Origin of the sequence: Pseudomonas sp. NFACC42-2, assembly GCF_900116055.1 — a bacterium.
GTDB lineage: Bacteria > Pseudomonadota > Gammaproteobacteria > Pseudomonadales > Pseudomonadaceae > Aquipseudomonas > Aquipseudomonas marginalis.
The window spans coordinates 53,975-111,645 of record NZ_FOZO01000009.1 but is presented as its reverse complement, the minus strand read 5'-3'; the positions used below and the strand labels follow the sequence as shown (position 1 = coordinate 111,645).

At 61.6% G+C, this 57,671-nt stretch carries 50 protein-coding genes (1 of these 50 cut by a window edge); 20 read left to right on the top strand and 30 right to left on the bottom strand.

Annotated elements, in window-relative coordinates; translation table 11 throughout:
* Nucleotides 1–391 precede the first annotated feature (391 nt).
* From gcvT to gcvH, 4 genes are all read right to left on the bottom strand, one after another.
* Nucleotides 392–1,516 (bottom strand): glycine cleavage system aminomethyltransferase GcvT, encoded by a 1,125-nt coding sequence (gene gcvT, locus BM416_RS18000; protein WP_092488935.1) that lies wholly within the window; start codon nt 1,514–1,516, stop codon nt 392–394.
* A gap of 39 nt (nt 1,517–1,555) precedes the next feature.
* A complete protein-coding gene (locus BM416_RS17995) occupies nt 1,556–2,932 on the bottom strand; it encodes an L-serine ammonia-lyase (RefSeq protein ID WP_092488934.1) in 1,377 nt (458 codons plus the stop codon).
* Nucleotides 2,933–3,109: 177 nt separating this feature from the next.
* Nucleotides 3,110–5,950: an aminomethyl-transferring glycine dehydrogenase gene (gcvP, locus tag BM416_RS17990; RefSeq protein ID WP_092488933.1), complete on the bottom strand. Its 2,841-nt coding sequence runs from the start codon at nt 5,948–5,950 to the stop codon at nt 3,110–3,112.
* A gap of 10 nt (nt 5,951–5,960) precedes the next feature.
* A complete protein-coding gene (gene gcvH, locus BM416_RS17985) occupies nt 5,961–6,344 on the bottom strand; it encodes a glycine cleavage system protein GcvH (protein ID WP_010208126.1) in 384 nt (127 codons plus the stop codon).
* A gap of 347 nt (nt 6,345–6,691) precedes the next feature.
* On the opposite strand from gcvH, the gene BM416_RS17980 reads away from it, so the two are divergent.
* A complete protein-coding gene (locus tag BM416_RS17980; RefSeq protein WP_092488932.1) occupies nt 6,692–11,359 on the top strand; it encodes a hypothetical protein in 4,668 nt (1,555 codons plus the stop codon).
* 9 nt (nt 11,360–11,368) lie between these two features.
* On the opposite strand, the gene BM416_RS17975 is transcribed toward BM416_RS17980, so the two are convergent.
* The 6 genes from BM416_RS17975 to arcD (BM416_RS17950) all read right to left on the bottom strand — a co-directional run bounded on the left by BM416_RS17975 (nt 11,369) and on the right by arcD (BM416_RS17950) (nt 18,185).
* A complete protein-coding gene (locus BM416_RS17975; RefSeq protein ID WP_092488931.1) occupies nt 11,369–12,877 on the bottom strand; it encodes a sigma-54-dependent transcriptional regulator in 1,509 nt (502 codons plus the stop codon).
* Nucleotides 12,878–13,060: 183 nt separating this feature from the next.
* Nucleotides 13,061–13,423 (bottom strand): DUF5064 family protein, encoded by a 363-nt coding sequence (locus BM416_RS17970; protein ID WP_065925907.1) that lies wholly within the window; start codon nt 13,421–13,423, stop codon nt 13,061–13,063.
* Nucleotides 13,424–13,441: 18 nt separating this feature from the next.
* On the bottom strand, nt 13,442–14,371 hold the full coding sequence (gene arcC / locus BM416_RS17965; protein WP_092488930.1) for a carbamate kinase: 930 nt from the start codon (nt 14,369–14,371) through the stop codon (nt 13,442–13,444).
* A gap of 82 nt (nt 14,372–14,453) precedes the next feature.
* Complete coding sequence (locus tag BM416_RS17960) at nt 14,454–15,464, bottom strand: ornithine carbamoyltransferase (protein WP_064453904.1); 1,011 nt, start codon at nt 15,462–15,464, stop codon at nt 14,454–14,456.
* A gap of 12 nt (nt 15,465–15,476) precedes the next feature.
* Nucleotides 15,477–16,733 carry an arginine deiminase gene (gene arcA / locus BM416_RS17955; RefSeq protein ID WP_027605560.1) on the bottom strand — a complete coding sequence of 419 codons (1,257 nt, stop codon included), beginning with the start codon at nt 16,731–16,733 and terminating at the stop codon, nt 15,477–15,479.
* A gap of 24 nt (nt 16,734–16,757) precedes the next feature.
* Nucleotides 16,758–18,185 (bottom strand): arginine-ornithine antiporter, encoded by a 1,428-nt coding sequence (arcD, locus tag BM416_RS17950; RefSeq protein ID WP_027605561.1) that lies wholly within the window; start codon nt 18,183–18,185, stop codon nt 16,758–16,760.
* A 442-nt stretch (nt 18,186–18,627) separates the two neighbouring features.
* Between arcD (BM416_RS17950) and arcD (BM416_RS17945) the strand changes: the two genes are divergently transcribed.
* Entirely contained in the window at nt 18,628–20,055 is a 1,428-nt protein-coding gene (gene arcD / locus BM416_RS17945; protein WP_092488929.1) for an arginine-ornithine antiporter, read from the top strand.
* A gap of 30 nt (nt 20,056–20,085) precedes the next feature.
* Here arcD (BM416_RS17945) and BM416_RS17940 read toward each other — a convergent pair whose 3' ends face one another.
* The 7 genes from BM416_RS17940 to BM416_RS17910 form a co-directional block, all read right to left on the bottom strand.
* Nucleotides 20,086–21,435 carry a CoA transferase gene (locus tag BM416_RS17940; RefSeq protein ID WP_092488928.1) on the bottom strand — a complete coding sequence of 450 codons (1,350 nt, stop codon included), beginning with the start codon at nt 21,433–21,435 and terminating at the stop codon, nt 20,086–20,088.
* A gap of 40 nt (nt 21,436–21,475) precedes the next feature.
* Nucleotides 21,476–22,819 carry a sensor histidine kinase gene (locus tag BM416_RS17935; protein WP_092488927.1) on the bottom strand — a complete coding sequence of 448 codons (1,344 nt, stop codon included), beginning with the start codon at nt 22,817–22,819 and terminating at the stop codon, nt 21,476–21,478.
* A 68-nt stretch (nt 22,820–22,887) separates the two neighbouring features.
* Entirely contained in the window at nt 22,888–23,352 is a 465-nt protein-coding gene (locus tag BM416_RS17930) for an LTXXQ domain protein (RefSeq protein WP_027605565.1), read from the bottom strand.
* Between the two features lie 143 nt (nt 23,353–23,495).
* Complete coding sequence (locus tag BM416_RS17925; protein ID WP_027605566.1) at nt 23,496–24,173, bottom strand: response regulator transcription factor; 678 nt, start codon at nt 24,171–24,173, stop codon at nt 23,496–23,498.
* A 7-nt stretch (nt 24,174–24,180) separates the two neighbouring features.
* Nucleotides 24,181–24,588 carry an SH3 domain-containing protein gene (locus BM416_RS17920; protein WP_027605567.1) on the bottom strand — a complete coding sequence of 136 codons (408 nt, stop codon included), beginning with the start codon at nt 24,586–24,588 and terminating at the stop codon, nt 24,181–24,183.
* A gap of 106 nt (nt 24,589–24,694) precedes the next feature.
* Nucleotides 24,695–24,994 carry a YciI family protein gene (locus BM416_RS17915; RefSeq protein WP_027605568.1) on the bottom strand — a complete coding sequence of 100 codons (300 nt, stop codon included), beginning with the start codon at nt 24,992–24,994 and terminating at the stop codon, nt 24,695–24,697.
* 1 nt (nt 24,995) lies between these two features.
* Entirely contained in the window at nt 24,996–25,592 is a 597-nt protein-coding gene (locus tag BM416_RS17910) for a septation protein A (protein ID WP_027605569.1), read from the bottom strand.
* Between the two features lie 88 nt (nt 25,593–25,680).
* Between BM416_RS17910 and BM416_RS17905 the strand changes: the two genes are divergently transcribed.
* The 5 genes from BM416_RS17905 to rluB all read left to right on the top strand — a co-directional run bounded on the left by BM416_RS17905 (nt 25,681) and on the right by rluB (nt 30,473).
* Nucleotides 25,681–26,544 carry a PHP domain-containing protein gene (locus BM416_RS17905; RefSeq protein WP_092488926.1) on the top strand — a complete coding sequence of 288 codons (864 nt, stop codon included), beginning with the start codon at nt 25,681–25,683 and terminating at the stop codon, nt 26,542–26,544.
* A gap of 13 nt (nt 26,545–26,557) precedes the next feature.
* The gene (locus BM416_RS17900) at nt 26,558–27,187 is read left to right on the top strand and encodes an L-threonylcarbamoyladenylate synthase (RefSeq protein ID WP_027605571.1); all 630 of its coding nucleotides are present in this window, start codon (nt 26,558–26,560) and stop codon (nt 27,185–27,187) included.
* Between the two features lie 120 nt (nt 27,188–27,307).
* Nucleotides 27,308–28,006, top strand: coding sequence for a segregation and condensation protein A (locus BM416_RS17895; RefSeq protein ID WP_169898658.1), 699 nt, complete (start codon nt 27,308–27,310; stop codon nt 28,004–28,006).
* A gap of 12 nt (nt 28,007–28,018) precedes the next feature.
* Nucleotides 28,019–28,933, top strand: a complete 915-nt coding sequence (gene scpB / locus BM416_RS17890) for an SMC-Scp complex subunit ScpB (protein ID WP_092488925.1) — start codon at nt 28,019–28,021, stop codon at nt 28,931–28,933.
* Between the two features lie 292 nt (nt 28,934–29,225).
* Complete coding sequence (gene rluB / locus BM416_RS17885; RefSeq protein ID WP_092488924.1) at nt 29,226–30,473, top strand: 23S rRNA pseudouridine(2605) synthase RluB; 1,248 nt, start codon at nt 29,226–29,228, stop codon at nt 30,471–30,473.
* Nucleotides 30,474–30,598: 125 nt separating this feature from the next.
* On the opposite strand, the gene BM416_RS17880 is transcribed toward rluB, so the two are convergent.
* A complete protein-coding gene (locus tag BM416_RS17880; protein WP_027605575.1) occupies nt 30,599–31,558 on the bottom strand; it encodes a CgnE/CgnB domain-containing protein in 960 nt (319 codons plus the stop codon).
* Nucleotides 31,559–31,631: 73 nt separating this feature from the next.
* The gene (locus BM416_RS30620; RefSeq protein ID WP_003175756.1) at nt 31,632–31,769 is read right to left on the bottom strand and encodes a hypothetical protein; all 138 of its coding nucleotides are present in this window, start codon (nt 31,767–31,769) and stop codon (nt 31,632–31,634) included.
* 638 nt (nt 31,770–32,407) lie between these two features.
* Here BM416_RS30620 and BM416_RS17870 point away from each other — a divergent pair.
* Entirely contained in the window at nt 32,408–33,829 is a 1,422-nt protein-coding gene (locus BM416_RS17870; protein ID WP_092488923.1) for an amino acid permease, read from the top strand.
* 65 nt (nt 33,830–33,894) lie between these two features.
* Here the strand turns inward: BM416_RS17870 and BM416_RS17865 are convergent, their stop codons facing one another.
* On the bottom strand, nt 33,895–34,269 hold the full coding sequence (locus tag BM416_RS17865; protein ID WP_027605578.1) for a cytochrome c: 375 nt from the start codon (nt 34,267–34,269) through the stop codon (nt 33,895–33,897).
* Between the two features lie 70 nt (nt 34,270–34,339).
* Between BM416_RS17865 and arfB the strand changes: the two genes are divergently transcribed.
* Nucleotides 34,340–34,753, top strand: a complete 414-nt coding sequence (gene arfB / locus BM416_RS17860; protein ID WP_017139168.1) for an alternative ribosome rescue aminoacyl-tRNA hydrolase ArfB — start codon at nt 34,340–34,342, stop codon at nt 34,751–34,753.
* On the opposite strand, the gene BM416_RS17855 is transcribed toward arfB, so the two are convergent.
* From BM416_RS17855 to BM416_RS17850, 3 genes are all read right to left on the bottom strand, one after another.
* Entirely contained in the window at nt 34,750–35,946 is a 1,197-nt protein-coding gene (locus BM416_RS17855; RefSeq protein WP_092488922.1) for an MFS transporter, read from the bottom strand. The genes arfB and BM416_RS17855 overlap by 4 nt on opposite strands.
* Nucleotides 35,947–36,050: 104 nt before the next feature.
* On the bottom strand, nt 36,051–36,224 hold the full coding sequence (locus tag BM416_RS30615) for a hypothetical protein (RefSeq protein ID WP_175539081.1): 174 nt from the start codon (nt 36,222–36,224) through the stop codon (nt 36,051–36,053).
* 367 nt (nt 36,225–36,591) lie between these two features.
* Nucleotides 36,592–36,903 (bottom strand): Mpo1-like protein, encoded by a 312-nt coding sequence (locus tag BM416_RS17850; protein WP_027605580.1) that lies wholly within the window; start codon nt 36,901–36,903, stop codon nt 36,592–36,594.
* Between the two features lie 163 nt (nt 36,904–37,066).
* Here BM416_RS17850 and BM416_RS17845 point away from each other — a divergent pair, with 163 nt between their 5' ends.
* Entirely contained in the window at nt 37,067–38,125 is a 1,059-nt protein-coding gene (locus BM416_RS17845; protein ID WP_092488921.1) for an AraC family transcriptional regulator, read from the top strand.
* Here the strand turns inward: BM416_RS17845 and BM416_RS17840 are convergent.
* The 6 genes from BM416_RS17840 to BM416_RS17810 all read right to left on the bottom strand — a co-directional run bounded on the left by BM416_RS17840 (nt 38,082) and on the right by BM416_RS17810 (nt 45,586).
* Nucleotides 38,082–39,536 (bottom strand): TrkH family potassium uptake protein, encoded by a 1,455-nt coding sequence (locus BM416_RS17840; protein ID WP_027605582.1) that lies wholly within the window; start codon nt 39,534–39,536, stop codon nt 38,082–38,084. The two genes, BM416_RS17845 and BM416_RS17840, sit on opposite strands and share 44 nt — an antisense overlap.
* A 169-nt stretch (nt 39,537–39,705) precedes the next feature.
* Complete coding sequence (locus BM416_RS17835; protein WP_065939141.1) at nt 39,706–41,049, bottom strand: imelysin family protein; 1,344 nt, start codon at nt 41,047–41,049, stop codon at nt 39,706–39,708.
* A 126-nt stretch (nt 41,050–41,175) separates the two neighbouring features.
* Entirely contained in the window at nt 41,176–43,227 is a 2,052-nt protein-coding gene (locus BM416_RS17830; protein WP_092488920.1) for a putative bifunctional diguanylate cyclase/phosphodiesterase, read from the bottom strand.
* Nucleotides 43,228–43,804: 577 nt separating this feature from the next.
* On the bottom strand, nt 43,805–44,401 hold the full coding sequence (locus tag BM416_RS17820) for a superoxide dismutase (RefSeq protein WP_003212997.1): 597 nt from the start codon (nt 44,399–44,401) through the stop codon (nt 43,805–43,807).
* A gap of 178 nt (nt 44,402–44,579) precedes the next feature.
* Nucleotides 44,580–45,179, bottom strand: coding sequence for a LysE/ArgO family amino acid transporter (locus BM416_RS17815; protein ID WP_027605585.1), 600 nt, complete (start codon nt 45,177–45,179; stop codon nt 44,580–44,582).
* A 5-nt stretch (nt 45,180–45,184) separates the two neighbouring features.
* The gene (locus tag BM416_RS17810; RefSeq protein ID WP_092488918.1) at nt 45,185–45,586 is read right to left on the bottom strand and encodes an ACT domain-containing protein; all 402 of its coding nucleotides are present in this window, start codon (nt 45,584–45,586) and stop codon (nt 45,185–45,187) included.
* A 100-nt stretch (nt 45,587–45,686) separates the two neighbouring features.
* Between BM416_RS17810 and BM416_RS17805 the strand changes: the two genes are divergently transcribed.
* The 10 genes from BM416_RS17805 to BM416_RS17760 all read left to right on the top strand — a co-directional run bounded on the left by BM416_RS17805 (nt 45,687) and on the right by BM416_RS17760 (nt 56,773).
* Complete coding sequence (locus BM416_RS17805) at nt 45,687–46,580, top strand: LysR family transcriptional regulator ArgP (protein WP_092488917.1); 894 nt, start codon at nt 45,687–45,689, stop codon at nt 46,578–46,580.
* A 52-nt stretch (nt 46,581–46,632) separates the two neighbouring features.
* Entirely contained in the window at nt 46,633–47,631 is a 999-nt protein-coding gene (locus BM416_RS17800) for an NAD-dependent epimerase/dehydratase family protein (RefSeq protein WP_027605588.1), read from the top strand.
* 127 nt (nt 47,632–47,758) lie between these two features.
* Nucleotides 47,759–48,604 (top strand): ATPase, encoded by an 846-nt coding sequence (locus BM416_RS17795; RefSeq protein WP_065925930.1) that lies wholly within the window; start codon nt 47,759–47,761, stop codon nt 48,602–48,604.
* A gap of 150 nt (nt 48,605–48,754) precedes the next feature.
* On the top strand, nt 48,755–50,014 hold the full coding sequence (locus BM416_RS17790; protein WP_092488916.1) for a D-mannose isomerase: 1,260 nt from the start codon (nt 48,755–48,757) through the stop codon (nt 50,012–50,014).
* A 104-nt stretch (nt 50,015–50,118) separates the two neighbouring features.
* Complete coding sequence (locus tag BM416_RS17785; protein WP_027605591.1) at nt 50,119–51,405, top strand: ABC transporter substrate-binding protein; 1,287 nt, start codon at nt 50,119–50,121, stop codon at nt 51,403–51,405.
* An 80-nt stretch (nt 51,406–51,485) separates the two neighbouring features.
* The gene (locus BM416_RS17780) at nt 51,486–52,394 is read left to right on the top strand and encodes a carbohydrate ABC transporter permease (RefSeq protein ID WP_003175732.1); all 909 of its coding nucleotides are present in this window, start codon (nt 51,486–51,488) and stop codon (nt 52,392–52,394) included.
* Nucleotides 52,387–53,232 (top strand): carbohydrate ABC transporter permease, encoded by an 846-nt coding sequence (locus BM416_RS17775; RefSeq protein ID WP_027605592.1) that lies wholly within the window; start codon nt 52,387–52,389, stop codon nt 53,230–53,232. The genes BM416_RS17780 and BM416_RS17775 overlap by 8 nt, the downstream gene beginning before the upstream one ends.
* 2 nt (nt 53,233–53,234) lie before the next feature.
* The gene (locus tag BM416_RS17770; RefSeq protein ID WP_065939136.1) at nt 53,235–54,395 is read left to right on the top strand and encodes an ABC transporter ATP-binding protein; all 1,161 of its coding nucleotides are present in this window, start codon (nt 53,235–53,237) and stop codon (nt 54,393–54,395) included.
* 85 nt (nt 54,396–54,480) lie between these two features.
* Entirely contained in the window at nt 54,481–55,827 is a 1,347-nt protein-coding gene (locus tag BM416_RS17765; protein WP_065925933.1) for a carbohydrate porin, read from the top strand.
* Nucleotides 55,828–55,927: 100 nt separating this feature from the next.
* Entirely contained in the window at nt 55,928–56,773 is an 846-nt protein-coding gene (locus BM416_RS17760; protein WP_092488915.1) for a D-hexose-6-phosphate mutarotase, read from the top strand.
* Nucleotides 56,774–56,909: 136 nt separating this feature from the next.
* On the opposite strand, the gene BM416_RS17755 is transcribed toward BM416_RS17760, so the two are convergent.
* On the bottom strand, nt 56,910–57,671 hold the 3' portion of the coding sequence (locus BM416_RS17755) for a MurR/RpiR family transcriptional regulator (protein WP_169898656.1). Its footprint extends 99 nt past the window's final position; the window shows 762 of its 861 coding nt (coding positions 100–861); its start codon lies off the right edge, out of view; its stop codon occupies nt 56,910–56,912.

Genomic DNA, 57,671 nt, shown 5'->3' with positions numbered 1-57,671 from the left:
TCTTATTTCCTTGACGCTAAAAATTAATGACAGCCCCTTTCACATGAAAGAGTACTGGGCTGGGTTGCAGGAAAGTAAGAGACGTCGAACGGGTTGTAGCACAACTACTTCAGCTACTGCCCAGGTCCAGGTTCCAAGCGACCCATGCAAACACAGTGGGCAAACTCTACGCCAACTAATGGAGAAAAAACAAGCCCTGGCAAAAGCCCAGGTTTTGCTCGGCTTCATGACACTTCGTTGAATAATGTGGAACCGACTTATTCGATAGAATGGGTCACTTGTTATAGGTTAATTCCTATAATAATGCCTATCGTTGCTGCACTGTTTTATGGCGGTTGCGTTACAGATTAGTGCACGTTAACGCAACCGCGTTACTTATAGGAACATTCAATCAGCCACGGTAGTAACGTTGCGGCACAAATGGCATTTTGCTTACACGAAGTGGCACTTTTTTCCCACGCACCAACGCAGAGACTTCGGTGTCCAGTGCGGTGAATGCGCTGTCCAGGTAACCCATGGCCAGTGGGCCACCCAGGCTCGGGCCAAAGCCACCGCTGCACACGCTGCCGATCACGCTGCCGTGTGCATCGACGATCTCTGCGCCTTCACGTACAGGTGTGCGTTCCTGGGGCAGCAGGCCTACGCGCTTGCGGCTTACACCGGTTTGCTGCTGGGTGAAGATGCGATCGGCACCCGGGAAGCCACCGGCACGCGCACCGTCGGCACGACGGGCCTTGGAGATAGCCCACAGGAGGCTGGCTTCGATCGGGGTGGTCTCGGTGTTCATGTCGTGGCCGTACAGGCACAGACCGGCCTCCAGGCGCAGCGAGTCACGGGCGCCCAGGCCGATGGCCTGCACTTCGTCCTCGGCCAGCAGGCTGCGCGCCAGGCTTTCGGCGCTGGCGGCAGGCACGGAGATTTCAAAACCATCTTCACCGGTGTAGCCCGAGCGGCTGACATAGCAGTCCACGCCCAGCAGGCGCACCGGGGCGAATTGCATGAAGGTCATCCGGGTGACTTCCGGGGCCAGGCGCGCCAATACCTTCACTGCGGCCGGGCCTTGCAGGGCCAGCAGCGCGCGTTCTTCGAACAGCGGCTCGATGCGGCACTGCTCGCCGATATGCTGGCGCAGGTGCGCCAGGTCCTGGTCCTTGCAGGCCGCGTTGACTACCAGGAACAGTTCGTCGTTACCCAGGTTCGCCACCATCAGGTCGTCGAGGATGCCGCCCTGTTCATTGGTGAACATGGCGTAGCGCTGCATGCCGACCGGCAGGTCGATGATGTCGACCGGTACCAGGGTTTCCAGGGCCTTGGCGGCATTGGCGCCGGTCAGGCGGATCTGGCCCATGTGGGACACGTCGAACAGCCCGGCGTGTTCACGGGTGTGCAGGTGTTCCTTCATCACGCCCAGTGGGTATTGCACCGGCATGTCGTAGCCGGCGAAGGGCACCATGCGTGCACCCAGCTCGAGGTGCAGGGCGTGCAATGGGGTTTTCAACAGGGTTTCGGTGGACATGTTCAGCTCCTGAAAAACGTGCCGGCGCGCCTTTAGGCGTCAGCACTCGATAATATTGACCGCCAAACCGCCACGGGCGGTTTCCTTGTATTTGCTTTTCATGTCGGCGCCGGTCTGGCGCATGGTACGGATGACCTTGTCCAGTGAGACGAAGTGCTGCCCGTCGCCACGCAAGGCCATGCGCACCGCATTGATGGCCTTCACCGAGCCCATGGCATTGCGCTCGATGCAGGGCACCTGCACCAGGCCGCCAATCGGGTCGCAGGTCAGGCCGAGGTTGTGTTCCATGCCGATCTCGGCGGCGTTTTCCACTTGGGAAACCGGGCCGCCCAATACTTCGCACAACGCGCCAGCGGCCATGGAACAGGCCACGCCGACTTCACCCTGGCAACCGACTTCGGCGCCGGAGATGGAGGCGTTTTCCTTGTAGAGAATGCCGATGGCGGCAGCGGTGAGCAGAAAGCGCACCACACCGTCTTCATTCGCGCCGGGGATAAAGCGCATGTAGTAATGCAGCACCGCCGGCACAATCCCGGCCGCGCCGTTGGTGGGCGCCGTGACCACGCGCCCGCCGTTGGCGTTTTCTTCGTTGACGGCCAGGGCGTACAGGTTGACCCAGTCCAGCACCGACAGCGGGTCGCGCAGGGCCGACTCCGGGTTCTTGCACAACTGGCGATGCAAGGCGGCGGCACGACGCTTGACCTTCAAGCCGCCGGGCAAGATGCCTTCGTTGTGACAGCCGGCCTCTACGCAGTCCTGCATCACCTGCCAGATTTTCAACAGGCCGGCACGGGTTTCCGCTTCCGGGCGCCAGGCACTTTCATTGGTCAACATCACCTGGCTGATGGACAGCCCATAGGTGGTGCAATGGCCGAGCAAGTCCTTGGCATGCTTGAACGGGAACGTCAGCGGTGTGGCGTCTTCGACGATCCGGTCCGCACCGGCGGCGTCTTCATCCACCACAAAACCGCCGCCCACCGAGTAGTACTCGCGGCTGCGGATCTGGATCCCCGCCGCATCAAAGGCACGAAAAATCATGCCGTTGGGATGGTAGGCCAGGGGTTTGCGAATCATCGCCAGGTGTTCTTTCTCGTTGAACGCAATGCTGTGTTCGCCGAGCAGGTTCAAGCGACCGTCGCCGCGCATCTGCGCCAAGCGTGCGGCCACGGTTTGGGTGTTCACGGTGTCCGGGTGTTCGCCTTCCAGGCCCAGCAGCACGGCCTTGTCGCTGCCGTGGCCTTTGCCGGTGGCGCCGAGGGAGCCATAGAGTTCCACCTTGATGCCGGTGGTGGCGCTCAGCAGGTTGTCACGCTTGAGGCCCTCGACGAATCGCGCGGCCGCGCGCATGGGGCCGACGGTGTGGGAACTGGAGGGGCCGATGCCAATCTTGAACAGGTCGAACACGCTTAAGGACATGAGTTGTTCTCCGGTTTCTTGTTATGTATTGGGTGTACGCGGTCAATGTGGGAGGGGCGGTGCGACGATTCGACTTACCCCCGATAGCGGTGGGTCAGTAGAAAGTTCTGGTGACTGACACTCTGCCATCGGGGGCAAGCCCCCTCCCACATTTTTGACCGCGCTCAGCCAGTCGGGTTATGCGTAACTCTCGATCGACGGGCACGCACACACCAGGTTGCGATCACCAAACACGTTGTCGACCCGGCCAACCGGTGGCCAGTACTTGCCTTCGATCAACGAAGCGACCGGGTACACCGCTTGTTCACGGCTGTATGGGTGGCTCCATTCGCCAACCAGTTCCGCCGCGGTATGCGGTGCGTTTTTCAGCGGGTTGTCGTCCTTGTCCAGGGTGCCGTTTTCCACCGCGCGGATTTCTTCGCGGATGGCGATCATCGCGTCGCAGAAGCGGTCCAGTTCTTCCTTGGACTCGCTTTCGGTCGGCTCGATCATCAGCGTGCCCGCCACCGGGAACGACATGGTCGGGGCGTGGAAACCAAAGTCGATCAGGCGCTTGGCCACGTCATCCACGCTGATGCCGCTGCTGTCCTTCAGCGGGCGCAGGTCGAGGATGCATTCGTGCGCCACCAGGCCGTTGCTGCCGGTGTAGAGCACGGGGTAGTGCTCTTCGAGGCGACGGGAAATGTAGTTGGCATTCAGGATCGCCAACTGCGAAGCGCGCTTGAGGCCTGCCCCGCCCATCATGCTGATGTACATCCAGGTGATCGGCAGGATGCTCGCGCTGCCGAACGGTGCGGCACAGACCGCGCCTTCCTTGCGTTCCATGGCCGCATGGCCTGGCAGGAACGGAGTGAGGTGGGACTTGACGCCAATCGGGCCAACGCCCGGGCCGCCACCGCCGTGGGGGATGCAGAAGGTCTTGTGCAAATTCAGGTGGGACACGTCGCCGCCGAACTTGCCTGGGGCGCAGAGGCCGACCATCGCGTTCATGTTGGCGCCGTCGATGTACACCTGGCCGCCGTTGTCGTGGATGATCCCGCAGATTTCGCGGATACCTTCCTCGAACACGCCGTGGGTGGACGGGTAGGTAATCATCAGCGCGGCGAGGTGCTCACGGTGCTCGATGGCCTTGGCGCGCAGGTCTTCGATGTCGACGTTGCCACGGGCGTCGCAGGCGGTAACCACCACACGCATGCCGGCCATGTTGGCGGTGGCCGGGTTGGTGCCGTGGGCCGACGATGGGATCAGGCAGATGTCGCGACGTGCTTCGCCACGGCTCTGGTGATAGGCACGGATGGCCAACAGGCCGGCGTACTCGCCCTGGGAACCGGCATTCGGCTGCAGGGAGATCGCGTCATACCCGGTGGCCGCGCAGAGCATGGCCTCCAGGTCGGAGGTCAGTTGCAGGTAGCCGGCGCTTTGCTCGGCCGGGGCGAACGGGTGCAGGGCACCGAACTCGGCCCAGGTCACCGGGATCATTTCACTGGCGGCGTTGAGCTTCATGGTGCATGAGCCCAGCGGGATCATGGTGCGGTCCAGGGCCAGGTCCTTGTCCGCCAGCTTGCGCAGGTAGCGCATCAGCTCGGTTTCCGAGTGATAACGGTTGAACACCGGATGGCTGAGGATCGGCGACTGGCGCAGCAATGCGTCGGGCAGACGGCTGTCCACCGTGGCGTTGACGTCCGGCAGGGCTTTGCCATTGGCAAAGATTGCCCACAGGGTTTCGATATCGCCCTGGGTAGTGGTTTCGTCGACCGACAGCCCAACCCGCTCGGCGTCCACCACGCGCAGGTTGATGCGCTGGGCGCGGGCCTTGTCGTGCAGTGCGGCGGTGTCGGCGCCGGTGTGCAGGGTCAGGGTGTCGAAGAAGTGTGCCTGCTCGACCTTGAGGCCCAGGGCGGTCAAGCCCTTGGCGAGCATCGCGGTCAGCTGGTGAATGCGCTTGGCGATCTGGGTCAGGCCCTTGGGCCCGTGGTACACGGCATACATGCTGGCGATGTTGGCGAGCAGCACTTGCGCGGTGCAGATGTTGCTGGTGGCTTTCTCGCGACGGATATGTTGCTCGCGGGTCTGCATGGCCAGGCGCAGGGCCGGCTTGCCGAAGCGGTCTACCGACACACCGACCAGACGCCCCGGCATGTCGCGCTTGAACGCATCCTTGGTGGAGAAGTACGCCGCGTGCGGGCCACCGAAGCCCAGCGGCACGCCGAAGCGTTGCGCACTGCCGATGGCCACATCGGCGCCGAACTCACCCGGCGGGGCCAGTAGGGTCAGGGCCAACAGATCGGCAGCCACGGCGACCAGGGCGTTGGCGGCGTGGAAACGCTCGGTCAGCGCGCGGTAGTCGAACACGTCACCGTTGCTGGCCGGGTATTGCAGCAGGGCGCCGAAGAACGGGCTGACATCGGTCAGTTCGCGCTCATCGCCCACCACCACGTCGATGCCCAGCGGCTCGGCACGGGTGCGCAGTACGTCGAGGGTTTGCGGGTGGCTGTGGACCGAGGCGAAGAAGGCATTGCTGCCCTTGTTCTTGCTCAGGCGCTTGCAGAAGGTCATGGCCTCGGCGGCAGCGGTGGCTTCATCGAGCAGCGAGGCGTTGGCGATCGGCAGGCCGGTGAGGTCGCTGATCAGGGTCTGGAAGTTCAGCAGCGCTTCCAGGCGGCCTTGGGAAATTTCTGGCTGGTACGGTGTGTAGGCGGTGTACCAGGCCGGGTTTTCCAGAAGGTTGCGCAGGATCGGCGACGGCGTATGGCAGTTGTAGTAGCCCTGGCCGATGTAGGTCTTGAACAGTTGGTTCTGACTGGCGATGGCCTTGATCCTGGCCAGGGCCTCGGCTTCGCCCAGGCCGTCTTCCAGGCCGAGCACGCTGGTGCCCTTGATGCTTTCCGGGATCACGCTGGCGCTGAGGGCTTCCAGGGAATCGAAGCCCAGGCTGGCGAGCATCTGCTGCTCATCTTCCTGGCGCGGGCCGATGTGGCGGGCGATGAACTCATTGGCGGTGCTGAGATTGATGGTCATGGCGCGCTCCTCAGGCTTCGGCGTTGGCTTTGATCAGGCGGTCGTACGCGTCCTGATCCAACAGTTTAGCTACCGCACCGGCATCGGCCGGTTTAAAGCGGAAGAACCAGCCTTCGCCCATCGGGTCTTCGTTGACCAGTTCCGGGCTGCCATCGAGCTTGTCGTTCACTTCCAGCACTTCACCGTCCAACGGCATGTACACGCCGCTGGCGGCCTTGACCGATTCTACGGTGGACGCTTCAGCGCCCTTGTCGTAGGCCTGCAACTCCGGCAGTTGCACGAAAACCACATCACCCAGCGCGTTCTGTGCGAAAGCGGTGATACCCACGGTGACGCTGCCGTCAGCTTCGGCGCGCAGCCATTCGTGATCTTCAGTGAAACGCAACTCGCTCATGGAAACTCCTCAGGGCCAGATTCGTCTGGTGGACGGGATTGGAATAATGGGGAGTTGCTTAGCAATATCGCGGCCAATGTGATTAATCCTTTATTAATCAATGGCTTGTTAAAAACGGTTATAACGATAGCGCCTTTGTGTGTAGCGATTTCGCTACACTCCGGCGGTCGAAAAAAAGCCTATGTGGATCAAAGCCTTGCATGGCGCGCAAATAACAAGGTTGTAGCGATATCGTTCCACTGTAGCGCTTTCAGTACGCATGGACGTCGTTTTTCGCGATTTATCTACCGTCTGGGAGGCCGGCCCGCGTTTTACCGTGCGCGCACTTCGTCATCAGGATGCGCCCCATGAGTGCTTCAAAGGTTATTCCCCCGGAGATTTTCCAGGCGCGGACGTCTCGCGACTATTTATCCAAGGTCTTCGCCCGGCGCCTGAGCCTGACCCAAGTGGCCCGCGCAATGATCCAGGAATGGATCGGACAGTGGTTTGCCGGGTCCGGCCTGCAGGCCGGTAACAGCTGGATCGGCGTGATCCAGCCAACCTCGACCGGCCGCCGCCACATGCCGCTTATCACCTTGAGCGATGCGCTGATCAAGCGCTGCATGACTGGCGAGGCGCTGAACTACACGCCAGGCCACCATGTGCTGTTGGTGCAGTCTGCACCGCAGGTGTTCCAACCGGCGACCGGCGCTATCACCGTGGACGATGTCGAGTGGATGCTCAACACCCTGGCGCCCGACGTGTTGGCGGGTTTTGCCGAGCGCTTGGTGCAATACTGGAACGCGCGCGTGTCGGCCGGTTCGGCCGACAGCCGTTGGCACGCGGTCAGCAGCCAGTTACGGGCATGCCTGCTCACGGCGCGGCAGAATCCGCCATTGACGCGGGAGCAGGCGCGATTGCTGTTGGGGCTGGGCGATGAGCAGGCACAGCAGCTTTGGGGGTATCGGGCGGATCGAGAGGCATTGGGTGGCGCCGATGCGCTGCATATCTATCAAGTCTATGCGGCCCAGGCCGGGGACCCAGGCGAATGGCTGCCGCTGTTGGTCTTGCAGCGTCGGGTCGTGGGGCAACAGGTCACCCTCGTCTATATCCCGGTGATGAACCTGTTGCAGCTCGAGTCCCTGGACGCCTTGGGTGACCTGCTGCCGCGCTATATGAGCCGCTACCGGCCAGGGGCGCCGCTGCAATGGGTACTGCGCGAGCCCGAGGGCGATGTGTTCGATGCGTTGGCCCAGGCCTTGCTCGAACGACAACTTCGCGATGTGCGCCGGGTTGACTGGTCGGCACTGCCCGACTTCGGCAGCTATGAACAGCTGTTCACCACGCTCACCTCGCCACTGGCCTGGTTCGACCCGGATTATCTCGAACAACCTCATGAAGAACAGCTGCCGGTCTGGTTGCAGCGGGCCAGCAGCGCGGATCGCCTGGCTTACGGTCAGTGGCTGGAGCGCCTGGCGCGCCTGCAACGCAGCACCGGCGGTGCAATGTTCCTCGATGGCCTCGAGCCGATCGATGTGTACGCGCGCAAGGCGCTGCAACGGCAAATGGGGCTGGATCATCCAACGCAAGCCCCCATCAACCCGGACGACTACCTCCTGACCTTCGAGCGCACCCAGGGCGGCACGGTTGGCTGGACGCAACGGACCACCCGGACCTTGACCCAGTGGTCGCTGGAAAACCCCTTCGCCACCGCCTATGCCAGTGTGCACATCAGCCACCAGGTCACGCCAGGTAACGTGCCGCGCTGGGTCACGCCGGCCTATCTCAAGGGGCTGATCGAACGGGTGGACGTGGGCAAGCACTATCCGCCGTTGCTGGAGCACGCACTGATCGCCGACCCGACGCAGTCTGCACGGCGCCGCCGCTTGTTTGTCGCTCAGATGGCGCTGCAACTGCCGATGCGCGCCCTTGAAAACAGCCTGCGCCAACGCAACGGCTTTACCCGATCCGGCGCTCGGGTGGTGCACGCGCTGCTGCGGGAAGATCCGCGCCAGCGTGTGGTCGACGATGAGGTGATCGTCGCCAGGCCACTGGCATTCCTGGCCCATGCAGGCGGGCTGGCCCATCAAGCGCACAACCTGTTTGTCATCGGTCCCCGCGACAACAGCACGTTGCCGCATATTCTCTACCGGCCGGATCAAACCGACGCGATGCTGCAACAATTCTCCAGCCGCCAGGCGTTGCTCGACGCGATCGCAACGGTGGGCAGCGATCTTCAACGCGTGGTGCTGCAGCGTTTACCGGAGGACAGCCGTGCCCTGTTTGCCAACGGCGGTTTTCTGCGTCCCCATGTCCAGCGTGTGCTGCAGGGCGATGAGTTCGACATGCTGCCCGCATCGAGCCCGGCGCTGCTGAGTGACGAAGCGGTGCGTGGCGAGTTCCTTGAGAGCGTCTTCGATGAAAACGCCCGAGACCTGTGGCAGCGCGCCGTCAAGCAGTCGGTTTCCAACGAGGCGCTGCGGTGGACCCTGTTCAAGAATGATCTGTGGCAAGTGTTCAATGCGCTTTTGCCGATGGTCAGGGGGCCGGTGGCGGTGGCGGGCTGGTTGTCCCAGACCTTCAGGACATTCCAGGCGGTGCTGGCGCTGCCGGTCGAGACGAGCCGCGAAGATTCCGCCAATGCCTTCGCCGAGCTGATCGGCAGCGTGGCCGGCCTGCTGATGAGCCCGGTGGTCACGCTGGATCAACGGCTGCGCTTGAGTTCGGGCAGTGCCCAGGCACATGACTTGATCCCGGCCAGTCACACGCGTCACTCGGCGTCGACGTTTGCCTGGCAGCGTTCGTTCGCCGACGTCACGGCAATGGATTTTTCCTGGGCCAACTCGAGGTCCAGGCTTACGACCCAGCAGCGTACCCAGCTCGAGACCTTCCAATGGTCACCCAGGCAGGGCGAGCGTTGGCCCGACTCGCCGACACTGGCCTCGGCGGCCAGCCCGGTGCGTGGTCGGGTGCTGGTCCAGCGCGACGGCGGTGCGGCCCGTCACGAGCAGTACACCTTGATAGACAGCAAAGTCTATGGCGTGAGGGCGGTCAGGGATGGCTGGCGGGTCGTCGATCTGCGGCAACCCCAACGTCTCGGTCCGTGGCTGGGCAAGGATGCCCATGGGGTGTGGAAAGTCGACCTGGGCCTGCGTCTGGTTGGCGGGCAGCCAAAGAGCACGGTGGCCCAGCGGCGTGCCCACATCGAGCAGAAAAAGCTTGAGCTTGAGCGCGAATACAGCGCGGCAAGCAGCGAATTGCAGAGCCTCGAACGTGTCGTTACCGCGGCCGAAGACCTGTGTGAGAAGGCGCACCTGACCTCCGAGGCGGCCTTCACCGAGCAGCACCGGCGCGATGCTCGGGCGCGCTACCTGCGCGAGTTGGAAAAAAAGGCCGATGTGCAACAGAAAAAACTCAATGTGCTGATGCGCAGAAACGCCAACAAGCCTCTGGACGGCTTTGAACGGGAACAGTGCCTGCAGTTGGAAGATATCGTGCTGAACATGCGCCGGCAGATGTTCGTGCTGACCTTCAGTCGCCGTGAGGAGCAGTTTTCCGCAGCGCATCTCGCGCAATTGTCGGAGCAGGTGGCGGGGGAGGACGCGACCGCGGCCCAGGCGGTTATCGGGACCTTGACCGAAGAGAGCCGCAGGATCGGCGAGTTTCACGACAAGATGGTCAACCTGAGCTTCTGGGAACGGGTCAATTACGAGCGGTTGCTCAACATTCCTGCCTACAAGTCCTACATCGGTGAGTTGCAACCGTCCTCATACGGGCTGCCATTGGACTGGCGGACCGTGCAGTTGCAGGTGCTCAAGGAGCAGCTGTGGCGCCGGCTGCGCCTGCCTGAAGAACAGGATGACTTCAGTCGGATCGACGCGGCCATGGATGAGGCGATCCAGTCGGCCCAGTCCCAGAAAACCATCGATGAGCCAGGCGTACTGAGTGTGCAACAGCGCATCGACGGCACCCGGGCGGTGCTGCACGAATACGCGAAAACCCTGGCGCTTCTGGATGAATACCGCGCCGTCGCGCCGGAATTGATCCATGGGGATGCCGAGGTGCCGGTGCAAGCCACGATCCTCAGCCTGGAACAGGAGTCGAGAATCGCCCTGGCAAAGCTGCTGCGTGAGCACGAGCGCAACCCTCAGCCCGACCGGGTACGCCCCCTTGAAGCCGATCAACGGCTGATCCGCGATTCGAAGAAGCGCTATCAATTGGGGCGGGTTCGTGCCCGCACGCCGGAAGCGACCGAAGACATCGTTGATGTCATCAACCCGATTGACCAGGCCGTGGTAGTCAGCCTGCATCAACAGCCGGGTTCGGATGCGTTCGAAGCGATCACCGAGGCTGGCGCCTTGATGCCGCGGCCGACGCGTTCCCTGGAAAACCTCAAGGCCGACGCGCGCCGCTTGTTGGCCAGGGCACCGCTGGTGCTGCAGCAGGCCCGCGACGAAGCGCGCAGTGCCACGCTGCCGGCCAGCGTCGAAGCCCGGTTGACGCGGCAGTCCGAGGGCATCAAGGCGGTTGCCGAAAAGATCCGCAAGGCGCTGCCGTCAACGCCGGATACCGCGGCCCAGGCGCTGCTCGATGAGCTGGAACAGGCCGCCAGCGACTCTCTGGAGCAGGGGCGAGGATTACGCATCGAGATGATCAAGCGCTTGCCGCCCGATGAGGATGGGATTGCCTGGCTCCAGGCCCGGGATCAGGTGCAGATACTGCGCATCGAGGGGCGTATTGCGCTCAAGCGGGTGGATGATTTCCTGCAGGAGTATGTGGTCAAGGACAGGCAGGGCAAGGTTCTGGCTTATGCGCACTTTCATTACTCGTCGCCCACGGACCCCGATTTACCCTACAACGCCGGCCATCTGAAAAGGCCGGAGCAGCGCTTCATGAGTTTTCGCAGCCTGCTCGACAAAACCGACAACGAGGCCATCGCGATCTACTATTCGCGCATCAGCCCGCCCATGGCCACGCAACTGTTTTTCAGCGCCACCGGTGTTATCAAGCATCGCGGCCGGCGTGCGTTCTGGTGAGGCAGGCGCTCAGGGTTTTGCGGGAATGCCGTACTTGCGCAAGCGGTGGGCGATGGCGGTGTGTGAGGTTTGCAGGCGGCTGGCCAGCTGCCGGGTCGAGGGGTAACTGACGTAGAGTTTCTCCAGCAGGCTGCGCTCGAAGTCCTCGACGGCCTGTTCCAGGCTATCGACTTCGCCGTCGTTCTGGCGCGCCACGGAGGTGCCGGCGATGTCCAGGTCACCGATGTCCACCAGGCTGCTTTCGCAAATGGCGGCGGCGCGGAAGATCACGTTCTGCAGCTGGCGCACATTGCCCGGCCAGCGGTTGCCCAGCAGCGCCGGATAGGTGCCGGGCGCCAGGCGGCACACCGGGCGCTGGATCTGCGCACAGGCCTGCTGCATGAAGTAGCGGGCCAGCAGCAGGATGTCCTGGCCGCGTTCACGCAGGGGCGGCACTTCGACGTTGAGCACGTTGAGACGGTAGAACAGGTCTTCGCGGAAGGTGCCTTCGCTGACCATTTTTTCCAGGTCGCGGTGGGTGGCGCTGAGGATGCGCACATTGACCTTCACTTCGCGGTCGCCGCCCACCCGGCGGAAGCTGCCGTCGTTGAGAAAACGCAGCAGCTTGGCTTGCAAATAGGGCGACATTTCGCCGATTTCATCGAGAAACACCGTGCCCTGGTTGGCCAGCTCCATCAGCCCCGGCTTGCCGCCGCGTTGGGCACCGGTAAAGGCGCCGGGGGCGTAGCCGAACAATTCACTCTCGGCGAGATTCTCCGGCAGCGCCGCGCAGTTCAGCGCCAAAAACGGCGCACTGTGACGCGCGCTGATGGCGTGGCAGGCCCGCGCCACCAACTCCTTGCCGGTGCCGGTTTCGCCCTGGATCAACAGCGGCGCATCGAGCGCGGCCACCCGTTGCGCGCGTGCCTTGAGGGTGCGGATCACCGGGGATTCGCCCAGCAGCGCATCAAAGCCTTCGGCATGATCGTGGTGCAGCGCCGACAGTTGTTCGCCGATGCGGTTGGGTTGGTACAGGGTGAGCAGGGCGCCGGCATCGGTGATCGGCGTGGCGTCGAGCAAAAACGTCTGGCCGTTGACGCTGATTTCACGCAGGGGCAGGCGAAAGCCGTTTTCCAGCAAGGTGTCCAGCAAGGCCGGGTCATTGAACAGCTCGGCGATACTTTCCCCGGCCGGTTCGCGACCGTACAGCGCGATCAGCGCCGGGTTGGCCAGCAGGATCTTGCCCGCACTGTCCAGGGCCAGCACCGGGTCGGTCATGGCTGCCAGCAGGGCATCGAGTTGCAGGTGGCGGCGTTGGCCGGGGAGGATGTCCACCACCGTCACTGCCTGTACGCCGTGCACGCTGAACAGCGCGTCACGCAGCTCTTCGAGCACGTCGGCGCTGAGGGTCGGCGCATCGATATAGACGTTGGGCGGCACCATTTCCACCGCATCCAGGTTGAGATTGCGCCCACCGAGCAAGGCCAGGACTTCCTGGGTAATGCCGACGCGGTCGATAAAGCTGACGTGGATACGCATGGGGCGAATGTTGGTTCTGGCGTACTGAGGGTGGCCAGTATGCCTGACAGGTGATGGAGATCAAAAATGTGGGAGCGGGCTTGCTCGCGAATACGGTGCGTCAGTGAAAAAATTGCTGACTGACACACCGCATTCGCGAGCAAGCCGCTCCCACATTTGAGTGTTGGTGTCGGGGGCTTCGGGTTATTCCAAGTGTTCAGGCTTGATCGGGTCCCCGGATTTCACATCCAGTTGATGCCGTACATCCTCGAACATCAGGTCGTACTGTTTGTGCATCGAGCCATTGAGTACTGCCATTTTCGGCATCCCATACTTCTGCGCGATGTTCATCGCATGCCGGGCAAAGTCGAATGCCTGGTCCTTGGGCAAGAAGAACTCTTCCTTGAGGTCCTTGCCCTGCACCGAGCCGTGCAGCTTGAACAGCATGCCCTTGCCTTCCTTTGGGTCCTGGCTGACTTCGTAGTCGATACACAGGTTGTAGCTGTAGTCGTCCTTGTTCAGCGCGTGACGTTCGACGTGCAGGTGACCGGGTTCAAAGGTGGCCATAGGCGTATCTCCTCTACTTCACAGATAGGTGATGCCAGGTGTCGCCGTGCTGATGCGTGTGCCGGCGCTGCCCTGGACGATGGCTTCGATGTCCGAGAGTGAACCGATCACCGCGGTTTTGCCAGTCTGGCGGGCGAACTCGCAGGCGGCTTGTACCTTGGGCCCCATGGAACCAGCGGCGAAGCCGAGTTTTTCCATGTCGTCGGGGTGGGCCTGGCCGATGGCTTTCTGGGTCGGCTTGCCGAAGTCGATAAAGGCGGCGTTGACGTCGGTGGCGATCACCAGCAAATCGGCGTCCAGTTGCGCGGCCAGCAACGAGGAGCACAGGTCTTTGTCGATCACGGCTTCGATGCCCTTGAGCTTGCCGTCTTCACCGTACATGGTCGGAATGCCGCCACCACCGGCGCAGATCACGATGGCGCTTTTTTCCAGCAGCCATTTGATCGGGCGAATCTCGAAGATGCGTTTGGGCCGTGGGCTGGCCACGACGCGGCGATATTTATCGCCATCCGGGGCGATGGCCCAGCCTTTCTCGGCGGCGAGTTTTTCCGCTTCGGCCTTGGAGTACACCGGGCCGATGGGCTTGGTCGGGTTCTGGAAGGCCGGGTCCTTGGCGTCCACTTCCACCTGGGTGAGCAGGGTGGCGAACGGCACTTCGAAGTCCAGCAGGTTGCCCAGTTCCTGTTCGATGATGTAGCCGATCATGCCTTCGGTCTCGGCACCGAGCACGTCCAGCGGGTACGGCGAAACGCTGGTGTAGGCTGCCGCCTGCAACGACAGCAGGCCGACCTGCGGGCCATTGCCGTGGGCGATGACCAGTTCGTTGCCGGCATGGATCTTGGCGATCTGTTCGGTGGCGATACGGATATTGGCGCGTTGGTTGTCTGCGGTCATGGGTTCACCACGGCGCAGGAGGGCGTTGCCCCCCAGGGCTACGACGATGCGCATAATGCAATCCTTCTATAGGTGTGAACACAGAGGCCAATGTGGGAGGGGGGCAAGCCCCCTCCCACATTTGACCGTGTAGCCTTTAGATATCCGCGAGTGCCGACACCAGGATCGCCTTGATGGTGTGCATGCGGTTTTCCGCCTGCTCAAAGGCGATGTTGGCCGGCGACTCGAAGACGTCCTCGGTCACTTCCACACCATTGGCCAGGTTCGGATACCGCGCGGCGATGTCCTTGCCGACCTTGGTTTCGCTGTTGTGGAACGCCGGCAGGCAGTGCATGAATTTCACCCGAGGGTTGCCCGAGGCTTTCATCATCTTGGCGTTGACCTGGTACGGCAGCAGTTGCTCGATGCGTTCGTCCCACGCTTCCACCGGCTCACCCATGGACACCCAGATATCGGTGTGGATGAAGTCCACGCCTTTGACGGCTTCTTTCGGGTCTTCGGTGATGGTAATGCGTGCGCCGCTTTCCTCGGCGAAGGCCTGGCACTGTTTGATGAAGTCTTCATGGGGCCACAGGGCTTTCGGCGCGCCGATGCGCACGTCCATGCCGAGCTTGGCGCCGATCATCAGCAGCGAGTTACCCATGTTGTAGCGCGCGTCGCCAAGGTAGGCGTAGCTGATGTCATGCAGCGGCTTGTCGCTGTGTTCGCGCATGGTCAGGGTGTCGGCGATCATTTGGGTCGGGTGGAATTCGGCGGTGAGGCCGTTGAACACCGGCACGCCGGCGAACTTGGCCAGTTCTTCGACGATTTCCTGCTCGAAGCCGCGGTATTCAATGGCGTCGAACATGCGACCGAGTACGCGGGCGGTATCTTTCATGCTTTCTTTGTGGCCGATCTGCGATGACACCGGGTCGATATAGGTGACGTGGGCACCCTGGTCGTGGGCCGCCACTTCGAAGGCGCAACGGGTGCGGGTCGAGGTTTTTTCGAAGATCAGCGCGATGTTCTTGCCTTGCAGGTGCGGACGCTCAGTGCCGGTGTATTTGGCGCGCTTGAGGTCGCGGGACAGGTCCAGCAGGTAATTCAGTTCGCGGGTGGTGTGGTGCATCAGCGACAGTAGGCTGCGGTTGCGCATATTGAAAGCCATGATGGAATCTCCTTAATAGTCGATAGGGTCGCGGATGATCGGGCAGGTCATGCAGTGGCCGCCGCCACGGCCACGGCCGAGTTCACCGGCGCTGATGGTGATGACTTCCACGCCGGCCTTGCGCAGCAGGGTGTTGGTATAGGTGTTGCGGTCGTAGCCGATCACTACGCCAGGCTCCACGGCCACCACGTTGTTGCCGTCGTCCCACTGCTCGCGTTCGGCGGCGAAGCTGTTGCCGCCGGTCTCGACCACGCGCAGGGCCTTGAGGTTGAGCGCTGCGGCCACGGTCTCGAGGAAGTTGGTTTTCTCCCGCTGAATGTCGATGCCGTGGGGTTTGCTTTCGTCAGGGCGCAGGGTGAAGGGCACGATCTGGTTGACCACTTCTGGGAAGATGGTCACCAGGTCGCGGTCGCAGAAGCTGAACACGGTGTCCAGGTGCATCGCCGCGCGGGACTTCGGCAGGCCGGCAACGATCACCCGTTCCACCGCTTTGTTCTTGAACAGGTTGCGCGCCAGTTGGCCGATGGCCTGGTGGGACGAGCGCTCGCCCATGCCGATCAACACCACGCCATTGCCAATCGGCATGACGTCACCGCCTTCGAGCGTGGCGGCACCGTGTTCCTGGTCGGGGTCGCCGTACCAGATCTGGAAGTCTGCGTTGGTGAATTCGGGGTGGAATTTGTAGATGGCGCTCGCCAGCAGGGTTTCCTGGCGTCGCGCCGGCCAGTACATCGGGTTGAGCGTTACGCCGCCGTAGATCCAGCAGGTGGTGTCGCGGGTGAACTGGGTGTTGGGCAGCGGCGGCAGGATAAAACTGGCGTGGCCGAGGAAGTCGCGGAACATCTCGATGGTCTTGCCACCGAAGCTGCTCGGCAGGTCATCGGCCGACACTCCACCGATCAGGAACTCGGCGATCTTGCGTGGCTCCAGGCTGCGCAGCCAGGAGCTGACTTCCTCGACCAGGCCCAGGCCCACGGTGTTGGAGGTGATCTTGCGTTCCAGGATCCAGTCCAGGGCTTCGGGGTTGGCAACGATATCGGTCAGCAGGTTGTGCATTTCCAGCACATCGATGTCCCGTTCGCGCATCTTGGTCACGAAGTCGAAATGGTCGCGCTTGGCCTGGGCTACCCAGAGCACGTCATCGAACAGCAGTTCATCGCAGTTGTTAGGGGTCAGCCGCTGGTGGGCCAAGCCTGGGGAGCACACCATGACTTTGCGCAGTTTGCCGGCTTCGGAATGTACGCCGTACTTCACTTTTTCCGTGGTCATTACAGATCCTCCAGTGAACATCAGTTACAGAGTCAGGAAGCCGTCGTAGAGGCCATAGGCAGCCACCAGGGCGCCAATGACGACTGCGGCGAAAATCAGCTTCTCGACGTTGGTGAAAATCGGTTTGCCCAGTTCATGCTTGGCCTTGGCGAACAGGATCGCGCCGGGGGCATAGAGCAGGGCGGACAACAGCAGGTACTTGGTGCCGCCGGCATAGAGCAGCCAGACCGCGTAGATCAGTGCGATCGCGCCGATAAACAGGTCCTTCCTGCGCTCCTTGAGGGCGTTTTCGTAGGTTTCGCCGCGTACCGCCAGCAGCAGCGCATAGGCCGCCGACCACAGGTAAGGCACCAGGATCATCGAGGTGGCGAGGTAGATCAGCGACAGGTAGGTACTGGCGGAAAACAGCGTGATCACCAGGAATATCTGGACCATGGCGTTGGTCAGCCACAGGGCGTTGGCCGGCACATGGTTGGCGTTTTCCTTGCGCAGGAACTCCGGCATGGTGTGGTCCTTGGCGGCGGCGAACATGATCTCCGCACACAGCAGCACCCACGACAGCAGCGCACCCAGCAACGAGATGATCAAGCCGACGCTGATCAGCACCGCACCCCAGTGGCCCACTACATGCTCCAGCACGGCGGCCATCGACGGGTTCTGCAGCTTGGCCAGCTCCGGTTGAGTCATGATGCCCAGGGACAGCACGTTCACCAGCATCAGGAACAGCAGCACGGTGATAAAACCGATCACGGTGGCCTTGCCGACGTCGCTGCGTTTTTCGGCGCGTGCCGAGAAGATGCTCGCGCCTTCGATACCGATGAACACCCACACGGTGACCAGCATCATGTTGCGCACCTGGTTCATCACGCTGCCCAGGTCCGGGTTTTTCACGCCCCAGATGTCAGCGGTGAAGATGTCCAGCTTGAAGGCGAACACGGCGATCAACACGAACAGCACCAGCGGTACCACCTTGGCGACGGTGGTCACCAGGTTGATGAACGCCGCTTCCTTGATCCCGCGCAGCACCAGAAAGTGCACGGCCCACAGCAAGACCGACGCGCCAATCACCGCCGCAGGCGTATTGCCTTCGCCGAAGATCGGGAAGAAGTAACCGAGGGTGCTGAACAGGAGGACGAAGTAACCGACGTTGCCCAGCCAGGCGCTGATCCAGTAACCCCAGGCCGACGAAAAGCCCATGTAGTCACCGAAGCCGGCCTTGGCATAGGCGTAGACGCCGCCGTCCAGGTCAGGTTTGCGATTGGCCAGGGTCTGGAAGACAAATGCCAGGGTCAGCATGCCCACGGCAGTAATTACCCAACCGATCAATACCGCGCCAACATCGGCACTGGCGGCCATGTTTTGCGGCAGAGAGAAGATCCCGCCGCCAATCATTGAGCCGACCACAAGTGCAACCAGTGCACCCAATCGAAGTTTTCCGGGAGATTCAGACATCGCATAACTCCAATGCAGGAGAAGAGAGACCACAGAATAATTCCGTGCGCTAAGCAAACAGCTGACTCAGATCACTTCATTGGCACATTCCATTGTGAATTAATGACTTAGACTGGAAAGTCCTGGGCAATAGTTTTCCGCGCAAAGGCGCTTTCCAGAGCGATCTCTGCGGTTTGGTCAATCATTTAGTGCTGCGTATGGACGTTTGAAACTAGCCCGTTTTCCCGAATGTGCAAACTTTTCGCAACGGCGACAATAAATAGCTTGGAAGCGACAAAGTATTCGGCGTATTTAAAATCTAAATAAGCCTAAACTATAAAAACTGTCATGCCGTTGAGTTATGAGCGTGGCGGTTTTATCGCTGTCTTTAATAAACGCTACACTCGCTGAGTTAATTAGTTGAGTGCACGGTTGTCTGCTCAAATCTTATTCAGGAGTCTGCATGTCTCAACCGACCCAGAAACTTCGGCTTGGCGCCCTGATTGCCCTGGTGGTGGGCTCGATGATCGGCGGGGGGATTTTCTCGTTGCCGCAGAACATGGCCGCGCGCGCGGAGGTGGGCGCGGTGTTGATCGGTTGGGCGATCACCGCCGTGGGCATGCTGACCCTGGCCTTCGTCTTCCAGACCCTGGCCAATCGCAAGCCGGAACTGGATTCCGGGGTTTACGCCTACGCCAAGGCGGGTTTCGGCGACTACATGGGTTTTTCATCGGCCTGGGGTTACTGGATCAGCGCGTGGATGGGCAATGTCGGTTATTTCGTGTTGCTGTTCAGCACCCTCGGCTATTTTTTCCCGATCTTCGGCCAAGGCAACACGCCGGTGGCCATCGGCTGCGCATCGTTGCTGCTGTGGGCCGTGCACTTCCTGGTGATGCGCGGGATCAAGGAAGCCGCGTTCATCAACCAGATCACCACCGTGGCCAAGCTGGTGCCGCTGCTGATGTTCGTGGTCATCGCCGCCGTGGCGTTCAAGGCGGATATCTTCACGGCTGACATCTGGGGCCTGGAAAAGCCGCAATTCGGCAGTGTGGTGGACCAGGTGCGCAATATGATGCTGGTCACGGTATTTGTGTTTATCGGCATCGAAGGCGCCAGCGTGTATTCGGCGCGGGCCGAGAAGCGCGCGGACGTGGGGCGGGCCACGGTGATCGGCTTTCTCGGCGTGCTGGCGCTGTTGGTGCTGGTGAATGTGCTGTCCCTGGGCATCATGAGCCAGGCGGAACTGGCCGGCCTGCAAAACCCGTCCCTGGCCGGTGTGCTCGAGCATATCGTCGGGCCCTGGGGCGCGTTGCTGATCAGTATCGGCCTGGCCGTGTCGCTGCTGGGTGCCTTGTTGTCCTGGGCGCTGCTGTGTGCCGAGATCCTCTATGCCACCGCCCATGACAAGACCATGCCGGCCTTCCTGAAAAAGGAAAATGCCAACCAGGTGCCGGTCAACGCTCTGTGGCTGACCAATGTGATGATCCAGGTCTTCCTGGTGATTACGCTGTTTTCCCACAGCACCTACACCACCCTGATCTACCTGGCGTCGTCGATGATCCTCGTGCCTTACCTGTGGTCGGCGGCTTACGCGGTGTTGCTGAGCGGGCGCGGTGAAACCTATGAAGGTGCCCACCGCCATCGCATCAAGGACCTGCTGGTGGGGTTGATCGCCCTGGGTTACGCCGTATGGTTGCTCTACGCCGGGGGCCTTAAATACCTGCTGCTGTCGGCGCTGCTGTATGCACCGGGCGTGATCCTGTTCGCCCTGGCCAAGCGCGAACAGGGCCAGCCGTTGTTCACCCATGTTGAGAAAGGCATTTTCAGCTGCGTGATCGCCGGCGCGGGGCTGGCGGCGTATGGGTTGTACAGCGGGGTGTTGTCGTTGTGATGGGGCTTGCTGCCGCTAGCGGCCGTCAAGTCACCATTGAGGCCGGTGGGAGCCCAATTCTCCCGCCGGCAAATCCCATTGCAATGGCGTACCGCTGATGGTCAGCGGGGGCAGCAGCCGATGGGCCTGGCCCCAGGCGGTCTGTTCGACGACCAGGCCTTGATCCCCTGGTTCTTCCTCGCGCAACGCCGGTTGCTCGGGCACTTGGCCTGCTTGCACCAGTAACGTTGCGGTGCGCGCCAACGACAACCGCGCCGAACCACCGCGCCCCGACTGCAACCGTTCGCCCAGCGCCTGAATCGCACTGGCCGCCATCAGATACCCGGTCGCGTGATCCAGCGCCTGCAACGGCAGCGGCAGCGGTTTATCCGCGTGTTTCCAGAGCATGCCGGCCTCGGCGATCCCGCTGCTCATCTGCACCAGGCTGTCGAAGCCCCGGCGATTACGCCATGGGCCGCTCCAGCCGTAGGCGTTGAGGCTGACGTCGATCAGGCCGGGGGCGAGGTGTTGCAGTTCGGGGGCGGTGTAGCCCAGGTGCTCCAGGGCGTCAGCGCGGTAACCGTGGAACAGGATGTCGGCGTCCCTGAGCAAACGCTCGAAAACCCGCCGGCCTTCGAGTGTTTTCAGGTCCAGGCGCGCGCAGCGTTTGCCCAGGGTCATTTCCGGGACTACGCCGGGTTCGTTCCAGGTCGGTGAGTCGATGCGCAGGACATCCGCGCCGAGGCCGGCAAGGAAACGACTGGCCACCGGGCCGGCCAATACGCGGGTCAGGTCCAGCACCTTGAGGCCGGCCAGCGGGCGTGCCAGCGAACCGTGCCAGGGTTTGTCGGTCGTGGTTTCGAAGGCCTGGCGTTGGACCAGCGCCTCGGCGTTCACCGCCAACCCCTGCGGATGTTGCTGCCAGGCTTGCCAGGCTCGCATCTGCGCGGCGCAGCCACCTTGGTCGACAATCGCCTGTTCCAGTTCTGCCGCGTTCCACGCCGCGACCTTGCCGGCCATCCCGGCGCGGTCGGCGACCGTGCCCAGCACCCGTTCGGCGGCGGCACGGTGATGAGGCGCGTTGGTATGCAGGCGAATCCAGCCATCGGCGCTGGCGTAATCGCCGGCCACCGGATCCCACAACGGTGGCACTTGCCAGCCCAGCGGGCGGATCGAGGACGAGAACCAGAAAGAGGCGAGACGCCGGTCCACGGTCACGTCGGGCAGGCGCCCGGTCTGTTGCCGGATCAACTGGGCGACGGCCTGCCCGGCGGCGCCGATGCTGGCACTGGCCAGTTCGGTGACGGCGAAGGTCGAGGGCAGGGCGCCAGCCTCGGTGAAGGTCAGCGGGGTGTGGGGTAGATCGAGTGCGGCTTGGATGGGAGTCAGCAGGTCAGTCATCAAAGGCCCTCCGTAAGAGAAGGGCCACTATAGAAGATCATCACACCGGCGTGACAACTCCCGGTTCCAACGGCAGGTCGATGCTGGCGATAAAACCACCGGTTGGGTGATTGGCCAGGATCAGGCTGCCACCGTGGCGTTCGGCCGCGCGTCGCGCGATCGCCAGGCCCAGGCCGTGGCCTTGGGCGGTCTGGCCGGGAGCGCGGTAGAACGGTTCACCAAGTTGGCTCAGGTGTTCGGCGTCCACGCCGGGGCCATGGTCGCGCACGCTGATCAGGATACGTTCGCCCTGGCGCTGGGCGTGCAATTCAATGGGCTGTCCCGGCGGGTTGAAGCGCTGGGCATTGCGCAGCAGGTTATCCACAGCCCGTTCGATCATGGTCGGCCAGCCCTTCAGTTGCAGGTCGGCATCGGTGCTCAGTTGCACCACCTGGTCCGGCGCGCTGAGTTGGGCATCCTTTTGCAGGGTTTTGAGCAGGGGGATGAGGTCGACGTCTTCGGCGCTGGCATTGTCGGCATCGACGCGGGCCAGTACCAGGATCTCGCTGATCAGCGCTTCCAGGCGGTCGCATTCGCGGGTCAGGCGTGGCCAGAGTTTTTCCCGTTCTTCGGGGCTGGCGCGCTCGGCCAGGGCCAGGGCGATGCGCAGGCGCGCGAGGGGCGAGCGCAGCTCATGGGACACATCGCGCAGCAGTTGGCGTTGGCTGCCGATCAGGCTTTGCAGGCGTGCGCCCATGCGGTTGAAGTCGGTGGCGAGTACGCCGAACTCATCTCGGCGGTTGGCCAGTTGCGCCAGGCTGTTCTGCTGGTAGGTGGCCTGGCCGAGGTCATGCACGGCGCCGCGCAGGCGGCTCAGTGGGCGGGTGATGGACAAGGTGACGAACAGGCTGAACAAGGTCAGCACCACCAGGGCAATCGTAAGTGCGCTCAAGGGCCATGTCAGGCTGCTGCGGTGCCACTCGTCCAGCTCCGGGTGCGGGATGCGGTAGATCAACAGGTAGGTGTCGCCGGTCTTCTCGCTGGTGTACTCGGCGGTCAGGCGTCGCCAGGGCAGATGGCCTTCCTTGCTGTCGTTCTGTCGGGCTTCAAAGGCGGCGGCGCGGCGCGGGAAGGTGCCGCGCACCACCGGCTCGCCACTTTCGTTGAGCACTTGCACGTCGATGTGGTACTGGCGCTTGCGCTGTTGCAGCAGGTCCTGGGCAGCATCCTCGCCCTGGGCTTCGTAGAGTTGGGTCCACTCTTGCGCGAGGTTATTGAGGCCGGGGTGGCGGCTGAGAATCCAGGCATCCTGGTTAAGCATGTGCCCAAGCAGGATCGACAACCCGGCAACCAGGGCGATGGCCAGCCAGAAACTGGCCAGGATGCGCCAGAACAATGAACGCACAGGAAACCCTCAAACAGGAAAAGCCCAGTGGCGGTGGCCACTGGGCTGGGAGTGTTAACGCGGGTGCATTATTGCGCTTTTTGCGGCTGTTGCGCTTTCCAGGCCTGGAATTCCTTCCATTCTGCACGGCGCTGTTCTTGCTTCTTGACGATCTCGTCGAACTTCTTCTGCTGGTCAGGCTTGAGCACCGCGCGGATATCGGCCTGGGTCTTCTGCTTGCCGGCGGCGATTTCATCCTGCATGGCTTTCTGGTCGGCGGCCGGGAGTTTGTCCAGGTACTTTTTGACCAGGTCTTTGCGAGCGTGCCATTGGTCACCCATCAGCTTGCCGATCTGCTCGCGCTGTTCGCGGCTCAGGTCCAGTTGGCTGAAGGGGCCGCCTTTGCCGCGCGGACCGTGTTCACCGCCGTGGCCCGGGCCACCCATCATGTGCCCTTCAGGGCCGCCCATCGGGCCTGGGCCTTCTGGCAGTGCGGCCATGGCAACGGTCGGCAGGGCGGCGGCGAACATCAAAGCGATAAGGGTCTTGCGCATGGTGATTCTCCTGTCTCTATTCCGGTGAGTCCGGATGTGAGTAGATTACGGAGATCAAGGTCAGCGGCGGTCAGGTGTGGGTAAAGCTTGGGTAAAGAGGGTTTTGTTGTGAACTGACAAAACCCTGCAGGAGCGAAGGGGACTTAGAGGCTGTAGTAGTAGCCCCGGCTGCGCAACGCCACGATCCGTGGCCGGCCATCCGGGTGCGGGCCGATCTTCTTGCGCAGGTTGCTGACGTGCATGTCCAGGCTGCGATCGTAAAGGGTCAGCTTGCGGCCCAGGGCGATCTGCGCCAGTTCCTGCTTGTCCAGCGGTTCGCCGGGCTGGCGCAATAATGCTTCCAGCAGGCGGCTTTCGGAGACGGTGAGGGTGAACTCCTGCTCATCGATGCTGACCACGCCGCGCACCGGGCTGAAGCACAGGTCGCCCAGTTCCAGTTGGCTGGACACGGCCGCCGGGTGGCTGCGGCGCAATACCGCGCGCAGCCGCGCGGTGAGTTCGCGCGGGTCGCAGGGCTTGGCCAGGTAGTCGTCGGCGCCCAATTCCAGGCCGAGGATGCGGTCCAGGGGTTCGCCCCGCGCCGAAAGCATCAGCACCGGCAGCTCCGGGTGGTCGTTGCGCAATTGCTTGAGCAGCTCCAGGCCGCTGCCGTCGGGCAGCATCACGTCGAGCACCACCGCTGCCGGGGCGCTGTCGGCCAAGGCCTTGCGCGCGCTCAAGCCATCGTGGCAGGCGCGCACCTGGAAACCTTCCTGGCTCAGCCAACTGCTCAGCAGCTCGCAGAGCTCCTGGTCATCATCTATCAGTAACAGCTCGCTCATGACTCACTCAATTTAGCCATTGTCGACGGCGACGGTGCCCACCGCTGGCGAAGATCCCGCACAACAGGGCGATCAGTGCGACGGCCCCACCCGTGACGAACCATTGTTGCTGCTCGGTCAGCCAGCGGGTCAAGGCGCCGCCCTGTGCATCTTTGAGTTGCTGGGCCAGGCGTTGGTTCTCCTGGCGAAGGCGACTCAATTGAGCGCTTTCGCGGGTGGCATCCGCGCTTTGCAGTTGCTTGCTCAGTTCTTCACGCTGCCGCTCGCTTTCTTTCAAGCGTTGCTGCAACTCGGTGATCTGGGCGCCGGCGCTCAAGGACAGGGGCGTGGAACTGCCGGTGCTCGAGGTTTCTTCAGCGTGGGCCGTAGCCCCGATCATTAACACTGCCAACAGACACAACTGACGTAAGCGCATCGGAACTCCTGATTCCACACGAATATTCAGAACGTTGTCGGCAGGTTGCCGAAAATAATGAGCAATTAGGAGTGCGCCGTACTCAATAGGTTCGGCGCAATCGGGATCAGGGCAGGACTTGCTTGAAGGGTTTGATCACTACGTCGGCGTAGACCCCTGCGGCGACATAGGGATCGGCCTTGGCCCAGGCCTGGGCATCGGCCAGCGAGGCAAACTCGGCGACGATCAGGCTACCGGTAAAACCGGCGTCGCCCGGGTCGTTGCTGTCCACGGCCGGGTGCGGGCCGGCCAGCACGATGCGGCCTTCGGCTTGAAGCACTTTCAGGCGCTCGACGTGGGCCGGGCGCACGGACAGGCGTTTTTCCAGCGAGTTGGCAACGTCGGTGGCAATGATGGCGTAGAGCATGTCAGTCCTCGGTTTTCGGCGTAGTAGGCTCGGTGTCATGCAGGTGGCGCGACAGGTAGATGCCCTGGGCAACCAGGAACAGCACGGTCATGCCCAGGCTGCCGAACACTTTGAAGTCGACCCAGTAGTCCTGGAAAGTAAACGCCACGAACAGGTTGGCGGCGCCGCAGAAGATGAAAAACGCGATCCAGGCCAGGTTCAAGCGTGTCCACACCGGTTCCGGCAGGGTCAGCGCGTGGCCCATGATCCGCTTGATCAACAGGCGATCACCGATGAAGTGGCTGCCGATGAACGCCAGGGCGAACAGCCAGTTCACCACCGGCGCTTTCCATTTCAGGAAGGTTTCGCTGTGGAAAGCCAGGGTGAGGCTGCCGAAGACCAGGCAGGCGACCAGGGTCAGCCACTGGCTTTTTTCCAGTTTGCGCTGGGAAATGAAGATGGCGCCGTAGACCACCACAGAGCTGATGATGAGCACGGCGGTGGCACTGTAGATGCCGCCGACAGTCAGCTCATGGCCGGCCAGGTCGATGACCCTGGGGTCGAGTTTGTAAACGATGAAAAACAGCAACAGCGGGATGAAGTCGATGAATTGTTTCACAGTAAGAGCCAGAAGCTGGATGTGGCGGCATAATAACAAACATCCTTGGTTGCGATAGCGCCAGCTGACTTGAGGTTACCCCCCCCCCGTGAATGTTGATTTGCACTGCCACAGCACGGCCTCCGACGGCGCCCTGGCGCCCGCGGTACTGGTTGCGCGTGCGTTTGAAAAAGGCGTGCGAGTCCTCTCGTTGACCGACCACGACACCCTCGAAGGCCTCGACGAAGCCCGTACAACGGCCCATGCCCTGGGCATGCAGCTGGTCAACGGGGTGGAATTGTCCTGCACCTGGGGCGGCGCCACCATTCATGTGCTCGGCTACGGCTTCGATCAAAAAGCGCCGCCGCTGGTGGAGGCTATCGCGCAATTGCACGATGGCCGCTGGCTGCGGTCCGAAGAAATAAGCCGAAAACTCAGCCTCAAAGGCATGCCCAACGCCCTCGACGGCGCCCGCGCCCTCCAGCAGGAACTGGGCGACAGCGGCAACGCGCCGGCCCGTCCGCACTTTGCCGACTGGATGGTGCGTGAAGGTTTTGTCAAAGACCGCGCCGAAGCCTTTCGCAAGTGGCTGGGCGCCGGCAAGTTGGGCGATGTGAAGCAACATTGGCCGACCCTCGAAGACACCGTCGAGACCCTGCGGGCCTCCGGGGCCTGGGTCAGCCTGGCCCATCCCTGGCATTACGATTTCACCCGCAGCAAACGTCGCAAGCTGATTGGCGACTATATTGGAGCGGGTGGTCACGCGATTGAAGTGGTCAACGGCTTTCAACCCGCCGAACAGGTGGGCAGCCTGGCGATCCTCGCTCGCGAATTTGGTCTGCTGGTCAGCGCCGGCAGTGACTTTCATGGCCCTGGCGGCTGGTCCGAGATCGGCGAGTATCGCGCGGTCCCGGAAGATTTGCCGCTGTTGTGGGGGAGATTCAAGCATGACCCCATTATTGCCACCGTCTGAACAGGTAGAACCCGTGAGTCAATTCTTCCAGATTCATCCGGAAAACCCCCAGGCGCGCCTGATCAAGCAGGCCGTAGAGATCATTCGCGCCGGCGGTGTGGTGATCTACCCAACCGATTCGTCCTACGCCATCGGTTGCCAGATCGGTGACAAGGGCGCTGTCGAGCGTGTCAGACGCCTGCGCCAGCTGGATGACAAGCACAACTTTGCGCTGATCTGCAGCGACTTGTCCCAGCTGGGCCTGTTCGCCAAGGTCGACACCGGCACCTTCCGCCTGCTCAAGGCCCACACGCCAGGGCCCTACACCTTTATCCTCAACGCCACCCGCGAAGTGCCGCGCCTGCTGCTGCACCCGAAAAAACGCACCATCGGCCTGCGGGTGCCGGAGCATCCTATCGCCCTGGCGTTGCTGGCCGAGTTGGGTGAGCCGTTGATGAGTGTGTCGTTGATCATGCCCGGCGACACCGAGCCCCTGGAAGACCCATACGAAATGCGCCAATTGCTGGAAAAACAGGTCGACCTGATCATCGACGGCGGTTTCGGCGGCAACAAGGCCTCCACCGTGATCAACCTGGCCGACGGCGAACCTGAAGTGATCCGTGTCGGTTGCGGCGATCCTGCGCCCTTTATGGCCGAGGCCTGAATGTCAGCCGTGGAAACCGTCGACAGCCAGGCGGGCGCCCAGCAGGAGCTGCCGTTTGCCATGGTGTACGGCCAGGCGGTGCTGGAAATGCCGCTGGACCTGTACATTCCGCCGGACGCCCTGGAGGTCTTCCTTGAGGCGTTCGAGGGCCCGCTGGACTTGCTGCTGTACCTGATCCGCAAGCAGAACATCAACATCCTCGACATCCCGGTGGCGGAAATCACCCGCCAGTACATGGGCTATGTCGAGTTGATGCAGTCGGTACGCCTGGAACTGGCTGCCGAGTACCTGGTGATGGCCGCCATGCTCGCCGAGATCAAGTCGCGCATGCTGTTGCCGCGCGCGGAGACGGTCGAGGCCGAGGAGGATGACCCGCGCGCCGAACTGATCCGCCGGCTGCAGGAATACGAGCGCTTCAAGGCCGCCGCCGAAGGTATCGACGGCCTGAGCCGCGTCGGTCGCGACGTGGTGGTACCCAAGCTCGACGCCCCCGAAGCCCGCGCGCGCAAGCTGCTGCCGGACGTGAGCCTGGAAGAGTTGCTGATGTCCATGGCCGAGGTGCTGCGCCGTGGCGATATGTTCGAACACCACCAGGTCAGCCGCGAGGCCCTGTCCACCCGCGAGCGAATGAGCGATGTACTCGAACGCCTCAAGGGCGGCGGGTTTGTGCCGTTTGTGGAGCTGTTCACGGCAGAAGAAGGGCGCCTGGGTGTGGTGGTGACCTTTATGGCGGTCCTCGAGCTGGTCAAGGAATCCTTGGTCGAGCTGGTCCAGAATGAGCCTTTTGCGGCTATCCACGTGCGGGCGCGAGCCGAATAAAGAGCTGAAACGATGAATCTGACTGAACCCCGCGAACTGGCCCCGTTGCTGGAGGCCTTTCTCCTGGCCTCGGGTAAGCCGCAATCCCTGGAGCGTCTGTTCGAACTGTTTGAGGAAGCCGAGCGCCCCGAACCGCCGGTGTTCAAGAAGGCGCTGGAAATCCTGCGCAAATCCTGCGACGGCCGCGCCTTTGAACTGCGCGAGGTGGCGTCGGGTTATCGCCTGCAGATCCGTGAGAAGTTTTCCCCGTGGGTCGGCCGCCTCTGGGAAGAGCGCCCGCAGCGCTATTCAAGGGCGATGCTGGAGACCATGGCGCTGATCGCCTATCGCCAGCCCATCACCCGAGGCGAAATCGAGGACGTGCGGGGCGTGGCGGTCAACAGCCATATCGTCAAGACGCTGCTGGAGCGTGAGTGGATCCGCATCGTCGGCTACCGCGACGTGCCCGGCAAACCGGCGATGTTCGCGACCACCAAGGTGTTCCTCGACCATTTCAACCTGAAAAACCTCGACGACCTGCCGCCCCTGGCCGAATTGCGCGAGATGGAGGCCGAGCCGGTGCTCGACTTCGACGACGCCCCGGTCCCGGCGAGCCTGCAGGAACTGGCCGACGCCACCGCCGAGCCGGAAGAGCCCAAGGACGAAACCAGTTTCCACACGTTGTTGCTGGAACTGGACGATATGGAGCAGGGCATCAAGACCGACTTTGATGACTTGCTGCGCGATGGTGCGGCCGAGCCGGACGCCCAGGTGAGCGTGGAGGTCGAACCTGAACCTGAGGACGATATCCTCGGCGTGGCCGAAGCCCGCGAAAAACTCCTGGCCGCCGTCGCCGCCCTCGAACAACCGCCCCTGAGCGACGAAGAAGACGAAGCCCGGGCCCTGGCCGAAGCTATCGAGAACGAACGCCGCCAGTTCGAAGACTGACGCAGTCCAATGTAGGAGGGGGCTTGCCCCCGATAGCGGTGGTTCAGTTAAAGAGATTGAGACTGACACACCGCAATCGGGGGCAAGCCCCCTCCCACAAGGGTTCAGTGGTGCCCTGGGCATCACCGGTCGGCGGAAAAACCAATGACCTGGCGCTTATCGACTAGTCTCTGATGCGCAATGCGCGCCATGGGCGTATGATTCGCGACCCTTTGCCGACCTATTCGGCCAAAGCCCCGCTTTCAACACTCTTCAGGCCACGCCTGAATCGACCCACCGGGAGGTGCTTAAGATGAACGATAAAGACCAGAACGACAGCCAGGAAATCGGCCCTGCAGGCGAAAAGCTGCAAAAGGTGCTGGCGCGTATCGGCGTGGGCTCGCGCCGTGACGTCGAAGCCTGGATCACCCAGAAGCGCATCAAGGTCAACGGCGTCGAGGCCACCCTTGGCCAGCGCGTCGACCTGCACGATGCAATCACCATTGATGGCAAGGTCATCAAGCGTGAAGAGGCCGCCGAATCGGTGCGCCGCGTGATCATGTACAACAAGCCCGATGGCGAGATCTGCACCCGTGACGACCCGGAAGGCCGTCCGACCGTGTTCGACAAGATGCCCAAGCCCAAGGAAGGCCGTTGGATCAACATCGGTCGTCTCGACATCAACACCACCGGCTTGTTGATGTTCACCACCGACGGTGAACTGGCCAACCGCCTGATGCACCCGTCCTACGAGATGGACCGCGAATACGCCGTGCGTGTGCGTGGTGAAGTCGATGACGAGATGATCGAACGCCTCAAGGCCGGCGTGGTGCTGGAAGACGGCCCGGCCAAGTTCACCGACATCAAGCAGGCGCCGGGCGGTGAAGGTTTCAACCACTGGTACCACTGCGTGGTGATGGAAGGCCGTAACCGTGAAGTGCGTCGCCTGTGGGAATCCCAGGGCCTGGTGGTCAGCCGCCTGAAGCGCGTGCGTTTTGGCCCGGTGTTCCTCAACTCCGACCTGCCGATGGGCCGCTGGCGCGAAATGAGCCAGTACGAAGTCGACATCCTCAGCGCCGAAGTCGGCCTGACGCCGGTCGCCATGCCGCAGATGAACGCCAAGAGCAAAGACAAGCTCGATCGTATGCAGCGTAAATCGTCGCGCCCCGTGGCCCGCACCGAACGTGTTGCCCGCACCCTGCGCCCGGCGCTGGATGCACCGGCGACCGGCGGGCGTATTTCGCGTCAACCGCATATCGAAGGCGAGCGTCGCCCCACCGCGCCATCGCGCCAGGAAGGTGAACGTGCGCCACGCACCCCACGCCCAGCAGGTCGTGGCGAAGCGCCAAGCGGTGGTCGCAGCAACCGTGGTGACGCCGGTCGCGGTGCTCCGGCATCCGATCACCCAGCCGACAGCGCCAACACCAAGCGCCCGGCCAAGCCAGCGCCGAAAAAGCGCCCAGGCCTGAAGCTGGTAGCGGACGAGCCATCGGGCAAGCGCCGTGGTGCACCGGCCGGTTCGGGGCAGCGTCCAGGCTTTGGTCGCAAGAAGCCGCAGTGATGTAACCGCTGCACACAAACGCCAACCCTAGGGTTGGCGTTTTTTTTTGCCTTGGAATACAGGTAAAACATGTGGGATGGGGCTTGCTCCCACAGTTGGTTCTCCATCATTTTCAAGTTCGGTGTTCAGAACGCAAAAGTGCCGTCAAACACCGGTTTGTCATCCAGCGCCAACACCCCACTGGCAAAGATCAGGTCCAGGTGATGGCTGCCTTTCTGCCCGCCACCCAAGCCCAGGTGCAAGCCGCAATGGCGCTCCTCGAACCCGGCATTGCGCGCGTACAGGTCCTTCACCCCTTCATTGGTGCCAATCCCCAGTTCCTCCACCCGGCGATTGGACGGGTTGGCATTCAGGTATTTATTGAAGTCGTCGGCCAGCCCCGGCACGTCACTGGCCACGCTGCAGATGGTCGAGTTTTCGATCCACAGTTCCAGCGGTGACTGCAGCACGCCGTACTTGCGTGCGAAGGGGATGGTGCTGAGAAAGGTGCCGACAAACCGCACCTGGCCATTGATGGCTTCGCTGTGGGTGGCGATTTCGCCGGGGGCCAGGTCGTGGTTGCCGATGCCGTTGATATTGGTCCACTTCTTGATGCTGCTCATGGGCGCCTGCAGGCGTGAGCCGTGTTTGTCGGTAAAACTCAGCACAGCGGCTTGGGACATGCGCCGGATCAGCGTGGCGTTGAGGTCGGCGATGCGCTGCGGCTCGACGCTGAAGGTGTCGTAGAAATAGTCGCCGTAATCCTTGAACAGCAGGGATTTCTTCCAGTGTTCGGCCATCACGCCTTGCAGGGCACGGATAAAGTCCGGGCCTTCGGCGCGCGGGTTGGGCAGGGTGGAGGAATCGTAGAGGAACAGGTACAGGTCGCAGGCTTCGATGGCCTGCGCCAGGCTGTCGCTGTCGGCCAGGTCCAGGCGCTGCACCTGGAAGTTGAAACGGGCGGCGCTGCTCTGGGCGATCGCCTGGGCGATGGCGTCGTAGCGCTCGGTGTGGCCCAGCAGCACGGTGGGGCAGTTCAGGCCGCCGAGGGCCGGATGGTGTGCAAGGTAGTAGAGAAAGTGTTCAACGGCGCGGGCCTTGTCCATGACGTATGTCCTTGTGTGCCTTGGGTAAGGAGGCAGGTGCCGTGCACAGCACCTGCCGAATACGTGCCGGGTGTCAGAACGGCCACATCGCCGTGCCAAATGGCACCACGGCATCGGCTTGCATCATTTCAACGGCGGCCTCGTGGGTCGGCGCTTCAAACCAATCGTCGAGTTGCAGTTCGGTTTCCAGGTCGTTTTCCAGTGCTTGCATGGTGTATCTCCTAGAGGACGTTGTTTGAGAACGGCTTGCCAGCGGGCTTCGCTGGGCAAGTGAAAGAACCTAGGTGAGAGTGTTTGGTAATGCAAAAAATTTATTGACACGGTCTCATTTGGATTTTTTCTTCTGTTTTTTCGCCGGCTTTTTTTCTTCAGGAAATACAGTGAGCTGGCGTCGCTAATGGTGATGAATTTTCTTACCGCCATTTTTTCAAAAACTCACAGCTGTAACGCCGATTTTCCATGCTGTAACGATTAATTTACGTGTAGCTCGCGGCATGATTGGCCTATTTACCGCTGTAAGGAATACCTGACAGATCGTCGCACGTGCTCTGCGGGTACGGCTTGAAGCTGTCGAGCGGTGTACAATGCGCCGCGTTTTACTGTGACCCCCTTGCGTAACCACGCAAAAGGCCAAGACCTCAGGGTTTACCCACCCTGATCACTCCGCCTGGCCACGAGCCCGGCGGGTTCGATTTCGTCACAGATAAAAACAAACAGGTGACGCATGACCGTTAGAAAGACGCTGTACTCCTGGTGCCTGCGCTGGGGTTTGAGCGGCGCTGCTTGAGTCGGTAATTCAAGGCAGCAACCTGCATTCAACATCATCAAACCTTGCGTGAGACCCTTTTCATGAGTGAACCCCATTGCTCTTCAGGCGAGTTGAAACGCGGCCTGAAAAATCGGCATATCCAGTTGATCGCCCTCGGCGGCGCTATCGGCACCGGCCTGTTCCTGGGCTCGGCCGGCGTGCTCAAATCCGCCGGCCCGTCGATGATCCTGGGTTATGCCATCTGCGGCTTCATTGCCTTCATGATCATGCGCCAGCTCGGCGAAATGATCGTCGAAGAGCCGGTCGCCGGTTCCTTCAGCCACTTTGCCCACAAGTACTGGGGCGGTTTCGCCGGCTTCCTGTCGGGCTGGAACTGCTGGATCCTGTACATCCTGGTGGGCATGTCCGAGCTGACAGCCGTCGGCAAATACGTGCACTACTGGTGGCCGGAGATCCCGACCTGGGTCTCGGCGGCGGCGTTCTTCGTGCTGATCAACCTGATCAACCTGGCCAACGTCAAAGTCTTTGGCGAAGCGGAGTTCTGGTTCGCCATCATCAAGGTGGTCGCCATCGTCGGCATGATCGCCCTGGGCAGCTACCTGCTGGTCAGCGGCAGCGGCGGCCCGCAAGCCTCGGTGAGCAACCTGTGGGAACACGGCGGCTTCTTCCCCCATGGCGTCAGCGGCTTGGTGATGGCCATGGCGATCATCATGTTCTCCTTCGGCGGCCTGGAAATGCTCGGCTTTACCGCCGCCGAAGCCGACCAGCCACGCACCGTGATCCCCAAGGCGATCAACCAGGTGATCTACCGCATCCTGATCTTCTACATCGGCGCCCTGGTGGTGTTGCTGTCGCTGACGCCTTGGGACAGCCTGCTGGCCACCCTCAACGCCTCCGGCGATGCCTACAGTGGCAGCCCGTTCGTGCAGGTGTTCTCCATGCTGGGCAGCAACACCGCCGCGCATATCCTCAACTTCGTGGTGTTGACGGCGGCGTTGTCGGTGTACAACAGCGGCACCTACTGCAACAGCCGCATGCTGCTGGGCATGGCCGAGCAGGGTGATGCGCCCAAGGTGCTGGCCAAGATCGACAAGCGCGGCGTGCCGGTGCGTTCGATCCTCGCTTCGGCGGCGGTCACGCTGGTGGCGGTGTTGATGAACTACTTCATCCCGCAACATGCCCTGGAACTGCTGATGTCCCTGGTGGTGGCCACGCTGGTGATCAACTGGGCGATGATCAGTTTCTCCCACCTCAAGTTCCGCCAGCACATGAACCGCACCGGCCAGGTGCCGTTGTTCAAGGCGCTGTGGTACCCGTACGGCAACTACGTGTGCCTGGCGTTCGTGGTGTTTATCCTGGTGATCATGCTGATGATTCCGGGGATCCAGGTGTCGGTGTACGCGATCCCGCTGTGGGTGGCGTTCATGGCGGTGTGTTATTGGATCAAGAACAAGCGCAGTGCTGAAGCGGCGTTGAGCACCGCGAGTGCGGCGTTGAAGTAAACAGGCGCCTACCTGGAAAACCCCGCATCCTGTATAGGGCGCGGGGTTTTTGCATTTTGAAGCCGTCAACTTTTTGAAATCACACCGCTCATGTATTCATTCAAGTCGCGAAAATCCTTAACGTTCCAGGCATGCGGCGCGACCTTCACCCCATTCTCGCGCAGCGTTTTTGGGATCAGGTCTCCATTCGGGCGAAGTATGACCGACGACACAATCACGCCCGGATAAGCCGCCAGCCGTTTTTTGAAGGCAGGGGTTGTCAGGTCAGGTGTAGGCGGGTTGCTTTTATTGGCCAACGGCCCCGTTGCCTTGAGGTCTGGCCCGTGGCACATGGCGCAGCGCTGTGAATAGAGGTTTTTGCCATTGGCATTATCTGCAAAGGACAGTGACGTTTGAATGAGTGATAAGGTGCCGAGCAAAGTGATCAATAGTCTTTTCATTGTCATGCGTCCTTGTTGTTGAGGTTGTTGTCCTGATTGGGCGTGTCTGTTGCCTAGGGTTTATTGAGTGATGCTGGTTATTTCCAACAACGTGCACCTGCCCGACGCCGAAATCGAGTTGACCGCCATCCGCGCCCAGGGCGCCGGCGGGCAGAACGTCAACAAGGTGTCGAGCGCGGTGCACCTGCGGTTTGATATTCCGGCGTCGTCGCTGCCGGCGTTCTACAAGGAGCGACTGCTGGCACTGCGTGACAGCCGTATCACCAGCGAAGGCGTGCTGGTGCTCAAGGCCCAGCAGTACCGGACCCAGGAACAGAACCGCGCCGACGCGCTGGAGCGCCTGGTGGAGTTGATCCTCAGTGCCACCAAGGTCGAGAAGAAGCGCCGCCCGACCAAGCCCACCCTGGGCTCGAAAAAGCGGCGCCTGGAATCCAAGACCAAGCGCGGCAGCATCAAGGCCGGGCGCGGCAAGGTTGATTTCTAGGCCTCGCGCGTTTCACGGGCCTTGGGTGCTTGCCGGTACAGGTAGACACTCAGCAGCAGCCCACCGAGGGCGGCGAGGGCGGCGAAGAGGAAGATCGACGCAAAGCCGAAACCTGCCGCCACAGCCCCGGCCAGCGGCCCGGTAATGCCCAGCGACAGGTCGATAAACAGCGAATAGGCGCCCACCGCCGAACCCCGGCTGGATGCGGGCACCAGGTTGACCGCCTCCACCCCCAGCGCCGGAAATACCAGGGAAAAGCCGAAACCGCTCAACGCCGCGCCGGCCAGGGCCAGGATGGCATCCGGCGCCAACCACAACAGCAGCAGGCCGAGGATCTCCACCGACAGGCAGGCGATCGCCACGCGAAAGCCGCCGATACGGTTGATCAAGTTGCCGAACAGCAGGCGTGCACCGATAAAGCTGGCGCCGAACAGGCTCAATGCCCACACCGCGTTATCCCAATGCTGGGTGGTGTAATACAGGGTGATAAAGGTGGCGATGGTGCCAAAGCCGATGGAGCCCAGGGCCAGCGCGCAGCCGTGGGGCAATACCCGGCCCAGGACGTTCATGAACGGTAGGCGCACGCCGGCGACGATGGGGGCGGCCACTTTGTTCCAGGCCAGCAGCACGCCGACGACCGCCAGCAGGATAATGCTGACACCCATGCTCCACAGTCCGAAATTCCGCACCAGCAGCACACCCAACGGCGCACCGACCGCCAGCGCGCCGTAACTGGCGATACCGTTCCACGAAATGACCTTGGCGGTATTGGCCGCGCCCACCCGGCCAATGCCCCAGCCGATGGCGCCTGAGCCCACCAGGCTTTCTGCGCTGCCCAGCACCAATCGACCGATGAGCAGGCTGGCCAGGCTGACGGCCGGCACGCTTGAAAACCACGCCGCAAGCAACATGAACACGCCACTCAAGCCGCAGCCCACCAGGCCGATCAGCACCGCCCGCTTGCTGCCCAGGTTATCGATGATTTTACCGGCATACGGGCGGCTCAGCAGCGTGGCCAGGTACTGCACGCTGATCACCAGGCCGGCGATTACCGCGCCGTAGCCCAGTTCGCTGTGGACATAGCCCGGCAATACGGCCAGGGGAATGCCGATATTCAGGTAGCCGATAAAGGTGAACAACACGATGGAAACAACTTGCAGCGTGACCGCCATGGGGCGCTGGGTATCTGGCATGGGAGAGGTCCACTGTCGCAGCAGGTAAAGATAGGCTGCTAATGATACCGGGGCTTGGGCGTGCGCAGGGCGGTAAAACGCAAAAACGTCAGATCAAAAAGACGTCAGGCTGGAATGGGGGCGAGTAATCGGGTGGTGACCAGGGCGGCCAGGGCGTTTTCCTGGGTGCCGAAGCGCTTGAGCAGCAAGGCTTGTTTGTCTGCGCTGAGGCGGTTCCACACGTCGACCATCTGCAGGGCGGTGTCGAGTACGGCGGTGTCCGGGAGGGTGTCTGTCATGGCGGGTACCTCGGTGTGATTCAGGCAGTGTGGAAAGCGTTCAAAGGTACGCTTTCCACACGGTCTGGTACGGCGTCAGTCCTGGCTCTTGCTGTCGACTGGTTTTGCTTCTTTGGCCTCAGGCTGCTTCGCGCTGGCCTGCTGCGGTGTTGGCTGCTCAGTTTCGTGCAGGCTTGGGAAGGGGAGATTAGGTATCTCGTGCATCGTCGTCGCTCCTCGCAAAGTCTGTTTTTTTCAATCGCAGGTGATTCCGCGCTCTCAAAAAGCCTTGGCAGGATACAGCACTGTAAATGACAAAAAGACTTTTATATCGCCGGGTGTACGAACCTTTTATCGTTTTTACGCAAGTGACAAGAGGTCACATCGTTCAGAACGGAACCTTGCCGAGGATCATGTCGCGGTACATCACAAAATCCCCCAGCAGGCTGTAGAACGGGTGCTGGAAGGTCGCCGGACGGTTCTTTTCGAAGAAGAAGTGCCCGATCCAGGCAAAACTGTAACCGGCAATCGGCACGGCCAATAACAGTCCCAGTGAGCCTCGGCCGATGGCATAGGCCAGGATGCCGATCACCAGGGTAGTGCCGATAAAGTGCAGGCGCCGGCAGGTGCTGTTGCCGTGCTCAGTCAGGTAATAGGGGTAAAACTCGGCAAAGCTATTGAATCGCTTGAGGTTTTCCACTGTGGCCGGCCCTTTGATTGTTGTGCCGCCCAACAGTTGTTCGGCGGGGAGCTTATTTGAGTCTAGAGTGATCAGTGGTAACAGCCAGTGACAATAGATGCCACTTTAGTATCCTTGGCTTTCCTGGCTGCCGTTTTGAGCCTGCTTTATTCAAGAAGACGCCATGAGCGAACGAACAACTTCTGCAAGCTGGGCGATGGGGATAGTCAAGGCACTGGAAATGGACGGCCTGGATTGCCGCGTCTTGTTCAAGCAACTGGGCCTGGACTACGCCGCCCTGAGTGACCCCGATGCGCGGTTCCCGCAGGACTCCATGACCCGCCTGTGGCAGCGCGCGGTCGAGCTGTCGGGCAACCCGGCGATTGGCCTGAACATGGGCAAGGTGGTGCGCCCGGCGTCGTTTCATGTGGCCGGTTACGCCTTGATGTCCAGCAACACCCTGGCCGAAGGCTTTATGCGTCTGGTGCGTTACCAGCGGATCATCGCCGAAAGCGCCGACTTGAGTTTTCGACTATTACCTGAAGGCTATGCGCTGATTCTTACGGTGCATGGCGATCATCTTCCGCCGACCCGACAAAGCGCCGAAGCCTCCCTGGCCTGTGCGTTGGCGCTGTGCGGCTGGCTCACCGGGCGGACCCTGCAACCCCGAAAAGTGCTGTTGCAGGGCGATCAACCGGGGGACCTGACCCCCTATAAACAAGCGTTCCATGCCCCGCTGGAGTTCGATGCGCCGTATGACGCGCTGATCTTTGAGCGCGCCGACATGGACGCGCCGCTGCCCACGGCCAACGAGGCCATGGCGCTGTTGCACGATCGATTTGCCGGTGAGTACCTGGCGCGGTTCTCCGAAAGCCGCGTGACCCACAAGGCGCGGCAGGTGCTGTGCCGGCTGCTGCCCCAGGGCGAACCCAAGCGCGAAGTGGTGGCCCAGACCCTGCACCTGTCCCAGCGCACCTTGCAGCGGCGCCTGCAGGAAGAAGGCACGAGTTTCCAGACCCTGCTCGACGACACCCGCCGCGAACTGGCCGAGCAGTACCTGGCGCAGCCGAGCATGACCCTGTTGGAGATTGCCTACCTGCTGGGCTTTGCCGACCCGAGCAACTTCTTTCGCGCGTTTCGCCGCTGGTTCGATGCCACGCCCGGCGAATACCGGGCGCGACTGCAGGACGCGTCGACGGTCAGTGACGCCAGAATGCAGGAATGCACAGAACAAAGACTGTGATGATTTCCAGCCGGCCCAGCAGCATGCCCAGGGACAGGATCCACTTGGCCGCATCCGGCAGGCTGGCGAAGTTGCCGGCCGGGCCAATGGTTTCCCCCAGGCCCGGGCCGACGCCGGACACGGTGCTGGCCGCGCCGGTGAGTGCGGTCATCCAGTCCAGGCCGAGCAGCGACAAGGCCAGGGCGATGGCGCAGATGGTGATGGCGAAGAAAAACGAAAAGGTCAGGATCGAACGCACGATCTCTTCGTCGAGGCGGTGGCCGTTGTACTTCTGCTTGATTACCGCGCGCGGGTGAATCAGTTGGTTCAAGTTGGCCTTGAGCAGGATATAGGCGACCTGGAAGCGGAAAATCTTGATCCCGCCCGCCGTGGAGCCCGAACAGCCACCGATGAAGCCCAGGTAGAAAAACAGCATCAGTGAGAAATTGCCCCACAGGCTGTAGTCCCCCAGTGCAAAACCGGTGGTGGTCACTACCGATGTGACGTTCAACGCCACATGGCGCAGTGCATCCAGCCAATGCAGGTTGGTGGTCCACCAGTACCAAGTGCCGAGCACCAGCCAGGTCACCAGCAACAAACCAAGCAAGCCCTGTACTTGCTGATCCTTGATCAATGCCTTGCGATTACCCCGCAAGGTGGCCACGTACAGGGTGAACGGCAAGCTGCCGAGGATCATCACCACCACCGCCACCCAGTGCACCGCCGGTTGTTTCCAGTGCGCCAGGGATTCGTCGGAGGTGGAGAACCCACCGGTGGAAATCGCCGACATCGCATGGTTGATCGCATCGAACAGGCCCATGCCGGCCCACCAGAACGCCAGGCTGCCGAGGATGGTGATGCCGACGTAGGCCGCCACGATCAGCCGCGCCACCATGTGCGAGCGGGGCATGACCTTCTCCGAGCGGTCCGAGGATTCGGTCTGGAACAGGCGCATGCCACCGATACGCAGCAGCGGCAGGATCGCCACCGCCATGCCGATAAAGCCGATGCCGCCGAGCCAGTGCAGCAGCGAGCGCCACATCAGAATGCCGGGTGACAGGGTGTCCAGGCCGCTCAGCACCGTGGAGCCGGTGGCGGTGATGCCGGACATGCTTTCGAAAAACGAGTCGGTGTAGCTGATGTGCTGGGTCAGCAGGAACGGCAGCGCGGCGAATACGCATACCACCACCCAACTGCTGACCGTGAGCAGGTACATGTCTCGCGGACGCAGGTGCACGTGTTCGGGACGCCCGGGAATCACCAGGGCAAGCCCGGCGACAAAAGTGATCAGGCTGGCCCAGAGGAACGAGGGCAGGTCGCTGGTCCGTTCGAAAATCACCAGGGTCGCCATGGGCACGACCATGGCGATCGCAAGGGTGATCAGGAAGATGCCGATGATGAAACCGATGATGCGTAGGGTCGGCAACGCCATGAAGTGAGCTCGAAATAGGGCAGAGGCGCCATTCTACCTGGGGGGCCGGGCATGTAAACCGGGCCTTGAAAGCGACGCAAATCAAATGTGGGAGGGGGTGGTGGTACTACTGTGAAAGGCAGGTAAAAAAAAGGCGACCCGAAGGCCGCCTCATTCAACACCGCACTGATCAGAATTCGTGATCAGCGTTATCCGGGTTCAGGTCGCTGATGCCCAGCTTGCCTGCCGCGGCCTCGATCGAACCGGTCTGCTTGACCAGGGCGGCGATGGCGTCACGCACGATCTGGTTGCCCGCGTCGTTACCGGCCGCGATCAACTGGTCGTAGTGTTCCCCCTTGTTGGCATGATCAACCATGACCTGGATTTTCGCTTCGGTCGCCGCCAGGTCCGCTTTCAGCGCGGTATCGGCAGCCGGGTCGGCCTTGGCCACCAGGGACGACAGGCTGGCGCCGGTCAGTTTGGTGCCGTCGACGCGGGTGTACTCGCCCAGGTAGACGTTGCGGATGCCCTTGGCGTCGTAGAAGTGCGAGTAATGGGTGTTGTCGCTGAAGCAGTCCTGTTCGTCTTCCGGCGAGTTGGCTTCCAGGGAAACCTTCATGCGTTCACCGGCCAGTTCGCCCAGGGACAGGCTGCCCATGCCGAACAACATTTTGCGCAGGCCGTCGGTGGCAGGTTCTGCCTCCAGGGTGGCGCGGTAGTTGTCTTCGACGTTGGGTTTCCAGTTGCCGACCATTTCCTGCAGGTCGCTGACCAGCAGTTGGGTCACGGCGGTCAGGTAGGCGCGACGGCGCTCGTTGTGGCCGCCGGTTGCGCCGTCGCCGGTCAGGTAGTCCGACGCAGGGCGGTTGCCGGCGCCCGGGCCGGTGCCGTTCAGGTCCTGGCCCCAGAGCAGGAATTCGATGGCGTGGTAGCCGGTGGCGACGTTGGCTTCGGAACCGCCCAGCTCATTGAGGCTGGCGAGTTTTTCCGGGGTGATGTCCTTCACGTCGACCTTGTCTTCGCCGACCTGGATCTCGGTGTTGGCGATGATGTTGGCGGTAGCGCCCGGGTTGCCCAGGGCGTGTTCGTAGGATGTGTCGACGTAGTCGATCAGGCCTTCGTCCAGGGGCCAGGCGTTCACCTGACCTTCCCAGTCATCGATGATGGTGTTGCCGAAGCGGAACACTTCGCTCTGCAGGTACGGAACGCGCGCGGCAACCCAGGCGGCGCGGGCGGCCTTCAGGGTTTCGTCGTTCGGTTTGGCGAGGAAGGCGTCGATTGCGGTTTGCAGGGTTTTTGCCGTGGACTCGGCATCGCTGTACACCGCGAAGACCATGTCGGCGTAATGCGCAACCACGGCCTTGGCGGCCGCTTCGTCGACCTGGCCGGCAGGGGTGGCAGCCGCTGGAGCGGTGGTGCTGGCAGCCGGGGTCGGCGCCTGGTTTGCTGCGGGCTTGTCTTTACCTTCGCCGCAACCGGCGAGAGAAATGGCAATGGCCAGCAGACTGGCGGTGGCCAGGGGCATACGAATCATGGCGAACATCCTGCTTCGGTTGTTGATGGGCGCGCGGGGGTCGCGCAAAACTGCGACATAATGCGAAAGATTTGCATTTTGTGTAAAGGGTTATACGCGGGAAATATTCAGTATCGTTTTGCCCGGTCAGAGAATGGCCGCGCCATTGCGCTCGGCCTGCTTCAAAAAAGCCGCCAACTCCCGGGCCGGCAGGGGTTTGCTGTAGTAGTAACCCTGACCTTCATGGCAACCCTCGGAGATGATGTAGGCCTCCTGCTCCGCGGTTTCCACGCCTTCCGCGATGACCTGCATGCCCAGGCTTTTGCCCAGTTGGATAATCGCGCGAACGATGGTGGCATCGTCATCGTCGTCCAGCAGGTCCTGGACGAAGCTTTTGTCGATCTTGATCTTGTCCAGGGGCAGGCTCTTCAAATAGCTCAAGGAGGAATAGCCGGTGCCGAAATCATCAATCGCGATCAATGCCCCGGAGCGGCGCAGGCTCAACAGGTGTTGGGCGGCGGTGCTGATGTCTTCCATCAGGCCGGTCTCGGTGACTTCCAGCTCCAGGCTGCGCGGCGGCAGGCGGTAGATCTGCATCAGGTTGTTGACCACCCGTGGCAGCTCGGTGTGGTGCAACTGCACGGTGGACAGGTTGACCGCCATGCGCAGTTCGGTGAAGCCCAGGTCATGCCATTCGCGCAATTGTCGACAGGCCTGGTCCAGTACCCATTCGCCAATCGGAATAATGGTGCCGTTCTGTTCTGCCAGCGGGATGAACAGGTCCGGCGGCACCAGGCCGTGTTCCGGGTGCTGCCAGCGGATCAGGGCTTCTACGCCTACCACACGCTGGTCGCGATAGCTGATCTGTGGCTGGTAGACCAGGTGGAACTGGTCGCGGCTGAGGGCGTCGCGCAGGTCTTTTTCCAGCTCGCGGCGGCGGCGCATTTCGCTGTCGACGCTGGCGATATAGAACTGATAGCGGTTGCGAGAGCGGCTCTTGGCCAGGGTCATGGTCTGTTCGGCTTTTTGCAGCAGCTTCTCGGTGCTGTCGCCATCTTCGGGAAACAAGGTGATGCCGATGGTGGCGCGCAGGCGAATTTCCTCGTGGTCGAGGGCGAACTCCGCCTCCAGGTCGTCGAGGATGCTTTGCGCCAGTTCGGCCGCTTCGTAGGGCTGGTCGATATCGGCCTGTACCAGCGCGAACTGGTCGCCCCCCAGGCGGGCGAGGGCGCCGAGGCGACCGCTGTGGGCGCGCAGACGATCGGCCAGGGCCAGCAGCAATTTGTCGCCGGCCTGGTAGGTGAACTGCTCGTTGACGCTTTTGAAGTCATCCAGTCCCACGCACAGCACCGCTACGCGGCGCTGGCGGCGGCCGGCGTCGATGAGGATCTTGTCCAGTTGCTCCTGCAGTTTCTGGCGGTTGGGCAGGCCGGTGAGAAAATCGTACTGGGCCATGCGCAGCAGGCTGGATTCCGCCTCATGGCGCAGGTGGGTGTTGCGCTCGATGGATTCGAGCAACTGGTTGGCGGTGTTGATCCACAACCCCAACTCGTTGCGCTCGTGGCCCTTGAGTTGCGGGATCTTGTGCTCGCTGGGGCGGTCCGGGTTGATCGATGTGAGGTGCTCGATAATCCGCGACAGCGGCTTGGTCAGCAGCCAGTGGTAGACCAGGTACAGCACCAGGCCCATGGCCAGGGCGCGTAACACGCCGGAAATGAAGATGATCACCGAACTGACAATAAAGCCCTGGCCATAGGTGGCGGTATCGAGGGTAATGCTCAGGTCGCCGTAATACTCGCTGTAGGGGCCTTTGCCGACCAATGAAGTGGTGAAGGTGCGTTCCCGGCCAAGAATCAGGTCGGTGAGCCAGCGGCTGGGGGAGTGCTGCAAGGCACGGCTTTTTTCTGCCAGCATGGTTTCGTTGGGATGGCCGATGGAGGCCATGCGCACCGCCTCGTCCTGGAACAGCCCCTCTATCACCTGCATGCCCATCTCGCGGTCCAGGCTATAGACGGCCTGGGTCGAGGGGTCGCGAAACATGTCGAGAATGCGCTGGGCATCACCGGCCACGGCCTGGCGCGTCTTGTAGGCATCGAAAACGATCTGCGCCACGCTCAGCGTCACGCCCACGATCAACGCCGACAGCAGCACGACCCGTAGCAACTTCACCGACAAGCTGTTTTTGAGTTCCAGCTTCAAAGGGGCATTCCTTGTCTCATGCGGGTGGCCTTCAATATGCCATGAGTATTGGCAATCTGGTGATGGCAGTCAAAGGAACATTGCGGCTGGGGGGGGCTGGAGTCTATCGAAGGGCGTTCGAGAGGGGAGAGGGCGGATGATATCCGCCGCTCTCTTGCACAACACAGGGTTCAGGCGATCGCCTGATAGGCACTCTACGCGGGATCGTCAGCAGGTTTATTAACCGTTAAATCGGTCTAACGTCGGATGTACGTCCTCACCTGGTTTTCCGGAGGCTCCCCCTTGGTCTCCGCCCCCGCCCGCCAAACTTGTGAGCAGTTGCATCCCCATTTCCATCCCCTCTCCCAATAGTGGGTTGGCCGCTGAGAGGCCCGCCGACAACAAGTCACCACCACCCATTCCGGGCATACCAGCACCAGCCATAATTGCCACTCCTGAAAATAAACGAGAGAGTTATTTCTCTCACCGCTTGGGTGGCAGGTTCGTGCCGGTGAGTTCCACGTTTCCTGAGTGGGGTTCTTTTTTCAGGCATAAAAAAGCCCGGCAATCGCCGGGCTCTTTCTACTGCAAGCGTCGCTTAGGCAGTGAAGGTCTTGCCTTCGAACTGCTCAGCCACGAACTTCCAGTTGACCAGGTTCCAGAACGCCTCCACATACTTTGGACGTACGTTGCGGTAGTCGATGTAGTAGGCGTGTTCCCACACGTCGCAGGTCAGCAGCGGGGTGTCGCCGCTGGTCAGCGGGTTGCCGGCGCCGATGGTGCTGGCCAGGGCCAGGGAACCGTCAGCCTTTTTCACCAGCCAGCCCCAACCGGAACCGAAGGTGCCGACGGACGTCTTGGTGAATTCTTCCTTGAACTTGTCGAACGAACCGAACGCGGCGTTGATGGCTTCAGCCAGCGCGCCGGTAGGTTGGCCGCCGGCGTTTGGTGCCAGGCAGTTCCAGTAGAAGGTGTGGTTCCAGACCTGAGCGGCGTTGTTGAAGATGCCGCCCGAAGAAGACTTGACGATTTCTTCCAGGGTCTTGCCTTCGAACTCGGTGCCTGGCACCAGGTTGTTCAGGTTCACGACATAGGTGTTGTGGTGCTTGTCGTGGTGGTATTCCAAGGTTTCCTTGGAGATGTGCGGCTGCAGGGCATCGTGTGCGTAGGGCAGCGGCGGCAATTCGAAAGCCATGATGATTCTCCTAATCAGGTCAGTTGCGGTGAGCGCAAGGCCGATCACGGGCGGCCAAACAAGCGCCGGGGAGTTTGTACTCTTTGCGGCGCAGGGTCCGGATCATAGCACCGGGGGTGCGGCAAAACCACGCAACAACTGTGTGGGATAGAGGTTCCAGAGCGTTTTGGAATATTCATCAGGCGCTGATCAATTGATAGGCCACGCTGAACATCATCACTGCTACCAACAGGTCCAACAGGCGCCATGTCGCCGGGCGTGCCAGCCACGGCGCCAACCAGGCCGCGCCGAGCGCCAGGGTGGCGAACCACAGCAACGACGCGCTGGCGGCCCCGGCCACGTAGGCGCCGGGTTCGGTTTGCTGTGCGCCCAACGAGCCGATCAGCAGCACCGTGTCCAGGTACACATGAGGATTGAGCAACGTGACCGCCAGGGCACTGAGCAATACAGCGCGCAATGAGCGGACCTTGAGGTCGCCCCCTTGCTCCAGGCCCTGTGTCGAAAACGCCCGGCGCAGCGCCAGGGTGCCGTACCACAGCAGGAACGCGGCGCCGCCCCAGCGGGCAATTGCCAGCAGCAGCGGGTTTTGTGCCAGCACCGTCGCCAGGCCGAATACCCCGGCGGCCACGAGCAAGGCGTCACACACCACGCACAACGCCGCCACTGGCAGGTGATGTTCACGGCGCAGGCTTTGCGCCAATACAAATGCGTTTTGCGTGCCGATGGCCATGATCAACCCCAGGGCCACCAATAATCCGTTCAAATAGCTTTGCCACATAACCATTACTCCGAAGTCGCTGCCAGTTGCCGCAATACGTCCATGGCTCGCTCGGCATCCGCGCGGCCGACGAACAGGTGGTCGTGGTAGTAGCCGGCGATCACGTTGCAACTGATCCCGGCCTTGCCGAGTGCGCTGGCGAAGGCGGCCGTCAGGCCCACGGCTTGCAGCGCTGAATGCACATTCAGGGTGATCCACGCCGCGATGTAGTCGAATGCCAGCCCGGCCTGTTCCGCCTGCCCGCGCTCCAGGATCAGGGTCAGGCCTTCCTGTTCGCGAAAGCTGCCGATGGCCTCGCAACCGGCCGGGATACGATGGTCAGGCAGGGTGCAGAACACATAGTCACCGTCATTGAGCTGCGGGCTCATGCTGCGCAGAAGGGTTGCCAGGGCGGTTTCGCCAGCCATGCTGAAGGGTCCTTATAAAGAGAGAAGCGATGCTGGCTATTCTCATGGCCCAGGCTGTATAAGAAAAACCAATATTGCTGATCGCTCATTAGAGAAACTGATGTTCGACTATAAATTGCTTTCCGCCCTGGCGGCGGTGGTGGAACAGGCCGGCTTCGAGCGCGGTGCCCAGGTATTGGGGCTGTCGCAATCGGCGATTTCCCAGCGCATCAAGTTATTGGAAGCACGCATCGGCCAGCCGGTGCTGGTGCGGGTTACGCCGCCGACGCCCACCGATATCGGTCGGCGTTTGCTTAACCATGTGCAGCAGGTGCGGCTGCTGGAGCGCGACTTGCAAAGCCAGGTGCCGGCGCTGGACGAAGAAGGCATGCCTGAGCGCCTGCGCATCGCCCTGAATGCCGACAGCCTGGCCACTTGGTGGGCCGAGGCGGTGAGCGATTTTTGTGCCGAGCAGCATTTGCTGCTGGATCTGGTCGTAGAAGACCAGACGGTGGGGCTCAAGCGGATGCGTGCCGGCGAGGTGGCCGCCTGCATTTGCGCCAGCGAGCGCCCGGTGGCCGGAGCCCGCAGTCTGTTGCTCGGCGCCATGCGTTATCGGGCGTTGGCCAGCCCGGCATTTGTTGCACGGCATTTCCCCGAAGGTGTGCGTGCCGACCAACTGGCGCACACACCGGCGCTGGTGTTTGGCCCGGATGATTTCCTGCAGCATCGCTATTTGGCGTCTCTGGGCGTGGACGGTGGTTTCGAACACCATTTATGCCCATCGTCCGAAGGCTTTATCCGCCTGGCGGAAGCCGGGCTCGGCTGGGGGCTGGTGCCTGAACTGCAGGTGCGCGTCCAGCTGGAAAAAGGCGTGCTGGTCGAGTTGATGCCAGATAAGCCCATCGATGTGCCGTTGTACTGGCATCATTGGCGCAGCGGCGGGCAGTTGTTGAGCCTGTTGACCGACCACCTGGCCCAAGCCTGTGGACAATGGTTGGTGCCGTTGGACTGATGGCGGTCGTCAAGGCAACAGCGATGAAAAATGAAAGGACACGGGGTAATACATGAAGATTCTGGTCACCGGCGCAAGCGGCTTCATCGGCGGGCGCTTTGCGCGTTTCGCCCTGGAGCAGGGCCTGGACGTGCGGGTCAACGGGCGGCGCGCCGAGGGCGTGGAGCACCTGGTTCGGCGCGGTGCCGAGTTTATCCAGGGTGACTTGAGTGACGCCGACCTGGTGCGCGACCTGTGCCGCGATGTCGAAGCCGTGGTGCATTGTGCAGGCGCCGTGGGCTTGTGGGGGAAGTACCAGGACTTCCATCAAGGCAACGTGCTGGTGACTGAAAACGTTGTGGAAGCCTGCCTCAAGCAACGCGTGGGCCGTCTGGTGCACCTGTCGTCGCCGTCGATCTACTTCGACGGGCGCGATCACCTCGGGTTGACCGAAGAGCAAGTCCCCAAGCGCTTCAAGCATCCCTATGCGGCCACGAAGTACCTGGCCGAACAGAAAGTGTTCGGCGCCCAGGAGTTCGGCCTCGAGGTGCTGGCCCTGCGCCCGCGGTTCGTCACCGGTGCCGGTGACATGAGTATTTTCCCGCGCCTGTTGAAGATGCAGCGCAAGAACCGCCTGGCTATCGTCGGCGACGGTCTCAACAAGGTCGACTTCACCAGTGTGCACAACCTCAACGAAGCGCTGCTCAGCAGTTTGCTGGCCACCGGTTCGGCCCTGGGCAAGGCCTACAACATCAGCAACGGCACGCCGGTGCCGGTGTGGGATGTGGTCAATTACGTGATGCGCCAAATGGAGTTGCCCCAGGTGACCCGTTATCGCTCCTACGGCTTGTCCTACAGCGTGGCGGCGCTTAACGAAGCCTTTTGCGCAATGTGGCCCGGTCGTCCGGAGCCAGCGTTATCGCGCCTGGGCATGCAGGTAATGAACAAAGATTTCACCCTCGACATCAGCCGGGCCAGGCATTATCTGGATTATGAGCCCAAGGTCAGCCTGTGGACCGCCCTCGACGAGTTCTGCAGTTGGTGGAAGGCCCAGGATCCCGGGTTCAAATAAGGTCACAACAGGCAACACATCGGGAACCGAATTCCAGGTTCCGGGTCGATCAACGCGATGGGGTTGGGGTTTATACTCCCGTCGCTCGGCTTTCCAGCCGGCTAACTCACTGATTCAGGGTTGATTCATGCGTAACGATGCCAAAGACGATTTCGACAACATTCCCAGCCTGCGGGCCGATCTTGGGGATGACGATGATTTCGAACCTTCCCCGGCCACCTCGGTGCGTTCGCGCAACACGCCCGTGGTCAAGGTCAAGGGCGCCAGCACCGGCCCGCTGTGGGCATTGATCGGCGCGCTGCTGATCGCCTTCGCCGGCCTGGCCTGGTGGAGCTTCCAGCAGATCTCCCTGATGGGCCAGCAGTTGGTTGCCACCCAGGAAAGCTTTGCGCGCATCAGCGAAGAAGCGGCAGGGCGCCTGCAGGACATTTCCGGCAAGGTCGTAGCCAGTGAAGCCAATGTGAACAACGGCAGCGAAGCACTGAAACTGCAGATCAAACAGCTGGAAACCCAGTTGCTGGAGCAGGGCAAGCAGCAGCTCGGCGTTGCCGGCCAGGCCACGGAGCTGGACAAGCGCCTGGCGCAAATGACTGCCAGCACCACTGAGCTGTCGAGCGCCAATGCCAAGCTGCAGGGCCAGGTGCAAGCCTTGACCGATGCAGTGGCCACCCTGAAGGCTGCGCAGGGCGATGCCGGCAAACGCGATACCGAGATAAAGGAATTGGTCGCTGATGTGGCTGCCTTGAAAAAGCAAGGTAACCCGAGCGCAGCCATCGCCCGTCTTGAGCAGGATCTCGTGGTACTCAAAAGCGCCCAGGACAGCCAGCCAGCCAACAGCGATGCGCCGACCAACAAGGAGTTCGACGTGTTCCGCATCCAGACCACCCGCAATATCACCACCTTGCAGAGCCAGGTGCAGAACCTGAATCAGCGCCTGAATGCGCCGGCGGCTGTCACGCCGCTCGGCCAGTAATATCGGGCCTGTGGCAGCCCGCTCGCCACAGGCCGACTAAGCGGCTTGAATGTCACCATCTGGTGACATTTCCCATCCCCTTCGTTACTTGCCCCCACCTCGCCCTTGTTTAGACTCCGGTCATCCCACAAACAATAATAAGGGCCACCCATGACCACGCGACCACTGCCTGCCAGCAGTTGGCTGAATGCACCTGCCCATCACGCCTGGCTCGCCGCCGAAGGGCAGCGCCTGCTGGCCTTTGCCAAGGCCTCCCGTCTGCCTGAGGGTTTTGGCAACCTCGACGACAGAGGCCAGTTGCCGGCCGATGCTCGCGCCGAAACCATGAATACCGCGCGCATGACCCACAGCTTCGCCATGGCCCATGCCATGGGCTTGCCGGGTTATGCCGAATTGGTGGCGCACGGGGTTGCGGCCCTGGGCGGACCTTTGCGTGACAGCGAACACGGTGGCTGGTTCGCCGCGCCCCAGGCCCTGGACGGCAACAGCGGCAAGGCGGCCTACCTGCATGCGTTTGTCGCCCTGGCCGCCAGCTCGGCCGTGGTGGCAGGCGCGCCCGGTGCGCAAAATCTGCTGAACGACGCCATCCATATCATCGACCAGTTCTTCTGGAGCGAAGAGGAGGGCGTGATGCTTGAATCCTTCGCCCGGGACTGGAGCGGCGTCGAAGCCTATCGCGGCGCCAACAGCAACATGCACGCCACCGAAGCCTTCCTGGCCCTGGCCGATGTCACCGCCGACACACGTTGGCTGGATCGAGCCCTGCGCATCGTCGAGCGAGTGATTCATACCCACGCCGCCGCCAACCAGTTCATGGTGATCGAGCATTTCGACGCACAATGGAAACCCCTGCTCGATTACAACGAAGACAACCCCGCCGATGGCTTCCGCCCGTATGGCATCACCCCTGGCCATGGCTTTGAGTGGGCGCGGCTGGTGCTGCACCTGGAAGCCGCGCGCCTGCAGGCCGGGCTGGCCACGCCGGACTGGCTGCTGAGCGCCGCCAAGGGCCTGTTCGCCAGCGCCTGCGACTATGCCTGGGCCGTGGATGGCGCCCCCGGTATCGTCTACACCCTGGACTGGAACCACCGCCCGGTCGTGCGCGAGCGCCTGCACTGGACCCACGCCGAAGCCAGCGCCGCTGCCCAGGCCTTGCTCAAACGCACGGGTGAGCTGCATTACGAAACCTGGTACCGGCGTTTCTGGGAGTTTTGCGACACCCATTTCATCGACCGCCTCCACGGCAGCTGGCACCACGAACTCAGCCCCCACAACCAGCCCAGCAGCACCATCTGGGGCGGTAAACCGGACCTGTACCATGCCTGGCAAGCGGTCGTGCTGCCTGCACTGCCCCTGGCACCGAGCATGGCCAGCGCTTTAGGCGCTGGGTGTTATGTCACCAAGTGGTGACATTTGTGCATCCCTTTGTTACCTGTGCTCGAAAAAACCATGTTTAAACTCCGTGCAGCGCAAGCTCCAGACTTGCATGCATAACAACAAGAAAAGGTATTCAGATGAACGCGATTAATCGCCTCGCCGTAGCTATTTCCGTTGCCTCGTTGTTTCCCCTCAGTGCATTTGCCGCCGACTCCAAAGGGACGGTTGAAGTTGTGCATTGGTGGACCTCGGGTGGCGAAAAAGCGGCTGTAGATGTCCTGAAGGCCCAAGTCGAGAAAGACGGCTTCACCTGGAAAGATGGCGCCGTCGCAGGTGGCGGTGGCGCTACTGCCATGACCGTGCTGAAAAGCCGCGCGGTCGCCGGCAACCCGCCAGGCGTTGCCCAGATCAAAGGCCCCGACATCCAGGAGTGGGCCTCTACCGGCCTGCTCGACACCGACGTCCTGAAGTCCGTCGCCAAAGACGAAAAATGGGATTCCCTGCTCGACAAGAAAGTCTCCGACACCGTGAAGTACGACGGCGACTACGTTGCCGTACCGGTCAACATCCACCGCGTGAACTGGCTGTGGATCAACCCGGAAGTCTTCAAGAAAGCCGGTATCACCAAGAACCCGACCACCCTCGAAGAATTCTACGCCGCCGGCGACAAGCTCAAGGCCGCGGGCTTCATCCCGCTCGCCCACGGTGGCCAGCCTTGGCAGGACAGCACCGTCTTCGAAGCGGTGGTCCTGTCGGTAATGGGCGCCGATGGCTACAAGAAAGCCCTGGTCGACCTGGATAATGCTGCGCTGACCGGCCCGGAAATGGTCAAGTCCCTGACCGAGCTGAAGAAAGTCGCGACCTATATGGACGTCGACGGCAAAGGCCAGGACTGGAACCTCGAAGCAGGCAAGGTCATCAACGGCAAGGCCGGTATGCAGATCATGGGTGACTGGGCCAAGTCGGAATGGACCGCCGCCAAGAAAGTCGCCGGCAAAGACTACGAGTGCGTAGCCTTCCCGGGCACCGACAAAGCCTTCACCTACAACATCGACTCCCTGGCGGTGTTCAAGCAGAAAGACAAAGGCACTGCCGCTGGCCAGCAGGACATCGCCAAAGTCGTGCTGGGTGAAAACTTCCAGAAGGTGTTCAGCATCAACAAGGGCTCGATCCCTGTTCGCAACGACATGCTGAACAAAATGGACTCGTACGGTTTCGACTCCTGCGCCCAGACCGCCGCCAAGGACTTCCTGGCTGACGCCAAGACCGGCGGCCTGCAGCCAAGCATGGCGCACAACATGGCCACCACCCTGGCGGTGCAAGGTGCGTTCTTCGATGTCGTGACCAACTACATCAATGACCCGAAAGCCGACCCGGCCGACACCGCCAAGAAACTCGGCGCTGCGATCAAGTCTGCCAAGTAACGGTTGACCTTGTGAGGGGGATCCCTGACCCCTCACAAGGCGTGCTTCTGTAGTCCTTTTTCCCTGTATTGGATTTCCCCATGAGTTCTGTTGCTGTGTTCAGCAAAGCCTCGCCGTTCGATGCACTGCAGCGCTGGCTACCCAAACTGGTGCTGGCGCCCAGCATGTTCATCGTGTTGGTGGGTTTCTACGGCTACATCCTGTGGACGTTTGTGCTCTCGTTCACCACCTCTACGTTCCTGCCAAGCTACAAATGGGCGGGTCTTGCGCAATACGAGCGGTTGTTCGACAACGACCGTTGGTGGGTGGCGAGCAAGAACCTGGCGCTGTTCGGCGGGATGTTCATCGGCATCACCCTGGTGATCGGCGTGACGCTGGCGATTTTCCTCGACCAGAAAATCCGCCGCGAAGGCTTTATCCGCACCATTTACCTGTACCCGATGGCGCTCTCGATGATCGTCACTGGTACCGCGTGGAAATGGCTGCTCAACCCGGGCATGGGCCTGGACAAACTCCTGCGTGACTGGGGCTGGGAAGGCTTCCGTCTCGACTGGCTGATCGACCCGGACCGCGTGGTCTACTGCCTGGTGATTGCCGCCGTGTGGCAAGCCTCCGGTTTCATCATGGCGATGTTCCTCGCCGGCCTGCGTGGGGTTGATCAGTCGATCATCCGTGCCGCCCAGATCGACGGCGCGAGCCTGCCGCGCATCTACTGGAGCGTGGTGCTGCCGAGCCTGCGTCCGGTGTTCTTCAGTGCGGTGATGATCCTGGCGCACATTGCGATCAAGAGCTTCGACCTGGTGGCGGCCATGACGGCCGGTGGCCCGGGCTATTCGTCCGACCTGCCCGCGATGTTCATGTACTCGTTCACCTTCAGCCGTGGCCAGATGGGCATGGGCTCGGCCAGTGCAATCCTGATGCTCGGTGCGATCCTCGCGATCATCGTGCCTTACCTCTACTCCGAGCTGAGGACCAAGCGTAATGACTAGTCTCGCTGCCAAACCTGCCATCAGCCTGAGCCGCATCGCGATCTACGCGGTGTTGATCCTCGCTGTACTGCTGTACCTGGTACCGCTGGTGGTGATGTTGCTCACCAGCTTCAAGACCCCGGAAGACATCAGCACCGGCAACCTGTTGAGCTGGCCGACCGTGGTCAGCGGCATCGGCTGGGTCAAGGCCTGGGCCACCGTGGATGGCTACTTCTGGAACTCGCTCAAGATCACCGTGCCGGCCGTGCTGATTTCCACCGCCATCGGTGCATTGAACGGTTATGTGCTGTCGTTCTGGCGCTTCCGTGGTTCGCAGCTGTTCTTCGGCTTGCTGTTGTTCGGCTGCTTCCTGCCGTTCCAGACCGTGCTGCTGCCCGCGTCGTTCACCCTCGGCAAGATGGGCCTGGCCAGCACCACCACCGGCCTGGTGTTTGTGCACGTGGTGTACGGCCTGGCGTTCACCACGCTGTTCTTCCGTAACTACTACGTGAGCATCCCGGATGCGCTGATCAAGGCGGCACGCCTGGACGGGGCCGGTTTTTTCACCATCTTCCGTCAGATCATTCTGCCGATGTCCACGCCGATCATCATGGTCTGCCTGATCTGGCAGTTCACCCAGATCTGGAACGACTTCCTGTTCGGTGTGGTGTTCTCCAGTGGCGACTCCCAGCCCATCACGGTGGCGCTGAACAACCTGGTCAACACCAGCACCGGGGCCAAGGAATATAACGTGGATATGGCGGCGGCGATGATCGCCGGGCTGCCGACCCTGCTGGTCTATGTGATCGCAGGCAAGTATTTCGTGCGCGGCCTGACGGCCGGCGCGGTCAAGGGGTAATCATGGCTACGCTTGAACTTCGCAATGTAAACAAGACCTATGGCGCCGGCCTGCCCGACACCTTGAAGAACATCGAACTGTCGATCAAGGAAGGGGAGTTCCTGATCCTGGTCGGCCCTTCGGGTTGCGGTAAGTCCACGCTGATGAACTGCATCGCCGGCCTGGAGACCATCACCGGCGGCGCGATCATGATCGGCGACCAGGACGTCAGCGGCATGAGCCCCAAGGACCGTGACATCGCCATGGTGTTCCAGTCCTACGCGCTGTACCCGACCATGAGCGTGCGCGAGAACATCGAGTTCGGCCTCAAGATCCGCAAGATGCCCCAGGCCGACATCGACGCCGAAGTGGCGCGCGTGGCCAAGCTGCTGCAGATCGAACACCTGCTCAACCGCAAGCCGGGCCAGCTCTCCGGCGGCCAGCAACAGCGCGTGGCCATGGGCCGGGCACTGGCACGTCGGCCGAAGATCTACCTGTTCGACGAACCGCTGTCGAACCTCGACGCCAAGCTACGCGTCGAGATGCGTACCGAAATGAAGCTGATGCACCAGCGCCTCAAGACCACCACCGTCTACGTGACCCACGACCAGATCGAAGCGATGACCCTGGGCGATAAGGTGGCGGTGATGAAGGACGGCATCATCCAACAATTCGGCACGCCGAAAGAAATTTACAACGACCCTGCTAACCTATTTGTGGCAAGCTTTATCGGTTCACCACCGATGAACTTCGTACCTATGCGCCTAAAACGCAAGGACGGGAAGTTGGTGGCGCTGCTCGACAGCGGCCAGGCGCGATGCGAATTGCCGCTGGGTATGAACGACGCCGGCCTGGAAGACCGTGATGTGATTCTGGGCCTGCGCCCGGAGCAGATCGTGTTGGCGGCGGGTGAGGGTAATGGTTCATCGAGCATTCGTGCCGAGGTCCAGGTCACCGAGCCGACCGGCCCGGACACACTGGTGTTTGTGCAGCTCAATGACACCAAGGTCTGCTGCCGTTTGGCGCCTGATGTGGCGCCGCAGGTGGGCGAGACCCTGACACTGCAATTCGATCCATCCAAGGTATTGCTGTTCGACGCCAACACGGGCGAGCGCCTCGGCACTGCTTCTTCATTGCCCGCACAGGGGCATGCGGACAACGTGGCCCAATTCAAAGGTCGCTGAAGTAGATAAGTTGTTGTTTTAGATGAAAAAAGTAACCCGCGTTAGATAAAAACAGTTTAATAACAATAAAGACGAGGATGTAGGGATGAAAAAGCAACACAACAACACTCGGCTGATCTGCCAACTGTCAGCAGCAGCAGCCCTTGTACTGTCCGCCAATGCGATGGCGGCCGATGCATTCAGTGCCGACTCCAAGTGGATGACCGGTGATTGGGGCGGCGAGCGTACCAAGCTGATCGAGCAAGGTATCGACATCAAGGCTGACTACGTAGGGGAAATGGGCGCCAACCTGCGCGGCGGCTACAACGACGACAGGACCGGCCGTTACTCCGACCAGTTCGGGTTGGGCGTGGCGCTGGACCTGCAAAAGCTGTGGGGCTGGGATAACACCCAGGCCAAGATCCAGCTGACTAACCGTAATGGCCAGAACATCTCCAACGACCGCATTGGCGACCCGCGTGCCGGCACGCTGAGCTCGTCCATGGAAGTCTACGGTCGTGGCCACATGGTGCGTCTGACCCAGTTCTGGATTCAGCACCAGATGTTCGACAACAAGCTGGACGTGAAGCTCGGCTACTTCGGTGAAGGCGAAGACTTCAACACCTTCCCGTGCGACTTCCAGAACCTGTCGTTCTGTGGCTCCCAGGTCGGCAACTATGTAAACACCTGGTACAACTGGCCGGTCAGCCAGGCCGCGATCCGCGTGAAGTACAACATCACGCCTGAGCTGTATGCGCAAATCGGTGCATACAACCAGAACCCGTCGCAGCTGGAGCACGGCAACGGCTTCAAACTCAGCGGCAGCGGCACCAAGGGCACCGTGATTCCGGTGGAGTTGGTCTGGTCGCCGAAGGTGAATAACCTGCCGGGCGAATACCGTGTGGGTTACTACAAGAGCGCCGCCGATGCTGCTGACGTTCGTGAAGACGTCAATGGCAACGATGCTGCTACCACCGGTGCGGCCTACCGTACCCGCAGCAGCAAAAAAGGCTACTGGTTCGTTGCCCAGCAGCAACTCACCACCCATAACGGCGACGCTTCCCGTGGCTTGAACATCGCCGCCAACGCGACCTTCCACGACAAGGAAACCAACCTGGTCGACAACTACCAGTCGTTGATGCTGGTGTACAAAGGCCCATTCGACGCGCGTCCGAAAGATGACGTCGGTATTGGTGCTGCGCGTCTGCACGTCAACGATGACGTGAAGAAAAACGCCGAACTGCTGAATGCCGCCAACGGCGTGGCCGACTACGACAACCCGCTGTTCTCGCCGATCCGCGAAACCGAGTACAACTTCGAAATCAACTACGGTTTCCACGTCACCAACTGGCTGACCGTGCGTCCCAACCTGCAGTACGTTGTCCAACCGGGCGGCGTGGATAAAGTCGACAACGCGCTGGTGGCGGGCCTGAAAATTCAGTCTACGTTCTAACGCTGTTGCGATAAGCTCCTTCTCTCTGTGCGCATTTTGCGGGTAGCCATGGCTATCCGCTTTTTTTTGGGTGGCACTGTGATATTTGGGACCGTGGCACATGCATGAGCAACCGCTGCAACGCTTTTTCAAATCCCTGCGCGAGCGTCCGGTGTTCGCCTGGGAGCGCTTTCAGATGCGCGACGTGTTGGTAATCGACCATCCGCTGTGCCAGGCGGTGTTCAGTCGCCAGGGCGCGCAACTGTTGCACTTTCAGCCCCGTGGCCAGAAACCCTGGCTGTGGTGTGCGGCCAAGTGGCCGCAAGTCGGCGCCATCCGTGGCGGAGTGCCGGTGTGCTGGCCGTGGTATGGCCGCCATCCGAGCGAAAACGCATGGCCGTCCCATGGTTGGGCGCGGTTGATCGACTGGAAACTGCTCGACAGCAGCAGCGACGACGACGGCGTGCGCCTGCACTGGCAATTGCAGCTGTGCGACTGGCAGGTCGACCTGCACGCGCACCTGGGCGACACCCTGGAACTGCGCCTGAGCACCGAGCATCAGGACGAGTTACCGTGCCAGTTGAGCCATGCTTTGCACGCTTACTGGCGTATTGGACACGTCGATGAGATAGCGCTGTCTGGGCTCGACGGCGCGCACGGTTACGACCAGCTCAATCGCCAGGCGTGCCAGCAGGAAGGCGAACTAAGGGTTGATGGCGGCTGCCAGCGGGTGTTCCAGCACGATGGTGAACTGCACCTCAAGGATCACGCCTGGCAGCGTGAATTGTGCATTGATACCGGCGACAGCGCCGACACCGTTGTATGGCATCCGGGCAGCCGGCCGCTGCTGGGGGTGAGCTTCAACGAGGCGTCGGGGTTTGTGTGCGTGGAGTCGGCAATGGCGGGGGCCAGTTTGGCGCCGGGGGAGCGGGCGCATCTCAGTTTGCAGGCACGGGCTGGGGTTTAGCGGTGTGGTTGATGGCCTCATCGGGGGCAAGTCGAATCATCGCACCGCCCCTCCCACATTTGAAGGTATTCACAAATCAAACTGTGGGAGGGGGATTGCCCCCGATGAGGCCAGTGAAGCCAGCACACAGGCTGGCTTAGTTAAACTCATCCCCCACCGGATACCGGCTGTCATTCAAGCTCTCTTTGATCTTGCGCAAATGCGGCTGGAAATCCACTCCACGGCGCAAGGTCATGCCGGTGGCCAGCACATCCAGCACCGTCAACTGAATGATCCGTGAGGTCATCGGCATATAGATGTCGGTGTCTTCGGGCAGCGGAATGTTCAGGCTTACGGTGCTGGCCTTGGCCAGCGGCGAGTTCTCGGCGGTTACGCCCAGCACCGACGCACCGTTTTCCCGGGCGATACGCGCCACTTCCACCAGCTCACGGGTGCGGCCGGTGTAGGAAATGATCACGAACAGCTCGCCCGTGTGGGCCACCGAGGCGATCATGCGTTGCATCAGCACGTCGGCGTGAGCGGTGACCGCCAGGTTGAAGCGGAAAAACTTGTGCAGCGCGTCCATGGCCACGGGCGCCGAAGCGCCCAGGCCGAAGAAGTGGATCTGCCGCGCCTGGATCAACAGGTCCACGGCCTTGCTGATCAGGGCCGGGTCCAGGGCCTGGCAGGCGGCGTCCAGCGAGGCGATGGCGCTGCCAAAGATCTTCTGGGTGTAGGCCTCGGGGTTATCATCGGCCTCCACGGCGCGGCTGACGTACGCTGCGCCACTGGCCAGGCTTTGCGCCAACTGCAATTTAAGTTCAGGGTAACCGCTGACGCCGAACGAACGGCAGAAACGGTTGACCGTCGGTTCACTGACCGAGGCGGCCTGGGCAAGGGCTGCGATGGAGAAGCGGGT

What these genes read in the sequence shown, in the direction of transcription:
- gcvT (WP_092488935.1), bottom strand. Translation starts at nt 1,516, where the DNA reads ATGTCCACCGAAACCCTGTTGAAAACCCCATTGCACGCCCTGCACCTC.
- BM416_RS17995 (WP_092488934.1), bottom strand. Translation starts at nt 2,932, where the DNA reads ATGTCCTTAAGCGTGTTCGACCTGTTCAAGATTGGCATCGGCCCCTCC.
- gcvP (WP_092488933.1), bottom strand. Translation starts at nt 5,950, where the DNA reads ATGACCATCAATCTCAGCACCGCCAATGAGTTCATCGCCCGCCACATC.
- gcvH (WP_010208126.1), bottom strand. Translation starts at nt 6,344, where the DNA reads ATGAGCGAGTTGCGTTTCACTGAAGATCACGAATGGCTGCGCGCCGAA.
- BM416_RS17980 (WP_092488932.1), top strand. Translation starts at nt 6,692, where the DNA reads ATGAGTGCTTCAAAGGTTATTCCCCCGGAGATTTTCCAGGCGCGGACG.
- BM416_RS17975 (WP_092488931.1), bottom strand. Translation starts at nt 12,877, where the DNA reads ATGCGTATCCACGTCAGCTTTATCGACCGCGTCGGCATTACCCAGGAA.
- BM416_RS17970 (WP_065925907.1), bottom strand. Translation starts at nt 13,423, where the DNA reads ATGGCCACCTTTGAACCCGGTCACCTGCACGTCGAACGTCACGCGCTG.
- arcC (WP_092488930.1), bottom strand. Translation starts at nt 14,371, where the DNA reads ATGCGCATCGTCGTAGCCCTGGGGGGCAACGCCCTCCTGCGCCGTGGT.
- BM416_RS17960 (WP_064453904.1), bottom strand. Translation starts at nt 15,464, where the DNA reads ATGGCTTTCAATATGCGCAACCGCAGCCTACTGTCGCTGATGCACCAC.
- arcA (WP_027605560.1), bottom strand. Translation starts at nt 16,733, where the DNA reads ATGACCACGGAAAAAGTGAAGTACGGCGTACATTCCGAAGCCGGCAAA.
- arcD (WP_027605561.1), bottom strand. Translation starts at nt 18,185, where the DNA reads ATGTCTGAATCTCCCGGAAAACTTCGATTGGGTGCACTGGTTGCACTT.
- arcD (WP_092488929.1), top strand. Translation starts at nt 18,628, where the DNA reads ATGTCTCAACCGACCCAGAAACTTCGGCTTGGCGCCCTGATTGCCCTG.
- BM416_RS17940 (WP_092488928.1), bottom strand. Translation starts at nt 21,435, where the DNA reads ATGACTGACCTGCTGACTCCCATCCAAGCCGCACTCGATCTACCCCAC.
- BM416_RS17930 (WP_027605565.1), bottom strand. Translation starts at nt 23,352, where the DNA reads ATGCGCAAGACCCTTATCGCTTTGATGTTCGCCGCCGCCCTGCCGACC.
- BM416_RS17925 (WP_027605566.1), bottom strand. Translation starts at nt 24,173, where the DNA reads ATGAGCGAGCTGTTACTGATAGATGATGACCAGGAGCTCTGCGAGCTG.
- BM416_RS17920 (WP_027605567.1), bottom strand. Translation starts at nt 24,588, where the DNA reads ATGCGCTTACGTCAGTTGTGTCTGTTGGCAGTGTTAATGATCGGGGCT.
- BM416_RS17915 (WP_027605568.1), bottom strand. Translation starts at nt 24,994, where the DNA reads ATGCTCTACGCCATCATTGCCACCGACGTTGCCAACTCGCTGGAAAAA.
- scpB (WP_092488925.1), top strand. Translation starts at nt 28,019, where the DNA reads ATGAATCTGACTGAACCCCGCGAACTGGCCCCGTTGCTGGAGGCCTTT.
- rluB (WP_092488924.1), top strand. Translation starts at nt 29,226, where the DNA reads ATGAACGATAAAGACCAGAACGACAGCCAGGAAATCGGCCCTGCAGGC.
- BM416_RS17880 (WP_027605575.1), bottom strand. Translation starts at nt 31,558, where the DNA reads ATGGACAAGGCCCGCGCCGTTGAACACTTTCTCTACTACCTTGCACAC.
- BM416_RS30620 (WP_003175756.1), bottom strand. Translation starts at nt 31,769, where the DNA reads ATGCAAGCACTGGAAAACGACCTGGAAACCGAACTGCAACTCGACGAT.
- BM416_RS17870 (WP_092488923.1), top strand. Translation starts at nt 32,408, where the DNA reads ATGAGTGAACCCCATTGCTCTTCAGGCGAGTTGAAACGCGGCCTGAAA.
- BM416_RS17865 (WP_027605578.1), bottom strand. Translation starts at nt 34,269, where the DNA reads ATGAAAAGACTATTGATCACTTTGCTCGGCACCTTATCACTCATTCAA.
- arfB (WP_017139168.1), top strand. Translation starts at nt 34,340, where the DNA reads ATGCTGGTTATTTCCAACAACGTGCACCTGCCCGACGCCGAAATCGAG.
- BM416_RS17855 (WP_092488922.1), bottom strand. Translation starts at nt 35,946, where the DNA reads ATGCCAGATACCCAGCGCCCCATGGCGGTCACGCTGCAAGTTGTTTCC.
- BM416_RS30615 (WP_175539081.1), bottom strand. Translation starts at nt 36,224, where the DNA reads ATGACAGACACCCTCCCGGACACCGCCGTACTCGACACCGCCCTGCAG.
- BM416_RS17845 (WP_092488921.1), top strand. Translation starts at nt 37,067, where the DNA reads ATGAGCGAACGAACAACTTCTGCAAGCTGGGCGATGGGGATAGTCAAG.
- BM416_RS17840 (WP_027605582.1), bottom strand. Translation starts at nt 39,536, where the DNA reads ATGGCGTTGCCGACCCTACGCATCATCGGTTTCATCATCGGCATCTTC.
- BM416_RS17835 (WP_065939141.1), bottom strand. Translation starts at nt 41,049, where the DNA reads ATGATTCGTATGCCCCTGGCCACCGCCAGTCTGCTGGCCATTGCCATT.
- BM416_RS17820 (WP_003212997.1), bottom strand. Translation starts at nt 44,401, where the DNA reads ATGGCTTTCGAATTGCCGCCGCTGCCCTACGCACACGATGCCCTGCAG.
- BM416_RS17815 (WP_027605585.1), bottom strand. Translation starts at nt 45,179, where the DNA reads ATGTGGCAAAGCTATTTGAACGGATTATTGGTGGCCCTGGGGTTGATC.
- BM416_RS17810 (WP_092488918.1), bottom strand. Translation starts at nt 45,586, where the DNA reads ATGGCTGGCGAAACCGCCCTGGCAACCCTTCTGCGCAGCATGAGCCCG.
- BM416_RS17805 (WP_092488917.1), top strand. Translation starts at nt 45,687, where the DNA reads ATGTTCGACTATAAATTGCTTTCCGCCCTGGCGGCGGTGGTGGAACAG.
- BM416_RS17800 (WP_027605588.1), top strand. Translation starts at nt 46,633, where the DNA reads ATGAAGATTCTGGTCACCGGCGCAAGCGGCTTCATCGGCGGGCGCTTT.
- BM416_RS17795 (WP_065925930.1), top strand. Translation starts at nt 47,759, where the DNA reads ATGCGTAACGATGCCAAAGACGATTTCGACAACATTCCCAGCCTGCGG.
- BM416_RS17790 (WP_092488916.1), top strand. Translation starts at nt 48,755, where the DNA reads ATGACCACGCGACCACTGCCTGCCAGCAGTTGGCTGAATGCACCTGCC.
- BM416_RS17785 (WP_027605591.1), top strand. Translation starts at nt 50,119, where the DNA reads ATGAACGCGATTAATCGCCTCGCCGTAGCTATTTCCGTTGCCTCGTTG.
- BM416_RS17780 (WP_003175732.1), top strand. Translation starts at nt 51,486, where the DNA reads ATGAGTTCTGTTGCTGTGTTCAGCAAAGCCTCGCCGTTCGATGCACTG.
- BM416_RS17775 (WP_027605592.1), top strand. Translation starts at nt 52,387, where the DNA reads ATGACTAGTCTCGCTGCCAAACCTGCCATCAGCCTGAGCCGCATCGCG.
- BM416_RS17770 (WP_065939136.1), top strand. Translation starts at nt 53,235, where the DNA reads ATGGCTACGCTTGAACTTCGCAATGTAAACAAGACCTATGGCGCCGGC.
- BM416_RS17765 (WP_065925933.1), top strand. Translation starts at nt 54,481, where the DNA reads ATGAAAAAGCAACACAACAACACTCGGCTGATCTGCCAACTGTCAGCA.
- BM416_RS17760 (WP_092488915.1), top strand. Translation starts at nt 55,928, where the DNA reads ATGCATGAGCAACCGCTGCAACGCTTTTTCAAATCCCTGCGCGAGCGT.